Genomic DNA, 55,488 nt, shown 5'->3' with positions numbered 1-55,488 from the left:
TGCTGGACATGCGGCTGTTCCGCCGCCGCGGCTTCACCGGTGCCGTCCTCGCCGACCTGCTGACCGTCCTCGGCCTGTCCGGACTGGTCTTCTTCCTCTCGCAGTACCTGCAACTGGTGCAGGAACGGTCGCCGTTCGAAGCCGGCCTCGCCGAACTGCCCGCCGCCGTCGGTGCGGTGGCGGCGGGCATGGCCGCGGGTCCCGCGGCCCGGCGCTTCTCGGTGCGCGCCGTGGTCTCCGGCGGGCTCGCCGCGGTGGGCCTGGCGCTGGCCGCGCTCACCCTGCTCGACCGGTCCACGGGCTACCCGCTGATCGGGGCCGCGCTGCTGGTGGTGGGCATCGGCGCGGGCCTGTCGTTCACGGTGACCGCGGACGTCATCCTCTCCAGCGTGCCCAGGGAACAGGCGGGCGCCGCCTCCGCGGTGTCCGAGACGGCGTACGAACTCGGTGCGGCCCTCGGCATCGCCCTGCTCGGCTCGATCGTGACCGGCGTCTACCGCGGCTTCACCGGCCCGCCCGGCACCCCGGCCGCGGCGCACGAGTCGCTGGGCGGCGCGGCCGAGGCGGCGGCGGGCATGCCCGCGGACACCGCCCGGGCCCTGCTGGAGTCGGCCCGCGCGGCGTTCGTCCACGGACTGACGCTCGCGGCGGCGGTGGGCGCGGCGGTCCTGCTGGCCACCGCGGCAGCCGCATGGTTCCTGCTGCGGGGACAGCGACTGGAGGACGGGACCCGCGCGCCCCGCCGGGAGCAAGGGGCGACGACCGGGCACCGGACGGGCCCGGCGGACCGTGGCTAGGCGGCCTTCGCCTTCGTGGCGTACATGTCCACGTACTCCTGCCCCGACAGCCGCATGACCTCGGTCATCACGGAGTCGGTCACCGCGCGCAGCACGTACCGGTCGCGGTCCATCCCGTCGTACCGGGAGAACTCCATCGCCTCGCCGAAGCGCACGGTGACCCGCCCCGGGCGGGGCATGCCGCGGCCGCCGGGCTGCAGCTTGTCGGTGCCGATCATCGCGAACGGGACGACGGGGGCGCCGGTCATCAGAGTGAGGCGGGCGATCCCGGTGCGGCCGCGGTACAGGCGGCCGTCGGGGGAGCGGGTGCCCTCCGGATAGATCCCGAAGACCTTGCCCTCCTCCAGGATCCGGCGGCCGGTCATCAGCGCGGCCACACCCCCGCTCGCGCCGTCCCGGTCGACCGGGATCATCCCGACGCCCGTGAAGAACCAGGCCATGGCCCGTCCCTTGAGGCCCTTGCCGGTGACGTACTCGTCCTTGCCGATGAAGAAGACCTGCCGCTTCGTCACCAGCGGCAGCACGATCGAGTCGATGAACGTCAGGTGGTTGCCCGCCAGGATGACGGGACCGTCGCCCGGGAGGTGCTCCGCGCCCTCCACCTGTGGGCGGAACATCAGGCGCATGATCGGTCCGAGCACTGCCTTGATGAGCGCGAAGCGGGACAACAGGCCCTCCGGTGTCAAGGGATGTGGTGTGAGTCTGTGCAGGTGAGGACGATACTCGCGGTGCCCGCCGTGGCGCACATCGGGTTCACGCGGTGGTTACGTGTCGTGGACGACTGTTTACCTGCGGTTGTCCCGTGTCGCACGCCCGTCGTCCGCCGGACGGGTGTGACGGACATCGCGCCGGCGGATGACCGGCTGTCAAACCCGTTGCCCGCAGGCCCCCGTCCCCGCACCCGGTAGGACGGCCTCAGTCCGTCGTGCGTTCCCGCGGACGTCTCCCGGCCGTCACCCGTCCGCCCCTACGATCGACTCGCTTCGACACGTGTGGCGGGAGGAGTCTCATGGGGACGCAGGAGTCGTACGAGCAGGCGCGGGGGACGGGCAGGCGGGCCCTGCTCGGGGCGGCGGTGCTCGGCGCGGGGGGAGCGGTCCTCGGGCTGCCGGGCGCCGCGCACGCGGACGCGGACGCGGACGCACGGCACCGGGGCGGTGGGCTGAAGAGCCTGCCCGTCCCGACGGTCATCGGGCACCGCGGGGCGAGCGGCTACCGGCCGGAGCACACCTTCGGTTCCTATGAGCTGGCCCTCGACCTGGGCGCCGACATCGTGGAGGCCGGCGACCTGGTGCCCACCAAGGACGGCCACCTCGTGTGCCGGCACGAGCCGGAGATCGGCGGGACCACCGACGTCGCCGACCACCCGGAGTTCGCCGGCCGCAGGACCACCAAGGTCCTGGACGGCGTGTCCACCACCGGCTGGTTCACCGAGGACTTCACGCTGGCCGAGCTGAAGACCCTGCGCGCCGTCGAGCGGATCCCGGCCGTCCGCCGGCACAACACGCTCTACGACGGCCGCTGGGAGATCCCCACCTTCGAAGAGGTCCTCCGGTGGCAGGACGAGCAGACCCGCAGGCGCGGCCGGCAGGTGTGGATCTACCCCGAGACCAAGCACCCCACCTACTTCCGCAAGCTGGGCCTCGGCCTGGAGGAGCGGCTCGCCCGCATCCTGCGCCGGCACGGCAAGGACGGCAAGGACTCGCCGGTCATCATCCAGTCCTTCGAACCCAGCAGCATCCAGCGCCTGAACGGGCTCGTCGGCAACCCGCTCGTCGTGCTCCTGTCCTCCGCGAACAGCCGCCCCTGGGACTTCGTCGAGGCGGGCGACCCGCGCACGGTGGCCGACCTCATCACCCCGAAGGGCCTGCGGCAGATCGCGTCGTACGCCCAGGGCATCGGCCCGACGCTCGACCTGGTCATCCCGAGGGACGCGCAGGGCAACCTCACCGAGCCGTCCACGCTCGTCGCCGACGCGCACGCCGCAGGCCTCGTCCTGCACCCGTACACCATGAGGAACGAGAACACCTTCCTGCCCGTGGACTTCCGCAGGGGCACGGACCCGACCGCGTACGGGGACGTCTTCGGCGCCTTCAGGACGTACTTCGCGACCGGTATCGACGGCGTCTTCACGGACAACGCCGACACCGGGCTGCTCGCCCGCGAGGACTTCCTGCGCGGTCGGGGGGTCAACACATGACACGGACACCCCGTTTGGGGTGATGTGCGGCCGCTTCGGCAACCCGTCGCCGGGGCGGCCGCGTCCCGCCGCACATGACCCACGAGATGCTCACGGCCCTGCACCCGCTGCTCGCCGCCGAAGCCTCGGCGGAGGCGGACGGGTCCGGGATGGAGCCGAGCGACCTGGAACAGGCCGTGTGGCTGAGGTTCCTGGAGCGGCTCGAGACCGACGGGCCGCCCCTCGACCCGCAGGGCTGGCTGCGGCGAACCGTCCGCTGCGAGGCGCGGCGCGGTCGACGTACCGCGCGCCTCGAACTGCCGTACGGCAGCGAGCCCGCGGACGACACGGGACCCGGCCCGGAGCAGCAGGCGCTCATGGCGGCCCGCCGCCGGGCGCTGCACGCGGCGGTGCGCCGGCTCCCCGGCCGCTGCCCTCGCCTCATGGCGGCGCTGCTGTCCCCGCGGGACCTGACCTACCGGGAGATCGCGGGGGAGTTGGGTATCTCACAGGGCAGCCTTGGCCCGGAACGCTCCAAATGTCTTGGATGTCTGCGTCGATTGCTTGCCGCGGAGGTTGCGGCCCGCGAACCGCGGGGATAGGAGTGGGGAACGACCGGCGATCAGGTGAGCGAGAGGCGTGCGCACATGGGCATGAGCGTGACCATCTCTGTGGCGACCGAGCAGGACGCCGAGCAGATCTTCAGGCTGCAGTACCTGTGCTTCCAGAGCGAGGCCGCGCTGTACGGCAACTATCGCATCGACCCGCTCGTCCAGACCCTCGACTCGGTCCGTGAGGAGGTCGCCTCGGACTGCGTCTTCGTGGCCCGGCTCGGCGACGAGGTGGTCGGCTCGGTCCGCGGCAGCCTGACCGAGGACGGCGCGGCCCGCATCGGCAAGCTCTGCGTGCATCCCCGGCTGCAGGGGCACGGCATCGGCGCCCGCCTGCTGCGTGCGGCGGAGGCGGCGCTGGTGGAGGAGCGCGGCGCGACCAGGTTCCGCCTCACCGCGGGCCACCGCAGCGAGGGCAACCTCCGTCTGTACCGCCGCGTCGGCTACGAGACGGTCGGCACCTCCCAGGGCACCGACGGCGTTCCCATGATCGTCCTGGAGAAGCAGGCGCCGGCGGGATCGTACGCGGCGACCGCGTAGGGGCCGCGCGCACCGCACGGCACGGGGCCGCGACCACCCGGTCACGGCCCCCGAGGCCGTGCGCGGGCCTCAGGCCGCGGCCCCCTGCCGCGAGGCTGCCGCCCGCAACCAGTACATGGCCGACAACGGCAGCAGGACGGGAATGAAGGCGTACCCCATCCCGAAGTCGGACCATACGGTCGCGTCGGGAAAGGCGGACGGCTCGACGACCGTCCATGTGCCCACGGTCAGGACGCCCACCAGCTCGGCCGCGCAGCACACCAGGGCCGCCCGCCGGGCCGTCTCGCCGCCGCGCACCAGGGAGTACGTGATGAAGCCGTAGACGACACCGGCCAGCGCGGACAGGGAGTACGCCAGCGGGGCTCTGTCGAACTGCGTCGAGATCTGCACGGCCGAGCGCGACACCGCGCCGACGACCATCACGCCGTACAGCCAGACGAGCAGCATGCCGGGGCCGCCGACCAGCCGGGCCCGCTTCGGCCCCCCGCGTCCCTGCGCCTTCTCCCCGGGCACGGTCCCGTCGCCCTCCGCGGCCGTCATCTCAGCCTCCCCAGATGTCGTACAGCCGTACCTCGAGCACGGCGAGCACCGCACCGCCCGCCGCGGCCGTCACCGAGCCCCACCGCGTGCGCTCCGCCAGCGACATGAAACCCGCCGCCGGGACGCACGCGAAGGCGCCGAGCAGATACGCCACGAAGATCGTCGTGCCCTGCTGCGGCTTCTCGCCGCGCGCCAGCTGGACGATGCCGACGACCAGCTGGACCAGGGCCAGCAGCGTCACCACCCCCATGCCGATGAAGTGCCAGTCCTTGGTGGGCTGATCACGGTAGGCCGCCCAGCCGCACCAGGCGGCGAGCAGCAGCGCGGCGACACCGGTCACCAGCGTCAGGGCATCGAACATGCCGTGACCCTATTACGGGCCGAACGTCCCGCAGTGCCCGCCCCCGGCCGCGGGCCCGGCACCGGGGCTCGGTGATCCCGTCCTTCCGATCCGGCCGGTCACGGTGCCCGCCACCGCCGGCCGCGGCACCCGAGGCGGGCTCCCCCGGCATGCGGGCGCCCCCGCCCGCCCGGCGCGGCGGGAAAGGACCCAGTGGTGCGGTTCGGTGCTTCCATGCTGCATGCTGGGCAGTTCAGCAGGCACTGACGGTTTCCGAAGGTTACGGAGCGGCGCAATGACGAGCACCTTCCCCAACGTCTCCATCAGCACGGAGCGGTTGGTTCTGCGCCCTCTCGACGAGGACGACATCACCGCGCTGGCCGAGATGATGAACGACGAACTGGTCGGTGCCTGGACGGACGTGCCGCAGCCCTTCACCGAGGAGGGCGCCCGCACCTGGATCACCGAGTACGCGCCCGCCGAACGCACCGCGGGCCGCGGCCTCGACCTCGCCGTCGCCGAGTTCCTCACCCAGCGGCTGGTGGGGATCATCCAGCTCGGCCGGACCGACTGGCATGTGCGGTCCACCGAGCTGTCGTACATCATCGCCTCCTGGGCGCGCGGTGAGGGCTACGCCTCCGAGGCGGCGCTCGCCACCGCCCAATGGCTCTTCGGGGACCAGAAGTTCGAACGGATCGAACTGCGCACCGCCGCCGACAACACCGCCTCCCAGCAGGTGGCCCAGAAGATCGGCTGCATCAGCGAGGGCGTCCTGCGCAACGCCTGCATAGCGCACGTCCGGACCGAGGACGGCACCTGGACCGACGTACGCACCGACTTCATCGTCTGGAGCCTGCTGCCGGAGGACCTCGAAGGCGTCGGCGAGGAACTCGCCGACACCGGTGGTTTCGCGTCGTTCCCGAACTGGAACTGACAGCGGGGACCGCACCCGCGGGGCGAGCCCGCGACGGGTGAACCCCGGCCGGACCAGGTACCCTCACGGAGCCCGCCGTGCGGGCTGGCCCCTGACGACCTGCGCGAACTCCTGGAGACTGACGACGATGGCCGACCGGGTGACGGTGATCGGCTGGGACGGCTCGCCGCTGACCGCCGCGGCGCGCTCGGCCCTCGGGGCCGCCACGCTCGTCGCCGGAGCGGCCCACCACCTCGCGCTCCCGGAGGTGCCGGCGACGGCCGAGCGCATCCGCCTCGGCAGTGTCGCCCTCGCCGCCCGCCGCATCGCCGCCCACCGGGGCACGGCCGTCGTCCTCGCCGACGGCGACCCGGGCTTCTTCGGCGTCGTCCGGACCCTGCGCGCTCCGGAGTTCGGCCTGGAGGTGGAAGTCGTGCCGGCGGTCTCCTCGGTGGCCGCCGCCTTCGCACGCGCCGGGATGCCCTGGGATGACGCACACGTGGTGGTGGCACACCGCCGCACGCTGCGACGCGCGGTGAATGTATGCCGCGCCCACACCAAGGTGGCCGTTCTCACCTCCCCGGGTGCCGGACCCGCCGAGCTCGGCCTGCTCCTCGAGGGGGTTCACCGCACCTTCGTCATCTGCGAGGAGCTCGGCACCGACCGCGAACAGGTGACCGTCGTCACCTCCGACAAGGCCGCCGACCACACCTGGCGCGACCCCAACGTCGTCATCGTCATCGGCGGACCCGCGACCGCGGCCGACGGCGGCGGCTGGATCGCCGGCCGTGACCCGGGCGCGGGACCGCGCGGCTGGGCGCTGCCCGCCGGTGCGTACGGCGGCGGGCTGGGCGAGGGCGAGACGGATCTGCTGCGCACCGCCCAACTCGCCCGCCTGGGGCCGAGGGTGGGTGATCTGGTGTGGGACATCGGGGCCGGCGGGGGCGCGTTCGCCGTGGACGCCGCGCGCTGCGGGGCCGCCGTCATCGCTGTGGACCGCGACCCCGACGCCTGCGGCCGCACGACGGCCACCGCCCGCCGCTTCGGCGTCCAGTTGCAGGTCGTGCACGGCACCGCCCCGCACATCCTGGAGAACCTCCCCGAACCGGACGTCGTACGCGTCGGGGGCGGGGGAGTGGCGGTCGTCTCGGCCGTCGCCGACCGGCGCCCCCAGCGCATCGTCGCGCACGCCGCGACCCGCGACTCGGCCGAGCTCGTCGGCAGGGATCTGACCGAGCACGGCTACGACGTCGAGTGCGCGCTGCTGCAGTCGGTGGAGCTCGACACGCGGGCCTGGACGGAGAAGGAACGGAGCGTCGCGTTCCTGCTCAGCGGCCGATTGCCCGAACGCTCCCTGTGATCCGGTTGTCCTACCGGCGCGGTAGGCTGGCCGATCGTTGTACCGCACTTGGGTGATCCGGGCCTTCGTCAGTCAATGTCCGGAAAGCGTGCCCCTTTTGGGGCAGGTGTGGTACGGCAGAACCGGAGGGCGCGCAACGTGGCGCAGTCCACAGCGGGCCGTCGCGGATCATGCTGTCGCGACGGGAGAACGACCGCGACAATGCCATGGAATGGTTTTGTCGCCATTGACGGCGGGTCGTTCGTGCCGCTGGGCACGCACGCTCGTTCTTCATTGCGGGCGGTCGGCGCGCGCCGTTCCGGGCGAGCCGGCCGTGGAAGCACTAACCGATGGGCGAGGGATACGCATGACCGACACCGGCCAGGTCCCGGGCGAGGGACTGCCGGAGAACGCAGGCATGGTGGAGCAGCCGGGCGTCCTCGCGCCGGGCGCGTACACCTACCTCGACCACTCCGGCACCGCCCCCGCCGAGGACGACGACCTGCTCCTGATGCCCGGCCAGCAGGGCGCGTGGGGCAACGAGCCGCAGCCCGCTCCGGCTCCCGCGCCGTTCGCCCACGAGCCGGGCCCGCACGAGACGGCCGGCCGGGACAGCGGCTCGCTCGACGTCGCGGCGGTCCGCACGCCCCCCGCGGGGACGCCCGTGCCGCAGCCGACGCCGCACCGCCCGCTGCACCTCGGCCCGCCCACCCCGGACCCCTCGTCGACCCTGGTGCGTTCGCTCTCCGACCGCGGTCCTGCGGATGCCCCGCTGCGCCCTTCGGGGCCGCCGACGACCGGCCCCGAGTACCTGGACGTGGCACACCTCGTGGAGAACTCCCCGCAGGGAGCGGTGCCGTGGGGCGCTCCGCCGCAGGGGCAGACGATCCTGCCGGAGAACGCCGTGGCGGACGCGGTGGCCCCGATGCCGGCGCCCGACCCGGTGACCGCGCCGGAGCCGCTCCCGGCCGCCCCCGAGCCCTTCCCCATGGCCCCGGAGGGCTCCGGAGCACTGCAGGAGCCCGCCCCCCGGACCGCCGCCGAGCAGCCGCAGGCCCCAGGCCTGCCGCAGGACGGCCACGGTGTGCCCGCAGCCGTGCAGCAGGTTCCGGACGCCGTGCACGCCGCCCCGGCGCCCGAGGCGGTGACCGACGCGTCCGGGAGCGTGCCGGCCGCCGGTGCCGCACCCGTTCCGGACGGTTCACCGGCCCCCGCCCCGCAGCACCCCGAGGCCGCGCCGGTGGAGCCGGCCGTCTCCCCCGCGCCGCACGAGCCGGGGGCCGTCCAGGCACCGGACGCCCAGGCCGCGGACGCCGCGGACGCGGACGCCGCGTCCGCGCCGAACGCTCCGCGGCCGGAGGACGCCGCCGCCGCGCAGGCCGGCGTGCCCGCCGACGCAGGCGTACCCCCGCAGGAGACCGAGGCCGAGGCCGTCGAGCCCGCGCCCGCCGGACCCACGGTGCCGTCCGTCCCGTCTCCCGAGGCCCAGGCGCCGGCCCGGGGCGAGCCGGGCCAGGACCCCGCCCAGCCCGTCGTCCTCGTGCCGGACCAGCAGGTCCACGACCCCGCCGAGGACCCGGTCCAGGCGCCCGCCCCGGCACCGGAACCGCAGGCGCTCGCAGCCCCGCTCCCCGACGCCGCGGCCGTGTCCGCCGTGTCCGCCGAGCCCGCGCAGGAGGGCCCCGCCCCGCAGGAGCAGCCCGTGGTCGCCGAGCACGGCACGGCCGCCGGGGCCGCGGTGCCCCAGGCGTCCGCCGAAGGGGCCCACGGCGAGCAGCCCGCGACCGGTGAGCCGGCCGGCGGCCCCCTCGAGCCGCAGCCGGACCAGTCGCTGGGCCGGTTCGTGCCCGTCGACGGCACGGTGCCGACCACCCCGCACCTGGCCCCCACCCCGCCGCACGCCCTGCGGGTGCCGCCCCTGCCCCCGCACGAGCAGCCCGTAGCGGCGGAGCCCGCCCCGACCGCGGCCGGGGAGGACGGGCCGGCGACCGCCGCACCGGCGGCGGAACCCGTCGTCACCGTGCCCGCCCCCCGCGAGGGCGAGGCCCCCGCTCCGCAGCCGCCGGCCGCCGCCCCGCAGCCCGTGGCCGCGCAGCAGGCGGAGGACCTGGACACCCGGGCCGCCGACCAGGAAGAGAGCACCGCCGCAGTGGAAGACGTACGACAGTCCACCGGCCCGGCGGCGCCCGGATACGACGACGCCGAGCGCGAGACCGTGCTGCGCGTGATGCGCGAGCGCCGGGACATCCGCAACGGCTTCCGCAGCGACCCGATCCCGCACGACGTGCTGCTGCGCGTGCTGGAGGCCGCCCACACGGCACCTTCCGTGGGTCACTCCCAGCCGTGGGACTTCGTCGTGATCCGCTCCGCCGAGACGCGCCGCACGATGCACGAGCTGGCGCAGCGCCAGCGCGAGGCGTACGCCAAGTCGCTGCCCAAGGGCCGGGCCAAGCAGTTCAAGGAACTGAAGATCGAGGCCATCCTCGACACCCCGGTGAACATCGTGGTCACCGCCGACCCGACGCGGGGCGGCCGCCACACCCTGGGCCGGCACACCCAGCCCCAGATGGCCCCCTATTCCTCCGCGCTCGCCGTCGAGAACCTGTGGCTCGCGGCCCGCGCGGAGGGCCTCGGCGTGGGCTGGGTCAGCTTCTTCGACGAGCGCGAAATGGTCCGCGCCCTCGAACTGCCCGAGCACCTGGAGGTCGTCGCCTACCTCTGCGTGGGCTACGTCGACGAGTTCCCGGAGGAGCCGGAGCTGATGCAGGCGGGCTGGTCCAAGCGCCGTCCGCTGTCCTGGGTCGTGCACGAGGAGACGTACGGCCGCCGGGCGCTGCCCGGCGAGGAGCCGCACGACCTGCTCGCCGAGACCGTGGCGGGCATCCGCCCGCTGGACGCCAAGGCCCTCGGCGAGGCGTGGGAGCGCCAGAAGCGCATGACCAAGCCCGCGGGCGCGCTCGGCATGCTGGAGATCATCTCCGCGCAGCTGTCGGGCCTGTCCCGGCAGTGCCCGCCGCCGGTTCCCGAGCCCGCAGCCGTCGCGATCTTCGCCGGCGACCACGGGGTGCACGCCCAGGGCGTCACCCCCTGGCCCCAGGAGGTGACCGCCCAGATGGTCGCCAACTTCCTCGGCGGCGGCGCGGTCTGCAACGCCTTCGCGGGCCAGGTGGGCGCCGAGGTCTGCGTGGTCGACGTGGGCGTGGCCGCCGACCTGCCCGCGACCCCGGGCCTGCTGCCGCGCAAGATCCGCGCGGGCACGGCCGACATGACGACCGGCCCCGCGCTCACCCGCGAAGAGGTCGTGCAGGCCGTCGAGGTCGGCATCGAGACGGCCCGCGACCTGGTGGCGGCGGGCAACAAGGCCCTGCTCACCGGCGAGATGGGCATCGCGAACACGACGGCCTCGGCCGCCCTGATCGCGGTCTTCACCGACACCGACCCGTCCGAGGTGACCGGCCGCGGCACGGGCATCAACGACGAGACGCTGGCGCGCAAGACGGAGGTCGTCCGGCGCGCCATCGAACTCCACCGGCCGGATCCGGCCGACCCCATCGGCGTCCTGGCGGCCTTCGGCGGCCTGGAGCACGCGGCCATGGTGGGGCTGCTGCTCGGTGGCGCGTCGCTGCGTACCCCGGTGATCCTCGACGGCGTCAGCGCGGGCGCCGCCGCCCTCGTGGCCCGGGCGATCGCCCCCGAGGTCCTCGCGGCGTGCATCGCCGGCCACCGCAGCGCGGAGCCGGGCCATGTGGCCGCCCTCAACAAGCTGGGCCTGCGCCCGCTCGTCGACCTGGACCTGCGCCTCGGCGAGGGCACGGGCGCGCTCCTCGCGCTGCCGCTCGTGCAGAGCGCGGCGCGGGCGATGCACGAGGTGGCGACGTTCGACTCGGCGGGCGTCACCGAGAAGTAGGGGCGCGGGTCCGGGGCCGCACGCCCCGGGCCCCCGCGCACCGGACGGGCCGGGGCGGCGGGCGGTGTCGTGGCGCCGCGCGCCTCCGCACCCCCGGCCGTGCGCCGGTACCCACCACCGCGATCAGCCACCCGGCGCATAAAATTCCCACGTCAGGGCCGCTCCAAAGCCGTAGAGGCCCCCGTTTCGCACCGCCTGGACGAGGAGCCGCACCGCCATGGCCGAACACCCCCCTTACCCCGTAGGGCTGCGCCTGACCGGCCGTCGCGTGGTCGTGCTCGGCGGCGGCCAGGTCGCCCAGCGCCGGCTTCCCGCGCTGATCGCGGCCGGCGCGGACGTCCTGCTCGTGTCCCCCGAGGCCACCCCCTCGGTGGAGGCCATGGCCGACTCCGGCGAGATCGGCTGGGCGAGGCGCCCGTACCGGCCCGGGGATCTGGAGGGCGCCTGGTACGCCCTGATCGCCACCAGCGACCGCGAGGCGAACACGCGCGCCTCGGCGGAGGCCGAGACGCACCGGGTGTGGTGCGTGCGCGCCGACGACGCCGACGCGGCGACCGCCTGGACCCCCGCGACCGGGCACAGCGAAGGCGTCACGGTGGCCGTCCTGACCACCGCGGCCGAGGGCCGCGACCCCCGGCACACCGCGGCCGTCCGCGACGCCGTGGTCGAGGGCCTGCGCGACGGCACCCTGGTCGCCCCGCACCACCGCACCCGTACGGCCGGCGTCGCGCTGGTGGGCGGCGGACCCGGCGACCCGGATCTGATCACCGTCCGCGGCCGGCGCCTGCTCGCCGAGGCCGACGTGGTCATCGCCGACCGCCTCGGCCCCCGCGACCTGCTCGCCGAACTCCCGCCGCACGTAGAGGTCATCGACGCGGCGAAGATCCCGTACGGCCGTTTCATGGCCCAGGAGGCCATCAACAACGCGCTGATCGAGCACGCCAAGCAGGGAAAGTCGGTCGTACGTCTCAAGGGCGGCGACCCCTTCGTCTTCGGCCGTGGCATGGAGGAGGTCCAGGCGCTCGCCGAGGCGGGCATCCCGTGCACGGTGGTCCCGGGCATCTCCAGCTCCATCTCGGTGCCGGGCGCGGCCGGCATCCCCGTCACCCACCGCGGCGTCGCCCATGAGTTCACGGTCGTCAGCGGGCATGTCGCCCCCGACGACGAGCGCTCGCTGGTCGACTGGGCGGCGCTGGCCAGGCTGACCGGAACGCTGGTGATCCTCATGGGCGTCGACAAGATCGGGAAGATCGCCGACACGCTCGTCGCCCACGGCAAGGCGCCCGGCACCCCCGTGGCCCTGGTCCAGGAGGGCACGACGGCCGCCCAGCGCCGCGTCGACGCCACCCTGGCGACGGTCGCCGAGACCGTGCGCACCGAGGACGTGCGGCCCCCGGCGGTCATCGTCATCGGCGACGTGGTGGAGGCAGGGCCACGACCCGGGGAGTAACCCGGGGTAACACGTCCAGTTCCAGCCGTTGGCACCGTTCCCAGGACAAGGCAGTATCACCCTGTGGCTGATCTCATCACCGTTGCGGACGCCGACGACCCGCGCCTGCGCGACTACACGGGCCTGACCGACGTGGAGCTGCGCCGCAAGCGCGAGCCGGCCGAGGGACTGTTCATCGCCGAGGGCGAGAAGGTCATCAGACGGGCCAAGGCCGCGGGGTACGAGATGCGCTCCATGCTGCTGTCGGCCAAGTGGATCGACGTCATGCGCGACGTCATCGACGAACTCCCGGCCCCGGTCTACGCGGTCAGCCCGGAGCTCGCGGAAAAGGTCACCGGCTACCACGTGCACCGTGGCGCGCTCGCCTCCATGCAGCGCAAGCCGCTGCCGACGGCGGACGAACTCCTGGCGACCGCCCGCCGCGTCGTGATCATGGAATCCGTGAACGACCACACCAACATCGGCGCGATCTTCCGCTCCGCCGCGGCCCTCGGCATGGACGCGGTCCTGCTGTCCCCCGACTGCGCCGACCCGCTCTACCGCCGCAGTGTGAAGGTCTCCATGGGCGCGGTGTTCGCGGTGCCCTACGCCCGCCTCGACACCTGGCCCAAGGGCCTGGAGGCGGTCCGCGAGGCGGGCTTCACGCTGCTCGCGCTCACCCCCGACGAAAAGGCCAGAACGCTCGACGAGGCGGCACCGCACAGGATGAACCGCGTCGCGCTGATGCTCGGCGCGGAGGGCGACGGCCTGTCCACGCAGGCGCTGGTCGCGGCGGACGAATGGGTCCGCATCCCCATGGCCCACGGCGTCGACTCCCTCAACGTGGGCGCGGCCGCCGCCGTCGCCTTCTACGCGGTGGCCACCGGCCGCCCCCGGTTGTGAGGGCCCCGCGGACCGGCGGGCGCCGTTCAGGCGTCCCGGCCCGGACCGCTTCCGTGGCGGCCGGCCGTCGGATCGCCGTGCGGGGGAGCGTACGACCGCTCCTGCCGCGGGTCCTTGCGCACGCCCCCGTCGTCCAGTCCGCGCGCCGGCCCCTGGCAGCCCTGGGCCGCCGCGATGCCCAGCGCAGCCAGCAGGGTCACCACGACGAACACGAAGAGCCGCTGGCGCAGCAGTCGCGGGTTGGCCGGGCGCAGCCCGGTCCCGGTGTTCCGCGGAGCCGGCCGTCCGGTCCCGCTGCGCGGCGCGGGCCGTCCTCCGGTGCGGGTGCTGCCCGTGGCACGGGGTGTGGCACCGGAGCGGGTGGTGCCGCGTTGCGTGGCGGCCGGACGGATGCCCGGCCGCCGGCCGCTGCCCCGGGACGGGGGAGCACCCTGACCCTGCGGGCGGCGCTCGGTGTGCTGCGCGGTGTACTGCTCCGTCGGCCGTGCCGAGGGCCGGTCGGCCCCGCCGCGCTGTGCCGGCGGTCGCACGTCCGCGATCCCCTGGGCCTCCCTGGCCGCGATCTCCTTGAGCCGCAGCGAGAGTTGGAGCGTGCTGGGGCGCTCCTCGGGGTCCTTCGCCAGACAGGCCCGCACGAGGGGCGCCAGCGCGTCCGGCACGCCGTGCAGCAGCGGCTCCTCGTGCACGACCCGGTAGAGCATCACCTCGGAACTGCCGTGCCCGAAGGGCGAGTCGCCGGTCGCCGCGTAGGCCAGCGTGGCTCCCAGCGAGAACACGTCCGTGGCCGGGGTGACGGCGGCGCCGCGCACCTGCTCGGGGGCGAGGAAGCCGGGTGACCCGACGGCCGTGCCGACGTGGGTGAGCGTCGAGGCGCCGGTCGCCCAGGCGATGCCGAAGTCGATGATCCGCGGCCCCTTCGGGGACAGCAGGATGTTGGACGGCTTCAGATCGCGGTGCACGACCCCGGCCTCGTGCACCGCCACCAGCCCCTCGGAGAGGGCGGCGCCCACGGTGGCCACGTCGGCGGCCGCGAGCGGTCCCTCCTCGGCCACCTTGTCGTGCAGGGAGGGGCCGGGCACGTACTGCGTGGCGAACCACGGGCGCTCCGCGTCGAGATCGGCGGCCACGAGCCGCGCCGTGCACCCGCCGCGAATCCGCCGCGCGGCCGAGACCTCGCGGGCGAACCGCGACCGGAACTCCTGATCCTCCGCCAGGTCCGGCCGGATCACCTTCAGCGCGACCCGCTGCCCCCGCTTGTCGGACCCGAGGTAGACGACGCCCATGCCGCCCGCGCCGAGCCGCCGGTGAATCCTGAACGAGCCGACGACACGCGGGTCCTCACGCCTCAGGCGCATCATCGCCATGTCCATCCCCGCTGCCCGGTCCGTCTGACGAGCCACAGCTTACGTTTCCACGCCCGGGTGCGCGCAGAGGCCGCGCCCTCTCCCCCGATCGATTGTCACTGCCGGGCGGGAAACTTGACAGGCGGTCAGGGCAGCTGTGGACGCAATGGCGGCACGCTGCCCGTTGTCCCAACGGCCCTGCGGTGAAGGGCGATTGGCAGGGAGGGGTGATCGGGCCGAGCCGGCCGGGGACCGGTGCGCACGCCGGGCGCCCGCGAGGTGCCGGCGAGCGCGGCCGATGTCCGGCCAGGTCCACCGCGCGGGGGGCGGGGGCCGACGTGAGCGAGGTCACCCGGCGCGCGTACCGCGCACCCCACCGTCCCCTCGGGGAAGACCCTGAGACCCAGGGCCCCATCTCCACCCAGGGGAGTACACCGCAGGTCATCGCTCATCCTCCGGGAGGCCAGGCAATCGGTACGAAGGCATGACGACCCCCACCCGCCCGGCGCCTAGATTTGAGGTCAAGCGGCGGGTGCAGCACTCGTCCCCCGAGGTCAGACACCCGCCGCTCCCAAGAACCACAGCACAGAGGTCAGGAGAGGGACCATGGCCCACACGGCACCGCGGACACTGATCCGCACGCAGGGACGCAAGGCGTACGGCGCCGCGTTCGGCACCCGCCGCCAGGGCCGCCGCCACCCGCTGGTGGCGACCGCGATGGTCCTTCCCCTGGCGGCCCTGCTCGTGTACGCCTTCGGCGGCTGGGAGGCAGTGGTCACACAGGCGTCGTCCGTGGGTGTGATGCTGGGGCGCTGAGCGGCGCCCCAGGCCCGGAAGAGCGGTCCGGGCGGGGACATCCACCCATGAAACCCCGTGGGGACGGGGGTGCGGCGGACGGCACAGACGCCCGCGCAGCTGGGGAGCTGCGCGGGCGTTGTCATGCCCGCGGCCCGGTGTGCCACCTCCGGGGGCCACGCGTCCGACGGCGGCGCCCCGCCGGCGACATGCGGCCGGCCACCGGTCCGACCGACCGCTCCCGTCCGCCCGCCGCCCGCTGTCCGCCACCGACCTGCCCGGCCGCGGCACCAGGCCCCGTCGCCGCCTGCCGGGTCCCGTCCGCGTAGGCTCCCGGCACAGGGCCGTACCCACACCGGAGGACCCGTGACCGCAGCCGTCCTACTGCCCGCGCTGCTCGCCGAGGCGCACGGCGCGGCGCACGGCGACGCCGGTGCGGCCTGCGCCTGCCCCGTGCCCGGCACCGTCCTGGCCGACCGGGACGACTCCACCGTGGTCCGTCACGGCGGCACCGTCGCCAAGGCCCACGCCCCCGGCACCGATCCCGTCGCGCTCTCCCTCCGTCTGGCCACCGCCGCGCGGCTGGCCGGCACACTGCTCGCCCCGCTCCGCCCCGCCCCGGTCGGTCTCCAGGGCCGCCTCGTGACCTTCTGGCCCCACGGCAGCCCCGTCGACCCCGACGCCCCGCAGGCCGCGCCCTGGGAGGAGGCCGCCGCCCTCCTTGCCCGGCTGCACCAGGCGCCCGCCGCCGCCGGCCTCCCGCCGATGCGCGGCCCCGCCAAGGCCGCGCGCGCGATCCGGCGTCTGCGGGCGGCCGACCCCCACCCCGACGCCGAACCCGTCCTGCGGGCCTGGAGCGCGCTGCCCGCCTGGGCCCGGGACGAGGCACCCGTGCCGCCCGGCGGCGCCCTCTGCCACGGCGACCTGCATCTCGGCCAGCTCGTCCGCCATCCCGCGGGCACCGGCCCCTGGCTCCTCATCGACGTCGACGACCTCGGGGTGGGCGACCCGGCGTGGGACCTGGCCCGCCCGGCCGCCTGGTACGCCTGCGGCCTGCTGCCGCCCGACGAGTGGACCCGCTTCCTGACCGCCTACCGGCAGGAGGGCGGCCCGGCCGTCCCGCCCGCCGGTGATCCCTGGCCCGCGCTCGACGTCCCGGCCCGCGCCCTCACCGTGCAGACCGCGGCCCTCGCCATCGCCAAGTCCGTGGCCGCGGGTCGCCCCTTGGACGAGGTGGAGCGCGCGGTCGTCGACACCTGTGTCCGAATGGTCATCATTCCGCCGGGGTTGGCGCACGGGTTCACGACGTAGGCTGCAACCGACCAGGTTCGGACCGAGTCCCTACCTGGCGAAGCCCCACCGACCGGCGAGGAGTTGAGCCGAGCATGCAGTGTCCGAAGTGTCACGCGCCGATGCACACGTACAACCGCAACGGCGTCCAGATCGAGCAGTGCAGCGGGTGCCGCGGCATCTTCCTGGACTACGGGGAGCTGGAGGCGCTGACCCGACTGGAGTCCCAGTGGGCGCAGCCCGCCCCGCCTCCGCCCGCCCCGCAGGCCTACCCGGCCGCCCCCGCCTGGGGTGCCCAGCACGGCGGCCACCAGGGGCACTACGGACACCACCGCCACAAGAGCTTCGGCCACATGCTGTTCTCCAGCTGAGCCGCACGAAGAAGCCCCCGGCCGCAGGGCCGGGGGCTTCGGTGTGTGGACGATACTGGGATTGAACCAGTGACCTCTTCCGTGTCAGGGAAGCGCTCTCCCGCTGAGCTAATCGTCCTCGGGACCACGATCGCTCCGGGGAGGCGGCCGTGGGTGTCGCGTGCGCGATACTGGGATTGAACCAGTGACCTCTTCCGTGTCAGGGAAGCGCTCTCCCGCTGAGCTAATCGCGCGAGGATCCGAGCGGACCGATGGTACGGGCCCGAGCGAACCAGTGGACGATACTGGGATTGAACCAGTGACCTCTTCCGTGTCAGGGAAGCGCTCTCCCGCTGAGCTAATCGTCCTTGGAGGTGGAGACGGGATTTGAACCCGTGTAGACGGCTTTGCAGGCCGTTGCCTCGCCTCTCGGCCACTCCACCAGGAGTGCAGGGGATCGTGGGATCCCCTGGTTCCTTCGAGCGGACGACGAGGCTCGAACTCGCGACCTCAACCTTGGCAAGGTTGCGCTCTACCAACTGAGCTACGTCCGCCTGTCGTTTCGGTACGCTCGCGCGTCCCGGCGACGTGTTGAACTCTAGCGGATTCCGGGGCCAGTACAAAAACGCGTTTGCGCAGCGTGCTGCCCTGCGCCCGGCCGAGGACGTGGTCAGGGCGCCCGGGGCACCTCGTCCGGGCCACCGGCCGGTCACCGGCCATAGACTCGGCTGCGTGCAAGACCTGCCTCCCCTCGCCCGTTTCGGCCATCGCGTCGCCACCGGTCTCCTCGATGTCACGAACGATCCCGCGGCGCTCGACTCCTCGGGCTTCTGGGCCGTGTGCGCGGACTACGAGGGGCGTCTGACCTGCGCCCGCTTCGGCGACGTACGGGAGGAGCCCGTGCCCACCCCCGTGCCGGGCCGGTGGCGGGGGCCGTCGGCCGGTGACTGGACGTCCTCGCTCGACCGCGCGGCGTACACGGCGGGCGTGCGGCGGATCCGCGAGCACATCGCGGCCGGCGAGGTCTACCAGGTCAACCTCTGTCGTGTGCTGTCCGCGCCGGTGGCGCCCGACGCCGATGTGGACGCCCTGACCGCCGTGCTGGCGCGCGGCAACCCGGCCCCGTACGCAGGAACGATTCGTCTGCCGGAGCACGGCGTCGAGACGGCCACCGCGTCCCCCGAGCTGTTCCTGCGCCGCGACGGTCGCGTCGTCGAATCCGGTCCGATCAAGGGAACGGCGACCACCGAGGCGGAGTTCCTGGAGAAGGACCACGCCGAGAACGTGATGATCGTGGACCTCGTCCGCAACGACCTCGGGCGTGTCTGCGCCACCGGCACCGTGACCGTCCCCGACCTGTGCGCCGTCGAGAAGCACCCGGGCCTGGTCCACCTCGTGTCCACGGTCCGCGGGGAACTGCGCGCGGACGCCGGCTGGCCCGAACTCCTCGCCGCCACGTTCCCGGCCGGGTCGATCACCGGTGCCCCCAAGTCGAGCTCCCTGCGGATCATCGACGCCCTGGAGACCGCGCCCCGCGGTCCCTACTGCGGCGCGGTCGGCTGGGTCGACGCGGACCGGCGGGTGGGCCAGCTGGCCGTCGGCATCCGCACCTTCTGGATCGACCGCACCGCCGGCGGCGGGGCCGTGCTGCGCTTCGGCGCCGGTGCGGGCATCACCTGGGGCTCCGACCCGGAGGGCGAATGGCGCGAGACCGAGCTGAAGGCCGCCCGGCTGCTCGCGGTAGCGTCGGGGGAGTACCAGGACACGGGACCGCGGTGACCCCCACGTACCGTGCCCGTCCGGGGCACGTCCCGTCCGGGGGCACGGCCGGCGCGGAGCCGGGCCGGGCACACGCGCCGGACGACGCTTCCGCCACCATCTTGCGAGGTAATGACCAGTGAAGCTCTGGCTCGACGGCAGACTGCAGGACCTCGAGTCCGCCCGCGTCTCCGTCCTCGACCACGGACTGACCGTCGGCGACGGCATCTTCGAGACCGTCAAGGCCACGGACGGGCGGCCGTTCGCGCTGAGCCGCCACCTCGACCGGCTCACCCGCTCGGCGCGCGGCCTGGGCCTCCCGGACCCCGACCTCGACGAGGTCCGCCGCGCCTGCGCCGCCGTGCTGGAGGCCAACCCGATGCCTCTCGGCCGGCTGCGGATCACCTACACCGGCGGTCACGGGCCGCTCGGCTCCGACCGCGGCGAGGCGGGCCCGACCCTCGTCGTCGCCCTCGGTGAGGCCGCCCGGCGCCCCGACTCCACCGCCGTGATCACCGTGCCGTGGACCCGCAACGAGCGCGGAGCGCTGGCCGGTCTCAAGACCACCTCGTACGCCGAGAACGTCGTCGCGCTCGCCCGGGCCTCCCGACAGGGCGCCTCCGAGGCGCTGTTCGCCAACACGGTCGGACAGCTCTGCGAGGGCACCGGGTCCAACGTCTTCGTCGTCCTCGACGGTGAGATCCACACCCCGCCGCTGTCCTCCGGCTGCCTCGCGGGCGTCACGCGTGCGCTCACCGTCGAGTGGACCGGCGCCAAGGAGACCGACCTCCCGCTGGACGTCCTGGAGCGGGCGGAGGAGGTGTTCCTCACCTCCACGCTGCGGGACGTCCAGGCCGTCCACCGGGTCGACGGCCGCGAACTGCCGGGCGCGCCGGGACCGGTGACCGCCAAGGCCATGCGGATCTTCGACGAGCGGGCCGGTGACGACCTGGATCCCTGACCCTCGTCCTCCCGGGCGCCGCCGGGGGACGGGCGGGCGGAATATGGGATGACGCAGGCGCACCGGCCGGGTAGAAACACCCCTGATGACCACGACCCTGCGGCCGACCGAGCCGCTTCAGCACGCGGACGACGGGACGCGTTCGCGCCGCTACCAGGTGTGCGTGAACGGCCGCCCCGTGGGAGTGCTCCGCCTCGGCACCTCTCCCGCCCTCGGCGACACGGTGGCCCGGATCCTGGACCTGCGCATCGAGGAACCCGACCGGCGGCGCGGGCGGGGCACGGTGGCCGCGCTCGCCGCGGAGGAGGTGGCGCGCGGCTGGGGCTGCCGGCAGATCGAGACGGACGTTCCCGCGGACGCGGAGGCGGCACTGCGGCTCACGCGCACGCTCGGTTACGTCCTGCGCAACCGGGGCATGGAGAAGCGGCTCGGCGGCACCCCGCCCGAGCTGCCCGCCGGCAGCCGCGCACGGCCCATGAGCGGCGCCGAGTACGACGCGTGGCTGGCCTACCAGTCGGAGCACTACGCGCGCACCTGGATCGAGCGGGGCGTACCGGAGGCCGCGGCGTACGCCAAGGCCCGGCGCGACCACGAGCTGTTCCTGCCACAGGGGTCCGGCACCGAGAACATGCTCTTCAGTATCCTGGAGCACGAGGGGACCCGCGTGGGCACCCTGTGGGTGGCGCTGCGCGAGGGGTCCGCCTTCGTCTTCGACGTCGAGGCCGACCCGGCCCACCGCGGCCGGGGGCACGGGCGCACGCTCATGCTGCTGGCGGAGGTCCAGGCGATCACCGCCGGCCGGCGTGCCCTCGGCCTCAACGTGTTCGCGGGGAACACTCCGGCCGAGCGGCTGTACGAGTCCCTCGGGTACGCGACGACGCGGTACGTGCTGTACAAGCCGCTGGTGTGACCGCCGGACCCGTCGTCGGGAGGGCGCGGGGCGCAGGGCACTGGGCGCAGGGCACCGGGCCCGGGCGGTCAGGCCTCCCGCTCCGCCAGCAGCCGGTCCGCGATCGCCTCGACGCGCCCGCGCAGCCCTTCCTGGCTCCTGCCGCCGTCGAGGCGCTCACCCCCGATGACGTAGGTCGGGGTGCCGGTGACGCCGATCGCCTTACCCTCGGCCACATCGGCGTCCACGACCAGGATGTGCCGGCCGTCGATCAGCGCCGTGTCGAACTCCTCGGCATCCAGCCCCAGTTCGCCGGCCACCTCGACGAGGAACGCCTCCCCCTTGCGGTCCAGCTCCGCGACCCGCCCGAGCACGGCCTCGACGTACGCCCAGCCCTGCCCCTGCTCCAGCGCCTCCTCGGCGGCCTGCGCGGCGGCGAAGGCGTGCCGGTGCTTGTCGAGCGGGAAGTGGCGCAGCCGCAGCTCCAGCCGGTCGCCGTACCGGGCGCGCAGGGCGCGCAGGTCGTCGAGGGCGCTGCGGCAGTCGGGGCACTGGAGCTCGCACCACACGTCCAGAACGGGGGCGGCGGGCGCGGGGGAGGAGTCACTCATGGTCACCAGTCTCCCAGCATCGGCGGGGTGCCCCTGACCTGCCCCCGCGGCCGGGGCGGAGGGGCGGCCGGGGTCCGTGGCGTCGAGGGTGGAGACGGGCCCGCACCCTGAGGAGGAGCCGACCCGGAGATCTCCCTGAGGTCCGGTCCGGCCGTGGCACACCGGGTGTGGGGCGGTGCAGGATGGAAGGGACGAACCCGCCCCGCCGACCGACCACGCCTGGAGGACCGGATGATCGCCGAGACAGTCTGCTCCGCCGTCTCCGCGGCCGGCCTGGGCATCGCCGCGGTCACGGCCTATCGCAAGCGCTTCCTCGCGGCGGCCCGCATCGCCGCGTACGCGCTCCTGCCCGTCGGTCTGGTGATGACGGGGGTCGTGGGATGGCTGGCGAGCACCGCCTTCAGCCCCACCGCGTGGGCGGGCTTCGGCGTGCTCGGCGCCGCCTGGCTCCTGTTCGCGACCACGCGGGCCGTGGAGCGCCGGGGCGGCGGCACCCGCAAGGAGCGCAGGGCGGCGAAGGCCGCCCGGCGGCGGGGGGAGGCTCCCCCGGCCTCCGAGCCCGCCCTGGACGCCGGGGACCGGCGGGCGATCGGGCCCACGACCGCTCCCCGGAGGACCGACGCCGCGGACGACTTCAGCGACATCGAGGCCATCCTCAAGAAGCACGGCATATGACGGCTCGGAATGCACGGCGGTCGGACCGCGACGCCCGGTGATCACAGGGGCGCACGCCGAGATCATCTTCGTTCCACACGGAGCGGATATTGGCGAACTCCCTGACATTCCGGGCGTGTTGATCGCGTAGCGGGTCCCTGCTGCGTCATCATCGCCGCGAGATGCTGGACAGAACCCAGAGCGACACCGTTGCCCCTCCCGAGGAGCGCCGGGGTTGTCTCTTCGCGCTTTCCCAGCCACCGCTGATGATCTTCCTTGCGGTGATCGGCTGTCTGCTGCTCATGGCATCACTGCACGACCTGCTGCTGCTCTGAGCCGTATGCGGAGCCCCTGGCGTCACCCGCCGAGGGCTCCGTCAGCCCCGCCACCCGCATCGCGACGCCTCGCTCCCCGGCCGCGGTCCCCGCACCGCGGAGGGCGGCTCGTGCCCTGCCCGCCGTACCGCAGAGGGCGGCTCGCCCCTCAGCCCGCCGCTTCCTTCCGGCGTGCCCGGTAGGCGGCCACGTGGAGGCGGTTGCCGCAGGTGCGGCTGTCGCAGTAGCGGCGGGAGCGGTTGCGGGACAGGTCCACGAAGGCGCGACGGCAGTCGGGTGCCTCGCAGCGGCGCAGCCGCTCCTGCTCCCCGGCCACCACGAAGAACGCCAGCGCCATCCCGCAGTCCGCGGCGATGTGATCGGCGACGGAGGCCCCCGGTGCGAAGTAGTGCACGTGCCAGTCGTAGCCGTCGTGGTCGGTCAGCCGGGGGGTCGTCCCCGCCGCCGCCACCAGTTCGTTGATCAGCCCGGCCGCGGTCCGGGCGTCCGCCGCGGCGAAGACCGCGGAGAACCGCCCGCGGATCTTGCGCACCGCCGAGAGGTCGAACTCCGACAGGGCCCTGACGTCGCTGAGCTCATGGCTGCGCGCGAAGGCGTGCAGGGCGGCGACGTCCGGGAGGGCGTCCGGCTCGTCGCCCTCCGGGGCGGTGTTCACCAGATCCACCACGAGGTCGAGCGCGCACCGGGTGTCGTGGGTGATCAGCACGTGTCGCTCCCTGGCCTGAAGGTCGGGCGGGCGCCCGCCGATGCTGGCCGAGCCTAGCGGCTCACCGCCGCCGGGGGGCCGCCGCAGGCCGAGACGGCGATGCCTGGTGACGACGGCGACGGTTTCCGGTCATCGTCGTCGCCCGTTTCCGTCACGTCGTGCACCGGGGTTCTCACTCTCCGTGCATGTCCGGGCGCCGCCTCCGCGTGGGCTCGCGGTGACGGCGCCCGGTGTGCCGTATGCGGTTGTCCTGGCCCGAGCCGTCTCCCCGAGTGGACGGCGCCGGGCGGCTTGCTGTCTCGCGCTAGCTCTCGGCCAGAATGTGGGAGAGTTCCGTGTCGAGATCGAAATGACGGTGCTCCGTGCCGGGGGGCACGGCCGCGTCCGTCCGCTTCAGGAAGGACTCGAGGGCCCGCGCCGGGGCCTCGAGCAGGGCCTCGCCCTCCGGGGAGCTGAGGGCGATGCAGACGACGCCCTGGCCGTGACTGCGGGACGGCCAGACGCGGACGTCACCGGTCCCTGTGGGCCGGTGCAGACCCTCCGCGAGGAGGTCGCGGGCGAACACCCATTCGACCGTTTCCTCGGCTCCGGTATGGAAGGTGGCGTGCACGGCATAGGGATCGGCCGTGTCATACCGCAGTCCCGCGGGTACAGGCAGTGAGGACTCGCTCGACACAACGAGGCGCAGGTGCAGCTCGCAGCTGACCGTGGTGTTCATAAGCGCCAAGGCCTTTCGCTCAGTGTGCGCTCGGGGATTCGCACGTCGGCGAAATCGACATGCCACCTACAGTGCCGTTGTAAACCCCTCTGAGGGTTTTGCCTGGCTTTAGGTAGCTCTTCCGGCCGAGATACGGTTCGGGCGGTACGACCGTTCCGGTGACCGGTTTCTCTCCGGTAGGTTGGAGGTTATGAATACGGGGAGTGACGAGCGGGGTGAGGTCGTCATGACCCCGCGGGAGGCGAAGGGTGAGCGAGCGCTCGGTTCTCGGGCGCCGGCATTCGTCAAGGCGCGGCGGGCGCTGCATCTGAGCTGGCAGGCGGGCGTCTTCGTCGTCGGCCTCGCGGTGGTCGCCGGCGGCGTGGTGATGCTGCCGCTGCCCGGCCCGGGCTGGCTGGTGATCTTCGCCGGCATGGCGATCTGGGCGACCGAGTTCGTCTGGGCCCAGCTCGTGCTCCGATGGACGAAGCGCAAGGTCACGGAGGCGGCCCAGCGTGCGCTCGACCCCAAGGTGCGCCGCCGCAACCTCGTCCTGACGGCGATCGGCTTGTCGATCACGGCCGTCCTCGTCTGCGTCTACATCTGGAAGTTCGGCCTCGCGATGCCGTGGAACATCACGGACCAGTGATCCGCTCCACGGTCGGAGGCACCCGCTGACATGGGGTAACCTTCTTCCTGCGCCCGGGCGATTAGCTCAGCGGGAGAGCGCTTCGTTCACACCGAAGAGGTCACTGGTTCGATCCCAGTATCGCCCACAGCACCGAGGGCGGCGCGTGCTCGCGAAGGAAGCGGGCCGCGCCGCCCTCGTCGTACGTCCCGCCGCATGCCCGGCAGAGGCCCCGCGGGCCGCACACGACGCGCAGGCCGCGTCGGCCGCCGGGGGCGATCACCGCCGTCGAGACCGGGCCGCCGTCCACGGACGGACCGGCCACCCCGGGGGTCCGCGACACCGCCTCCCGCAACGGATTTGCGGATTCCCTCGCGTGGTGGGAAACGTGCCGGACCCCTTGGCAGGCGGAAATCCGCCGGACGTATTCCAGAACACCGTCCCAATTCTCCGGACGTACGGCGGGAGAAGTGGGCCGCGAGCCCCGAGTGGCAGTGAGTGGCAGATCGAAGGGGAATGGGACCCGCGGGCGGCGCAGTTCGCGAGCGGGGACCCTGCGCCGCCGGGAGAGAGCCGGTGAACAGCCGGCAGGCGGGGCCCGGTGACCGGCCCTCAGCGCATCCGTCCCAGCGCCTCCCGCATCCGCCGGGCGTCCCGGATCCGCTGTTCGTACGTGGCGCCGATCGCGAGGAGCAGCAGCCCGGCCAGCGCGGGCGGCACCCAGCGGGGCAGAAGGCCCGCCAACTGCACGAGATACGGCGCGAGTTCATGCAGCGTGTCCAGCACCAGCACACTGCCACCGAGGATCAGCGGCGCCTGGAGGCGGTGATGGGCACCCAGCAGCGTCAGGGCGAGCGCGGCCACGCCGAGCAGCAGCGGGCGCGGCCAGTCCGCGTCGCCCCAGGCCGTCAGCAGACTGGGCACGAGGGTCACCGAGAGCCCCGGTCCGTACACCGCCCACGACGAGGCCGACGGGTCCCGCCGTCGCCGGACGAACCCCACGACCAGCGCCGGCACGGTCACCGGCAGGGTGTACGCCTCCGGGGCGTCCACCGACCAGGACGCCAACCGCACCCACGTGGCCAGCACGAACAGCACGGCGGCCAGGTACCCGGCCCGACGGCGGTCCGCGCGCAGGGCGGTGCCCGCGGCGATCACCCCGCACAGCCCCAGCACCAGCGCCAGCATCGGTCCGTCCGTGACGGCCAGCCCCACGGCCACCAGCCCGGCGGCCGCGGCCGCGCCCTCGACCGGGACCGCGGCCCGGGCCACCCGCGCCGCGAGCACCGCCGCGACGGCAGGGACGACCAGGACCAGCAGCGCGATGCGCGGGGCCGGCAGTCCGGCCGCGGCACCCACGGCACAGGCCAGGCCCGTCGCCCCGGCCAGCGACGCGCTTGCGCCGACAGCGGTCGACCGCGGGCGCACGGCGGCCAGGGCGAAGAGCGCGGTCAGCGAGGCGAGCACCGCCAAGGTGGCGTCCCGGGAGGCGAGGGAGAGCAGGGTGAGACCGGCCGCGGTGAGGAGGGACACCACGAGGGCGGTGGCGGACACCGCCGCCGGACGCGCGTACGCCGCCCCGGCCAGGGCCGCCGCCACCGTCAGCCCCTGCACCGACAGCCCCGCCGCGTACGGCAGTTCCAGCGTCGCCGGAAGGACGAGCGCGCCCGCCCATGCCAGGCCCACGGCACCGGCGGCGGCCGGCGCGCGCCAGTCGGCGGCGGCGCGGGCGACGCCGGCCGCCACCACCGCGACGATCCCGAGCACCACCACCGCGGTGGCCTTGTCCGGTGGCCAGGGCGCCCCCACCGTCACCGCGGCGCGCAGGTCCCGCGGCGCCCCGGACCACACCCGTGCCGTCCAGCCGAGCGGCCCCAGCAGCGCGGCGACGACCATGGGCAGCGCCCACACCACCGCCCCTGCCTGCACGGCCCCCGAAGCCCGGGCGAAGCCGCGGCGCACGGGCCCGGGCACCGGGCGGCGCACGGCCGCGAGCAGCGCCACACCGCACACCAAGTAGCCGGGCACCGTCCACACCGCGGGCAGCGAGGCGCGCAGGACACCCCCGGGCGCCGCCACCAGGAGCAGCCCGCCGCCCACCGCGGCACCGGCGCCCAGGGCCCGCCCGGAGGTCCGCCACGCGACGCCCAGCGCGATCGCCGCCGCGAGCAGCAGCAGCGCCGCCGCACGAGCGGCGGCGCCCGGGCCGGCGGCCCGGAAGGAGAGCCCGCCGGCCACCAGCACGCCCAGGCCACCCATGCCGCACGCGCCGACGGCGGCGGTGATGCGTACCGGGCGCCGCGGCGTGCGGAGCGCGAGCACGGTGCCGGCCGCGGCGGTCGACAGCAGCGCGGCGGTGATCGTGTACTCGTCCCCGCCGACCGCGACCGCCCCCAGCGGAAGGGGGAGTTGGGCGGCGGCGACGGCGGCCGGGTGGGGCAGGCGCAGGGAGCCGAGGCGCCTGCCGTATCCCCACCACGCTCCGGCCAGGACCACCGCCGCCGTGGCCGTGTAGCCAGGGCCGTCGGCCCTCGGCAGCGCGACCTCGTGCAGGGCGTAGGCGTCGAGCACCGTCAGGGCCAGGCCGAGGCCCGCCACCGCCTCCGCGGTCGAGCGGAGCCCCCGCGCCAGCAGGAGGACGGGCGCGCCCAGGGCCGCCGCGGTCACCGCGCCCAGCACCAGCGACCGCCCGACGATCCCGAGCTGTCCCCAGCTGACCAGCGTGAACACGACCGCGGCGATGGTCAGCAGGGTGCCGCCGAGGACGAGCAGCACGTTCTGGACCCGGGGCGCGGTGGTCTCGTGCCGCTTGCCGGCCGCGGGGACGGCCGCGGGGACGGCCGCGGGGACGGCCGCGGGGACGGCCGCGGGGACGGCCGCAGGGACGGCCGGCGTGGCGGGCGGTGCGGCGAGCGGTGCCGCGGGCGGCGTGGCGGGCAGCGCTGCGGGCGGCGTGGCGGCCGGCCGGGGCGGGCCGGTCAGCAGGGCCCGCCGGGCCAGCAACTGGGCCCGGCGGGCGTCCAGTTGCCGAAGCTCGACGTCGATGAGCCGCAGCTCCTCGGCGGGGGGTGGTATGGCGGTCATGTCCTGAAGTGTGGCACCTGCGCTGTGGCAGCCCATGAGTACGGGTACTCAGGCCCGTACCGGGATGCCGAGCGGCGGGGCCCGGCGCGGGCAGACTTCGCCCATGGACTGGAACCGGTACCACTTCCGCAGCCTGTGGGTCCTGCCCGCGCCGCCCGGCGAGGTGTACGCCGCGCTGGAGCGGGTGGAGGACTATCCCCGCTGGTGGCCGCAGGTGCGCGAGGTGCACCGGATCGACGGCGCGACGGGCACCGTCCGCGTCCGCTCGTTCCTGCCCTACGACCTGGCCCTCACCGTCCGCCAGGCGCGGCGGGACCCGGCGGCCGGGGTGCTGGAGGTCTCGACGAGCGGCGACATCGGCGGCTGGGCCCGCTGGACGGTCGGTGCGGCCGGTGCGGGCAGTCTCGCCCGCTACGAGCAGGTGGCCGAGGTGCACAAGCCGCTGCTGCGTCGGCTCGCCGTGCCGGGACGGCCGGCCTTCCGCGCCAACCACCGGCTGATGATGCGGGCGGGACGGCGCGGACTCCTGGCACATCTGGAAGCGGTTTGAAGGAGACCCGCCGGGACCTGTATTGTTCAGTGCGTTCCCGGGCGATTAGCTCAGTGGGAGAGCGCTTCGTTCACACCGAAGAGGCCACTGGTTCGAACCCAGTATCGCCCACCCGGAGAAGACCGGTCCGTCGTCGACGGGCCGGTTTTCGCATGCCGGGGGTGGACTCCGGTGCCGCCCCGGATCAGGCCGCCGCCGGCAGTTCGGGACGCAGCGGCCACGCCGGATCCACCGGCTCCTCGGTCCCCGTGCGCGCGAACCACGCCTGCAGCCCGCGCGCCTGCGCCGCGTGCCACACGGCCTGCAGCGTGTGCAGTTGCGTCGGCGTCAGCCGTTCCAGACGAGGTGCGAAACGGCGCCCCAGTGCCCGTACGACCTCCATCGCGGCCAGGGCGTCCGCCGCCGCGTCGTGCGCGTCCGCCAGCACGACCCCGTAGTGCCCGCACAGGTCGGTGAGCGTGCGCCGGCCCTTGCGGTAGCGGTCCAGATGTTTGTCCAGGACCCGCGGGTCGAGCACGCACAGCGGTGCCGAGGCGAACCAGCGGTCCAGCGAGGACGCCCGGTGCCGGCGCAACTCCCGGTCCAGCAGCGTGAGATCGAACGGCGCGTTCATCACCACCAGCGGCCGGCCCCGCGCGGCCTGCGCCCCCAGTTCCCTGGCTATCTCCTCCATCACCGGCGACGGCCAGCGGCCGTTGCGCTGCAGATGCTCCTCCGTCAGCCCGTGCACCGCCGTCGCCTCCGCGGACACCGGCACCCCGGGGTTCACCAGCCAGCGGCTCACCCGCGGCCGGGCGCCCGGCGCGTCCTGGACGACGACGGCGGCCGACACGATCCGGTCGGTCTCGACGTCCACGCCCGTGGTCTCCGTGTCGAATGCGGCCAGGGGGCCCTCGTACCAGCACGTCATGCGCACCCAACTCCTCGTTCACCTTCAGCAGTTGACAACCGCCTTCTGCCCTGTTTGGTGATACCCGGGCTGTTTGCGCCGTACGCCGGAAGGACACAACACGAGTACGGGTCTTTGCAGTTCAGCGACCCGCGGCGGCGATCCACCTGAATGGGAAGGCTGTTGGCCATGGCGATTGCGCAGCCCGAGCGGGGCGGGCTGCTGCCCGAACGGACGGCACCCCATCGCGGCACACTCGCCACCACCGCCTGCATGGAGACACTGCAGGTGGGCTATCTGCACGCGGTCGCCGCCGCGGCCGGCTGCTCGCTGTCCCAGCCCTTCCCGGACAACGGCATCGACTGGCACGTCAGCCACAGCGCCCCCGGCCACACGGTCGACGACGAGGTCACGATCAAGGTGCAGCTCAAGTGCACCTACCAGATCCCGCCGAACCCCCCGGGCCGCTTCTTCTCCTTCACCCTCGACAACGAGCATCTGGCGAAGCTCGCCCGCACCCCCGTCTCGGTGCACAAGATCCTCGTCGTGATGATCGTCCCGCGGTCGCAGGACCAATGGCTGCGGGCCGGCCACGACCGCCTCGACCTGCGGCACTGCTGCTACTGGAGCAACCTCGCCGGACACCCGATCACGGGGCGGCGCCGCACCACCGTACGCATTCCGACCTCGCGCATCTTCGACGACCGCGCGCTGTGCGAGATCATGACCCGGGTCGGAGCGGGAGGCAGACCGTGACGCACCGTCCCGTCGACGAACCGTCCGGCACCGTCCGGCCGCACCCGGCCGAACCGCCGTGGAGCCGGCCGCCCACCGCGGACCAGGTCGACCCGGCCGTGCTCGGCGCCCTGCTGCACCGCCACGGCTGGCAGCGCCGCGGCGGCGCCCCCGGGCGCTACGGCCGCTGGACCCCGCCGGGCCCCGGCGGCGGGGGGACGAGCCTGCTGGTGCCGGAGAGCCGGTCCTTCCCCGACAGCGACGACCTGCTCGGTGAGGCCCTCGTCGCCCTGTACCGCAGCGGCTCGCCCTCCGCCCGCGACGTGCTGGTCGGGCTCGCCGTGCCCAGCGACGAGATCCGCTGGTGGCGGGACGTGCCCACGTCGGTCATGGGCACGGCGCCCTGGGACGTCGAGGACCAGCTGCGCGCCGCGGCCCGCCGGATGCTGCTCGCGGGCGCGCTCGCGGCACGGGCCCGTGCCGGCTACTACGGCGCCCGGCACCGCGGGCCCGCCGCCGCGACGCTGGAGAACGTCCTGGTCGGCGCCGCGCCCGGCGGCCGCCGGCTGACCGCCTTCGTGCCCGTCCCCACGGGCCGGCCGCTCGCCGTGCGCCTGCACCAGGCGCTGTTCGCGGCCCGGGAGGCGGTCGACCACCGGCGGGCCACCGGGGGCATGGACGCCTTCGACGCGGCCGTCGCGGCGGGCGTGAGCCATGAGCTGACCGAGGCGCTCGTGGCTCTGGTACGGGGGTCCGAAGGCGCCCGGATCGCCGTGGAGTGGGCGCCTGCCGCCGGCGTCCCCGAGGACTGCGCGACCCCCGCGGAGCCGGTCGAGTTCTCGCCCGGCGACCTGCCCGCGCTGCGCGAGGCCGCCGCCCGCTATCTGCGCGAGGAGCCGTCCGTGCCGGTGCGGATCACCGGGGCCGTGGTCCGGCTGCGCAGGACGGGGCCCCGCGGAGCGGGCGACGTGCGGCTGCGGGTCGTCGCGGGGGCCGAGGTCTCCCATGTGCGGATGACGCTCGACGAGGACGCCTACCGGATCGCGGGCCACGCCCATCTCGTGGGGCTGCCGCTGCGGGTGCACGGGCGGCTGGAGAGCCGGGGCGGCTTCCGGCGGCTCGTGGATCCCTCCGGGGTGGCGCCGGTGCAGGTCGACGACGCCGAGCGGGACCGGCTGATGAAGTCGCTCCAGGACGACCTGGGCTTCTTCGAGGAGGCGTGCGGCGGCGAGTGACGTCGCCGTTTCGCGGGGGGCGGCCCCCGGTCGGTACGATCCCAGTCATGCGCGCGCTCCAGGTATGGCGCCGCATCCGCCAGCAGTCAGGAGAGACCGGTGTCAGACGTCCGTGTGATCATCCAACGCGATTCCGAGCGGGAAGAGCGCGTGGTGACGACGGGCACTACGGCCGCCGACCTCTTCGCCGGTGAACGCTCGATCATCGCCGCGCGCGTGGCCGGTGAGCTGAAGGACCTCAGCTACGAGGTGAAGGACGGCGAGACCGTCGAGGGCGTCGAGCTCTCCTCCGACGACGGCCTGAACATCCTGCGCCACTCCACGGCGCACGTGATGGCACAGGCCGTGCAGGAGATCTTCCCCGAGGCGAAACTGGGCATCGGCCCGCCGGTCAAGGACGGCTTCTACTACGACTTCGACGTGGACAGGCCGTTCACGCCCGAGGATCTCAAGGCCGTCGAGAAGAAGATGCAGGAGATCCAGAAGCGCGGCCAGCGTTTCGCGCGCCGCGTCGTCACGGACGAGGCCGCCCGCGAGGAACTGGCGGACGAGCCGTACAAGCTGGAGCTGATCGGTCTGAAGGGCTCGGCCTCCAGCGAGGACGGCGCGGACGTCGAGGTGGGCGCCGGCGAGCTGACGATCTACGACAACCTGGACGCCAGGACCGGCGAGCTGTGCTGGAAGGACCTCTGCCGCGGTCCGCACCTGCCCTCCACCCGCGCCATCCCGGCGTTCAAGCTGATGCGCAACGCGGCGGCCTACTGGCGCGGCAGCGAGAAGAACCCGATGCTCCAGCGCATCTACGGCACCGCCTGGCCGTCCAAGGACGAGCTGAAGGCATACCTGGAGTTCCTGGCCGAGGCCGAGAAGCGTGACCACCGCAAGCTCGGCGCCGAGCTGGACCTGTTCTCGATCCCGGAGCAGATCGGCTCCGGCCTCGCCGTCTTCCACCCCAAGGGCGGCATCGTCCGCCGGGTGATGGAGGACTACTCGCGGCGCCGCCACGAGCAGGAGGGCTACGAGTTCGTCTACACCCCGCACGCGACCAAGGGGAAGCTCTTCGAGACCTCGGGCCACCTGGACTGGTACGCCGACGGCATGTACCCGCCCATGCAGCTCGACGAGGGCGTGGACTACTACCTCAAGCCCATGAACTGCCCGATGCACAACCTGATCTTCGACGCTCGCGGCCGCTCCTACCGTGAACTGCCGCTGCGCCTGTTCGAGTTCGGGACCGTGTACCGGTACGAGAAGTCGGGCGTCGTGCACGGTCTGACCCGTGCCCGCGGCTTCACCCAGGACGACGCGCACATCTACTGCACGCGCGAGCAGATGGCCGACGAGCTCGACAAGACGCTGACCTTCGTGCTGAACCTGCTGCGCGACTACGGCCTCACGGACTTCTACCTGGAGCTGTCCACCAAGGACCCGGAGAAGTTCGTCGGCTCGGACGAGGCGTGGGAGGAGGCCACCGAGACGCTGCGCCAGGTCGCCGAGAAGCAGGGTCTCCCGCTGGTTCCCGATCCGGGCGGCGCGGCCTTCTACGGCCCGAAGATCTCGGTCCAGGCGAAGGACGCGATCGGCCGCACCTGGCAGATGTCGACGGTCCAGCTGGACTTCAACCTGCCGGAGCGCTTCGACCTCGAGTACACGGGTCCGGACGGATCCAAGCAGCGTCCGGTCATGATCCACCGGGCCCTCTTCGGCTCGATCGAGCGGTTCTTCGCGGTGCTCCTGGAGCACTACGCGGGCGCCTTCCCGGCCTGGCTGGCCCCGGTGCAGGCGGTCGGCATCCCGATCGGCGACGCGCACGTGGAGTACCTGGAGAAGTTCGCCGCGGCGGCCCGGGCGAAGGGCCTGCGCGTCGAGGTGGACTCCTCCTCGGACCGGATGCAGAAGAAGATCCGCAACGCCCAGAAGCAGAAGGTCCCCTTCATGGTCATCGCGGGCGACGAGGACATGTCGGGCGGGTCGGTCTCGTTCCGCTACCGTGACGGCTCGCAGGAGAACGGCATTCCGTTCGACGAGGCCATCGCGAAGATCGTGAAGGTCGTCGAGGAGCGGGCCCAGGTCTGATCCGTACGGCTCTCGCCGGACGCGGGCCCCGAGGAGCCTCGGCTCTTCGGGGCCCGCGCCGTCCCCGCGGCCCCGCCGACACGCCGCGAACGGGCGAAGCCATATGCTGCACTGCATGACGAGTGAGCCGGAGCAGCAGATCGGAGTGGGGACGCAGGACGCGTTCCAGCGCCTGTGGACGCCCCACCGGATGGCCTACATCCAGGGCGAGAACAAGCCGACCGGCCCCGGAGCCGGCGACGGCTGCCCGTTCTGCTCGATCCCGGCCAAGTCCGACGAGGACGGGCTGATCGTCAAGCGCGGTGAGCAGGTGTACGCCGTCCTCAACCTGTATCCGTACAACGGCGGGCACCTGATGGTCGTGCCCTACCGTCACGTCGCCGACTACACCGACCTCACACTGCCGGAGACCGCGGAGCTCGCCGAGCTGACCAAGCAGGCCATGACCGCCCTGCGCGGCGCCTCGGGGGCCCACGGCTTCAACATCGGCATGAACCAGGGCGCGGTCGCCGGCGCGGGCATCGCCGCCCATCTGCACCAGCACATCGTGCCGCGCTGGGGCGGCGACACGAACTTCATGCCGGTGGTCGGCCACACCAAGGTGCTGCCGCAACTGCTGGCCGACACCCGGAAGATGCTCGCCGAGGCCTGGCCGAAGGACCCGGGCGCGCCGGACCCGACCTGACCGCCGAAGGCCCCCGGACACCCGGCCCGTCCGGCGGCCCGGACGGGACCGTCCGGGCCGGCAGCGGGTCCGGGAGCGCGGCGCCCACCGGCGGCCGACCACCGCCGGAGGCACTACGCGTCGTACACGTCCGCCTTCCGCGGCGACGGGTCCTGCACCTGCGTGCTGAGGAACGACGACCGCGTGCCGAACTTCTCCGTGTCGACGCCGTTCTCCTTCAGCACCCGGATCGCCGCCGCGTGCACGACCCGCAGCACCGGCGTGGCCGCGCGCAGCGCGTCGTCCGCCATGAAGCGGTGGCGCCACGGCTGGTCCGCCCAGGCGTGCCGCAACCCGAACGGCTCGGGCAGGGTCAGCGAGCCGCCGAGCCAGTTCAGCAGCGGCGGGTATCCGGTGAGCGGGGCGCGGACCGCGAGCCGCACCACCTCGTCCGTGTCGACCAGCGGGAGCTTCACCTCTCGGGTCTCCCAGAACCTGACCGACTTCTGCACGTTCTTGGTCGGCGCCGACGGCTTCGTCGTGAACAGCCCGTTCACCGGTCCCAGGGCATGCCCGGTGACCTCGATGCGCAGCGTCTCGTGCAGGACCGTCACCGTGATCATCATGGTGATGATCAGCTGGCCGTCCCAGAGGGTCCACTGGACACCCAGGTAGTGCCGCTCACCGCTGCCGAACTGCTGCTTGTTGCAGATCTCCTGTATGGCGTGCGGCTTGATCCGGTACGCGTCCACGTCGGTGCCTGCGGGGCGGGAGACCTCCTTCGCGTTCTCCCCGATCGGGCTGACGATCCAGTGCTTGATGGAGGGCGTCGGGAAACCGCCGGTGTTGAGCGGGCCGCGCTCCAGCATGCGCAGCTGGTCGTGGATGGCCTTGATCACGTCCCAGCTGCGGAAGGGGTGGATCTCCTTGCCCGGATCGCGCGACACCAGGTCCTCGGCGAGCTGCCAACTGCCCCAGCGCGTGCCCATGCCGAGGATGCCCTTGGGCCCGGCGTAGAAGACGGAGTTGGACTGCTGCTCGGCGCTGAGCCGGGCGAGCGCCTGACGCAGCCGCTCGGCGGCGGTCTCGCCGGGACTGCCGGGTACGGCCTCGGGGATCTTCGCGCCGAGGCCGCCGCCCGCGAGCAGGCTGTCCCAGCGGTCGCGCAGGTCCTTCGCCGTGCGCTCGCAGATCTGCTTCGCCCAGAACCAGCCGACGACCGGCATGACGACCGACGCGCGTGCGTACCACGCCCAGAAGCCGGTGAACGGCATACGGATCAGGAAGATCACGGCGAGGGCGCCCACGGCGACCAGCAGCGTGGTGGCGAGGGCGGGGGCCCGCTTGTCGTCCCGCCTGGCGATGGTGGCGCGGATCTGGAAGACCACCAGCCACACCAGCAGCCCCGGCAGGAACAGCACCCCGCACAGCACCGTCACGGCCGACAGCCAGTTGTCGCGCTCCCTGCGGATGCGGTGGGCGGCCAGGCAGTGCTCCACGATCACCTGCGGCTCGGTGCCGAAGGACTGGATGAGCGCCTTGCGGCCGGCGCCCAGCATGCGGTCCCGCACCGCCAGCGAGAACGCCTCGCCGAGGTTTGGCCGGAAGATCTTCGCCCACGGGCGGCCGGTGCTGACGGCCGACTGGTGCCATTCGTTGTTCGCGTCGAGGATCGTCTCGACCTTCGCGTCCCGGTAGGCCGCCGACGCCAGGGCGTACGTCGCCGCCGTCTGGCCCGCGGAGCCCGAGAGGGGCACCTGGGCCCCGGGGCTGAAATCGAATCCGTCCGTCACTGCCGCCCCCATCGCCGCCGAACCCGCTCCTGCGGCCTTCCCGACTTCCTTGCTCCGCACACCTGTTGAACAGGTCATCGCGCTGATCGCGTCTCAACTTGATCAGGTCATCAGCGTATCGGCAGGCGCGGACATTCGTCGGCGGACGGCCCAGAAGCCGTCCGCCGACGGGCGCCCCCCGCAGCAGCACCCGACTACGAGGTTTCCTGTGCCTGTTGGCGGATCTTCTCGGCCACCTGGGGCGGCATCGGCTCGTGCCGCGCGTAGGAGCGGCTGAAACGGGCCGTGCCGTGGGAGAGGGAACGGAGGTCGACCGCGTACCGGCCGATCTCGAACTCCGGTACCTCGGCCCGTACGAGAGTGCGGCCGCCGCTCGTCTGCTCGGTGCCCAGCACCCGGCCGCGCCGCCCGGACAGGTCGCTCATCACGGCGCCGACGTAGTCGTCGCCGACGAGCACCGTCACCTCGGCGACCGGCTCCAGGAGGTGGATCGTGGCGTCGGCCGCCGCCTCGCGCAGGGCGAGGGCGCCGGCCGTCTGGAAGGCGGCGTCGGAGGAGTCCACGGAGTGTGCCTTGCCGTCCAGGAGCGTGACCCGGACGTCGACGAGGGGATAGCCGGCGGCCACGCCCCTGGCCGCCTGCGCGCGGACGCCCTTCTCGACGGACGGGATGAACTGCCGTGGCACGGCCCCGCCGACGACCTTGTCGACGAACTCGATGCCGGAGCCCCCGGGCAGCGGTTCCACCTCGATCTCGCAGATCGCGTACTGGCCGTGGCCGCCGGACTGCTTCACATGGCGGCCCCGCCCCGCGGACCTGCCGGCGAACGTCTCGCGCAGGGAGACCTTGTGCGGCACCACGTCGACCTGCACGCCGTACCGGCTGCGCAGCCGCTCCAGCGCGACGTCCGCGTGCGCCTCGCCCAGGCACCACAGCACCACCTGGTGCGTGTCGGGGTTCTGCTCCAGCCGCATGGTGGGATCCTCGGCGACCAACCGCGCCAGCCCCTGGCTCAGCTTGTCCTCGTCCGCCTTGCTGTGCGCCTGGATGGCGAGCGGCAGCAGCGGGTCGGGCATCTCCCAGGGCTGCATCAGCAGCGGGTCGTCCTTGGCCGAGAGCGTGTCCCCGGTCTCGGCCCTGCTCAGCTTCGCCACGCACGCCAGGTCGCCCGCGATGCAGTGCGACAGCGGGCGCTGCTGCTTGCCGAACGGCGCGGACAGGGCGCCGACGCGCTCGTCGACGTCGTGGTCCTCGTGTCCGCGGTCGGCCAGGCCGTGCCCGGACACGTGCACCGTCTCGTCGGGACGCAGGGTGCCCGAGAACACGCGCACCAGCGAGACGCGGCCCACGTACGGGTCGGAGGACGTCTTGACGACCTCCGCCACGAGGGGCCCGGCCGGGTCGCAGAGCTGCAGCTCACGGTGCTTGCCGTCCGGAGTGGTGACCGTCGGTGCCTCCGGCTCCAGCGGGGTCGGGAACCCGCCGGTGATCAGCTCCAGCAGTTCCACCGTGCCGAGGCCCTGGCGGGCACCGTCGGCGGCGGGGGCGGCGGCCAGGACCGGGAAGAAGACCCCGCGGGCCACGGCCCGCTCCAGGTCCTGCACCAGGATGCCGAGGTCGATCTCCTCGCCGCCCAGGTACCGGTCCATGAGGGTCTCGTCCTCGCTCTCCGCGATGATGCCCTCGATGAGCCGGTTGCGGGCCTCCTCGAGCCGCGGCAGCTGCTCCGGGCCGGGCTCGGACTCCTTGCGCTCGCCGGCCGAGTAGTCGAACAGCTTCTGCGAAAGCAGCCCGGTCAACCCCGTCACGGGCGCGTGCCCGTCGGGTCCCTGGGGACCGTGCAGCGGCAGGTACAGCGGAAGCACCGCGTCCGGGTCATCGGCTCCGAACGCCTCGGCGCAGACGCGGGTCATCTCCTCGAAATCGGCCCGCGCGGCCTCCAGATGTGTGATCACGATGGCGCGCGGCATGCCGACGGCCGCGCACTCCTCCCACACCATGCGCGTCGAGCCGTCGACGCCGTCGGAGGCGGAGACGACGAAGAGGGCCGCGTCCGCGGCGCGCAGACCGGCCCGCAGTTCCCCGACGAAGTCGGCGTATCCGGGGGTGTCCAGTAGGTTGATCTTGGTCCCGTCCCATGCGACGGGAACCAGGGAGAGCTGCACCGAGCGCTGCTGCCGGTGCTCGATGTCGTCGTAGTCCGAGACGGTGTTGCCGTCTTCCACCCGGCCCGCCCGGTTCACCGCTCCCGCGGTCAGCGCGAGAGCCTCCACCAGAGTCGTCTTGCCCGATCCGCTGTGGCCGACCAGCACCACATTCCGTACGGACGCGGGGTGGTCGGCCGCCGTAGCCCTGCCGGCGGCTCCGGGGTGTGCGTTCGCCTTGTCGCCCATGGCCTTGCCTCCCGTGCACGGTGAGGTCACTGTGGGCGCGGGCGGCCGGCTCCGCGTGAGTGGCGGCTCCGACGACGCCCGCGGTGTCTTCGAGCTTTGCACTCGTGTCACGGTGCGTCCATACGAAGGACGTGATCCCGACGCCGGGGCGTGCCCCGTCCGTCGCGATCGCGCCGTGACCCGGGCGCCACCAGGACGTGACCCGGGGCCCGGGTGCCCGTCCCTCGCGTACGCACACGCGTGGCTACGATGGGCCAGCCGGTGGCCAGCAGGGCCGCGCGGCTCACCGACCGTCGGGAAGGCCATGCTGAACAAGTACGCGCGTGCATTCTTCACGCGTGTCCTCACACCGTTCGCCGCATTTCTGATCCGCCGGGGGGTCAGCCCCGACACGGTCACGCTCCTCGGCACCGCCGGCGTGGTCGCGGGCGCACTGGTCTTCTACCCCAGGGGCGAGTTCTTCTGGGGCACGGTCGTCATCACCCTCTTCGTGTTCTCGGACCTCGTCGACGGCAACATGGCCCGCCAGCTCGGCCGCTCCAGCCGCTGGGGCGCCTTCCTGGACTCCACGCTGGACCGGGTGGCGGACGGCGCCGTCTTCGGCGGCTTCGCCCTCTGGTACGCGGGCAGCGGCCACGACAACGTTCTCTGCGCGGTCTCGATCTTCTGCCTGGCCAGCGGCCAGGTGGTGTCGTACACCAAGGCCCGCGGCGAGTCCATCGGCCTGCCCGTCGCGGTCAACGGTCTCGTCGAGCGCGCCGAACGCCTGGTGATCTCGCTGGTCGCGGCCGGTTTCGCCGGACTGCACAAGTTCGGCGTGCCCGGCATCCAGGTGCTGCTGCCGGTCGCTCTGTGGATCGTCGCCGTCGGGAGCCTGGTCACGCTGATCCAGCGGGTCGTCACGGTGCGCCGGGAGGCCGCGGAGGCCGACGCCGCGGCCGCCGCCCCGCACGCGGGGACGAACGAGAACGCCTCGCGGGGGAGCGGGGCGGCGAAGTGAGCGGCCGGTACGGGAGCGAGGCGGCGGCATGACCAGCCTCCAGGAGCGACTGACGGACGGGCTCTACGGCCTCGGCTGGAGCACGGTCAAGACGCTGCCCGAGCCCGTCGCCGTCCGGCTGGGCCGGACCATCGCCGACCTCGCCTGGAAGCAGGGCGGCAAGGGCGTGCGACGGCTGGAGAGCAACTACGCGCGCGTGCTGCCCGACGCGAGTCCGCAGCGGCTCGCCGAACTCACCCGGGCCGGCATGCGCTCGTACCTGCGCTACTGGATGGAGTCCTTCCGGCTCCCGGTGTGGAGCGAGCAGCGCATCAGGAGCGGCTTCGACGCGAAGGACCTGCACCACCTCACCGACGGACTCGCCGCCGGCCGCGGCGTCGTCCTCGCGCTGCCGCACCTGGCCAACTGGGACCTGGCCGGCGCCTGGGTCACCACCGGCCTGGGCATACCGTTCACGACGGTCGCCGAGCGGCTGCGGCCCGAGACGCTCTACGACCGGTTCGTCGCCTACCGGGAGGGCCTCGGCATGGAGGTGCTGCCGCACAGCGGAGGCTCCGCGTTCGGCACCCTGGCGCGGCGGCTGCGGGACGGCGGGCTGGTGTGCCTGGTCGCCGACCGCGACCTGTCCGCCTCCGGCGTCGAGGTCGACTTCTTCGGAGGGGCGGCCCGGATGCCGGCCGGACCCGCGCTGCTCGCCCAGCAGACCGGGGCGCTGCTGCTGCCGGTGACCCTCTGGTACGACGACTCGCCCGTCATGCGGGGGCGCGTGCATCCCCCGATCGAGGTACCGACGACAGGTGACCGGGCCGAGAGGACGTCCGTCATGACACAGGCGCTGGCGGACGCCTTCGCCACGGGGATCGCCGAGCATCCGGAGGACTGGCACATGCTGCAGCGGTTGTGGCTCGCCGACCTGGATCCTGCGGGGGATCCCGGGAAGGGGACCTCGTGAGGATCGGCATCGTCTGTCCGTACTCCTGGGACGTGCCGGGCGGCGTCCAGTTCCACATCCGCGATCTGGCCGAGTACTTCATCCGCCTCGGACACGAGGTCTCGGTCCTCGCCCCCGCCGACGACGACACCCCCCTGCCGCCCTACGTCGTCTCGGCGGGCCGTGCGGTCCCGGTGCCGTACAACGGCTCCGTGGCCCGCCTGAACTTCGGCATCCTCAGCGCCGCCCGGGTCCGGCGCTGGCTGCACGAGGGCCGCTTCGACGTCATCCACATCCATGAGCCGACGTCGCCGTCGCTGGGCCTGCTGGCCTGCTGGGCGGCGCAGGGCCCGATCGTGGCGACCTTCCACACCTCGAACCCGCGCTCCCGGGCCATGGTCGCCGCGTACGCGATCCTCCAGGCGGCACTGGAGAAGATCAGCGCGCGGATCGCCGTCAGCGAGTACGCGCGGCGCACGCTCGTCGAGCACCTCGGCGGCGACGCGGTCGTCATCCCGAACGGCGTGGACGTCGACTTCTTCGCGCGGGCCGAGCCCAAGTCCGAGTGGCAGGGGGAGACGATCGGCTTCATAGGGCGCATCGACGAGCCGCGCAAGGGCCTGCCGGTGCTGATGAGGGCCCTGCCCAGGATCCTGGCCGCCCGCCCCGGCACCCGGCTGCTGGTCGCCGGGCGGGGCGACGAGAAGGAGGCGGTGGAGAAGCTGCCCCCCGAGCTGCGCTCGCGCGTGGAGTTCCTCGGCATGATCAGCGACGAGGACAAGGCGCGCCTGCTGCGCAGCGTGGACCTGTACGTGGCCCCCAACACCGGCGGCGAGAGCTTCGGGATCATCCTGGTCGAGGCGATGTCGGCGGGGGCGCCCGTGCTGGCCTCCGACCTGGACGCCTTCGCCCAGGTACTGGACCGGGGGGCGGCCGGTGAGCTGTTCGCCAATGAGGACGCCGACGCGCTCGCCGACGCGGCGATACGACTGCTGGGCGACCCCGAGCGGCGCGCCGAACTCCGGGCGCGCGGGAGCGCCCACGTACGGCGCTTCGACTGGTCGAGGGTCGGGGCGGACATCCTGTCGGTCTACGAGACGGTGACGGACGGCGCGGCGGCGGTGGCGACGGACGAACGCACCGGCCTGCGGGCACGCCTCGGCCTGGCACGGGACTGAACCAACTGAACCAAGCGGCCGGCCGGCCGAACGAACGCCGCCCGGCCGGCGCGACCGGCGCCGTCTCGGGCCTGGCGGAGGCTCGGGCCTGGCGGGGTTTTGATCCCGGCAGGGTCTCGGGTCCGGCAGCATCTCGGGTCCGGCGGAGCCTTGGGCTTTGCGGAGTCTTGATCCCGGCGGAGTCTTGGGCCTCGCGTGGTCTCGGGCCCGGCGTGGTCTCGGGCCCGGCGTGGTCTCGGGCCCGCGGGGCCTCAGGCCCGGCCCGGGCTTCGGACCGGTGTCCCGTCGGGCCGGCGGGTCGTCGCCGCCGGCCCCTGCGGGCACGCCCGGGCCGCACGGACGACCGAAACGCCGCGGGTGCGGGCGGGAGGGCGAGCCGGGAACCGGCCGGCGGCGGCCGCCTGCCGTCGCGCTCGGGCGGCCGGGCTCCGCGCCGCCGCCGCCGGGACCGGCCGGCACGTCGCGGGCCCTGTGCGGCCCACCGGAGGGCCCCGGGCGCCCGAAGCCCCGCGGCGGGCCCGGCCGGCCGGGGAAGCGCACCGGCCCGGAGGGGGTTCCGTGGCGGCCCGGTAGCCTTGCCGCCCGTGACCGCAACCCTCATCTGGATCCTCGTCGCCCTCGTCGCGATCGGCCTCTACCTGAGCTGGACCGCGGGCCGCCTCGACCGGCTGCACTCCCGGATCGACGCGGCGCGCGCCGCGCTCGACGCGCAGCTGCTGCGGCGGGCCTCGGTCGCCCAGGAACTGGCGACCTCGGGGGTGCTCGACCCGGCGGCCTCCATCGTCCTCTACGAGGCTGCGCACGCCGCCCGGCAGGCGGAGGAGGAGCAGCGGGAGGTCGCCGAGAGCGAGCTGAGCCACGCCCTGCGGGCCGTCTTCGAGGAGGCGCAGCAGGTCGAGGCGGTCCGGGAGGCCCCCGGCGGGGAGGCCGCCGCGCGGGAGCTGACCGAGGCGGTGCGGAGGGTGCCGATGGCCCGGCGGTTCCACAACGACGCGGTGCGGGCGGCGCGGGCGCTGCGGCGCCACCGCAAGGTGCGCTGGTTCCGTCTCGCGGGCCACGCGCCCTTCCCGCTCGCGTTCGAGATGGACGACGAACCACCGGCGGCGCTGACGGACCGGCCGACCACCTGACGACGACCGGGGCGGCTCGGGCAGGGCCGGGGCGGAACTCGCAGGTCAGGGCCCCACGCCCAGGCAAAATGAGCCACCGGCTCCCCATTGGCCCTTGCCGTGGCCTGCCTCCGTCCCGTTTCCTCGGTCCAGCAGCATTCCGCCTTCCCAGAATGAGGTCGAAACCCGTGTCCAGCACGCTCTCCTCCCCCCAGACCCCCGAGACCGGCACCGCCCGCGTCAAGCGCGGCATGGCCGAGCAGCTCAAGGGCGGCGTGATCATGGACGTCGTCACGCCGGAGCAGGCGAAGATCGCCGAGGACGCGGGCGCCGTCGCGGTCATGGCCCTGGAGCGGGTGCCGGCCGACATCCGCAAGGACGGCGGGGTGGCCCGCATGTCCGACCCGGACATGATCGAGGGCATCATCGACGCCGTCTCCATCCCCGTGATGGCCAAGTCGCGGATCGGCCACTTCGTCGAGGCCCAGGTCCTGCAGTCGCTGGGCGTGGACTACATCGACGAGTCCGAGGTGCTGACCCCCGCCGACGAGGTCAACCACTCCGACAAGTGGTCCTTCACCACGCCGTTCGTCTGCGGTGCCACCAACCTCGGAGAGGCCCTGCGCCGCATCGCCGAGGGCGCCGCGATGATCCGTTCCAAGGGCGAGGCCGGCACCGGCAACGTCGTCGAGGCGGTCCGCCACCTGCGGCAGATCAAGGGCGACATCGCCCGGCTGCGCGGCCTCGACAACCACGAGCTGTACGCCGCCGCCAAGGACCTGCGCGCCCCGTACGAGCTGGTCAAGGAGGTCGCCGAGCTCGGCAAGCTTCCGGTGGTGCTGTTCTCCGCCGGCGGCGTCGCCACCCCGGCCGACGCGGCCCTGATGCGCCAGCTCGGTGCCGAGGGCGTCTTCGTCGGCTCGGGCATCTTCAAGTCCGGCGACCCGGCCAAGCGCGCCGCCGCCATCGTGAAGGCCACCACCTTCTACGACGACCCCAAGATCATCGCGGACGCGTCCCGCAACCTCGGCGAGGCCATGGTCGGCATCAACTGCGACACCCTCCCCGAGACCGAGCGCTACGCCAACCGCGGCTGGTGACGACCGCCCGCATCACCGCACGAGGACATCACCCACATGACTGACGCACCCGTCATCGGCGTCCTGGCGCTCCAGGGCGACGTACGGGAGCACCTCATCGCCCTGGCCGCGGCCGACGCCGTGGCCAGGGCGGTGCGGCGCCCCGAAGAGCTCGCCGAGGTCGACGGCCTCGTCCTCCCCGGCGGCGAGTCCACCACCATCTCCAAGCTGGCCGTCCTCTTCGGAGTGATGGCACCCCTGCGCGCGCGTGTGCGTGACGGCATGCCCGTGTACGGCACCTGCGCGGGCATGATCATGCTCGCCGACAAGATCCTCGACCCGCGCTCGGGCCAGGAGACCATCGGCGGCATCGACATGATCGTGCGACGCAACGCCTTCGGGCGGCAGAACGAGTCCTTCGAGGCGGCGGTCGACGTCCGGGGCGTCGAGGGCGATCCTGTGGAAGGCGTCTTCATCCGCGCCCCGTGGGTCGAGTCCGTCGGCGCGGGGGCGGAGGTGCTGGCCGAGTACGACGGCCACATCGTGGCCGTGCGCCAGGGCAACGCGCTCGCCACGTCGTTCCACCCGGAGCTGACCGGCGACCACCGCGTGCACGGCCTGTTCGTCGACATGGTGCGCGCCGGGCGGGCACCGGAGTCCTTGTAGGATCTCTGGCGTTCCGTACAGAGATGGGTTACGCGAAGGAGACAGGCAGATGTCCGGCCACTCTAAATGGGCCACGACGAAGCACAAGAAGGCCGTGATCGACGCCAAGCGCGGCAAGCTCTTCGCGAAGCTGATCAAGAACATCGAAGTCGCGGCGCGCATGGGCGGCGCCGACGTCGAGGGCAACCCGACGCTGTACGACGCCGTCCAGAAGGCCAAGAAGCAGTCGGTGCCGAACAAGAACATCGACTCGGCCATCAAGCGCGGTGCGGGCCTGGAGGCCGGCGGTGCCGACTACGAGACGATCATGTACGAGGGATACGGACCGAACGGCGTCGCGGTGCTCGTCGAGTGCCTGACCGACAACCGCAACCGCGCCGCCTCCGACGTCCGCGTCGCCATGACCCGCAACGGCGGTTCCATGGCGGACCCCGGCTCCGTCTCGTACCTGTTCAACCGCAAGGGCGTCGTGATCGTCCCCAAGGGCGAGCTCACGGAGGACGACGTCCTGGGCGCCGTGCTGGACGCGGGCGCCGAGGAGGTCAACGACCTCGGTGAGTCCTTCGAGGTGATCAGCGAGGCCACCGACCTGGTCGCGGTCCGCAGCGCCCTGCAGGACGCCGGGATCGACTACGACTCCGCCGAGGCCAACTTCGTCCCGACCATGCAGGTCGAGCTGGACGAGGAGGGCGCCAAGAAGATCTTCAAGCTGATCGACGCGCTCGAGGACAGCGACGACGTGCAGAACGTCTTCGCCAACTTCGACGTCAGCGACGAGATCATGGAGAAGGCCGGCGCGTAGCGCCGCCGCGGACCGAAGGGGCCGACGGGACGGTCACCCGTCGCCCGGCCCCTCGGTGAGGGCTCCGTCCGCCCCTCCCTTCACGTCGGCCCGTCATGTCGGCCCGCCGCTTTGCCGGTCGTTGTCGGTGGCAGCCGATAGCCTGCACGAACAGGTAGGCGAAGGGAGGGGCGCGTGCGCGTGCTGGGGGTGGACCCCGGGCTGACCCGATGCGGCGTCGGCGTGGTGGAGGGAGTTCCGGGCCGGCCGCTGGCCATGCTCGGGGTCGGCGTGGTCCGCACGCCCGCGGACGCCGACCTGGGCCATCGCCTCGTCGCCGTCGAGCAGGGCATCGAGCGGTGGCTGGACGAGCACCGGCCCGAAGTCGTCGCCGTGGAGCGCGTGTTCAGCCAGCACAACGTGCGGACGGTGATGGGCACCGCCCAGGCCAGCGCCGTCGCCATGCTCTGCGCCGCCCGCCGCGGCATCCCCGTCGCCCTGCACACCCCCAGCGAGGTCAAGGCCGCCGTCACCGGCACGGGCCGCGCCGACAAGGCCCAGGTCGGCGCGATGGTCACCCGGCTGCTGCGGCTCGACGCGCCGCCCAGGCCCGCCGACGCCGCCGACGCGCTCGCCCTCGCCATCTGCCACATCTGGCGCGCGCCCGCCCAGAACCGACTCCAGCAGGCCGCCGCCCTGCACGCATCGAAAGGCCGTCCCGCATGATCGCCTTCGTCAGCGGCCCGGTCGCCGCCCTCGCCCCGGACTCCGCGGTCGTCGAGGTGGGCGGCATCGGCATCGCCGTCCAGTGCACCCCGAACACGCTGTCCGGGCTCCGTCAGGGCCAGCAGACCAGGCTCGCCACGTCCCTGGTGGTCCGCGAGGACTCGCTGACGCTGTACGGATTCGTGGACGACGACGAGCGCCAGGTCTTCGAGCTGCTGCAGACCGCGAGCGGCGTCGGCCCGCGCCTGGCCCAGTCGATGCTGGCCGTGCACACCCCCGACGCCCTGCGCCGCGCCGTGGCCACCGGGGACGAGAAGGCGCTCACCGCCGTTCCCGGCATCGGCAAGAAGGGCGCCCAGAAGCTGCTCCTTGAGCTGAAGGACCGGCTGGGCGAGCCGGTCGGCGCCCCCGCGGTCGGCACGGCGATCTCCGCCGGCTGGCGCGACCAGCTGCACGCCGCGCTGATCGGGCTGGGGTACGCGACCCGGGAGGCGGAGGAGGCGGTTGCCGCGGTGGCCCCCCAGGCCGAGGCCGCCGAGAGCACCCCCCAGGTGGGGCAGTTGCTGAGGGCGGCCCTGCAGACCCTCAACCGGGCGCGTTGACCGGCGCCGCTGCTCCATGTGCCCTGCGCGGCCCCGCAGTGCACCCGTCCTCGTACGAACCGACCGACCGCGACCCCGAGGCACATGCGATGAACTGGGACGACACGACCGGCACCCCCGCCCCCCAGCGGCTGGTAGGCCCTGTCGCCGACCGCGAGGACCAGGCCGTCGAGGCCGCCCTGCGGCCCAAGGACCTGGACGAGTTCATCGGCCAGGAGAAGGTCCGCGAGCAGCTCGACCTCGTGCTGCGTGCCGCACGCGCGCGGGGCGCCACCGCCGACCATGTGCTCCTGTCGGGCGCCCCCGGCCTCGGCAAGACGACCCTCTCGATGATCATCGCGGCCGAGATGGGCGCCCCCATCCGCATCACCAGCGGCCCCGCCATCCAGCACGCCGGCGACCTCGCCGCGATCCTCTCCTCCCTCCAGGAGGGCGAGGTGCTCTTCCTCGACGAGATCCACCGCATGTCCCGGCCCGCCGAGGAGATGCTCTACATGGCGATGGAGGACTTCCGTGTCGACGTCATCGTCGGCAAGGGGCCCGGAGCCACCGCCATTCCCCTGGAACTGCCGCCGTTCACCCTGGTGGGCGCCACCACGCGGGCGGGCCTGCTGCCGCCCCCGCTGCGCGACCGCTTCGGCTTCACCGCCCACATGGAGTTCTACGGGCCCGCCGAGCTGGAGCGTGTCATCCACCGGTCGGCGAACCTGCTCGACGTCGAGATCGATCCCGACGGCGCCGGCGAGATCGCCGGCCGCTCCCGGGGCACGCCCCGCATCGCCAACCGGCTGCTGCGCCGTGTACGCGACTACGCGCAGGTCAAGGCCGACGGAGTGATCACCCGAGACATCGCGGCGGCCGCGCTCACCGTCTACGAGGTCGACGCCCGCGGTCTGGACCGGCTGGACCGGGCCGTCCTGGAGGCCCTGCTGAAGCTCTTCGGCGGCGGCCCCGTGGGCCTGTCGACGCTCGCGGTCGCGGTGGGGGAGGAACGTGAGACCGTCGAGGAGGTCGCCGAGCCCTTCCTGGTGAGGGAGGGGCTGCTGGCCCGCACCCCGCGCGGGCGCGTGGCGACACCGGCAGCCTGGGCGCACCTCGGCCTCACCGCGCCACGCGGGACCACCGGGGGAAACGGACAACAGGACCTGTTCGGGGCGTGACGGCGCGGGACTCGCACCGGCAGGAACCCGGGTGCCATGCTGAGCGTTGTTCCTTGCGTGCGGACTCGCTTAGACTCCGCCGATGCCGCCTTTGCGGGCGGTGCCGACCACCCCCATCCATCAGGCCGCCGACCGGGCGGTCGTGCGAAGGAAACTCCGTCCCGTGAATACCTTGACCCTCCTCCCCTTCATCGTGCTCATCGCGGCCATGTTCCTGATGACGCGCTCGGCCAAGAAGAAGCAGAACCAGGCCGCGGAGATGCGGAACCAGATGCAGCCCGGCTCGGGCGTCCGCACGATCGGGGGCATGTACGCGACGGTCAAGGAGGTCAACGAGGACACGGTCCTTCTTGACGCGGGCCCCGGAGTGGAACTGCTCTTCGCGAAGAACGCCATCGGCGCCGTCCTGACCGACGACGAGTACAACCGCATCGTCCACGGCATCGAGCACGACCTGAAGGCCGACGGCACCGTGGTGCCGGACGACGCCTCCTCCCTCACCGAGACCGACGAGCCGGCCGCCGACGCCACGGCCGCCGCCTCCGACGCCCAGACCGTCGACCTCGGTAAGAAGGACGCGGACGACGCGGCCGACGAGGTGGCCGACGCCAAGGCCGAGGAAGCGGAGCCGAAGAAGACCGACGGCGACTCCGAGGCGAAGTAGTACCGCCCCGGGAAGCCGGCGCGGACCGCTCGCGCCGCGTGCCTCCCGGGACGCGTCGTTCGTGCACGGAGTCCCGACACCATGGCATGGCCGTCCGCGCGCCCACCCGGCGCCGGCCGGCCCGAGAGGGAGTACGAGAAGGTGGCAGCACCGAAGAAGGGCCGGAGCGCGGGCGCCCAGAGCAAGCCGGGGCGCTCGCTGGCCCTCATCCTGATCGCCATCGCGGCGCTCACCGGGGGAATGTTCGCCTCCGGACACACCACTCCGCGTCTCGGCATCGACCTGGCCGGCGGTACGAGCATCACGCTCAGGGCGGTCGCCGAGCCCGGCCAGGCATCCGCGATCAACAAGACCAACATGGACACCGCGGTCGACATCATGAACCGCCGTGTCAACGGTCTGGGCGTCTCCGAGGCCGAGGTCCAGACCCAGGGCGATCGCAACATCATCGTCAACATCCCCAAGGGCACGAACTCCAAGCAGGCCCAGGAGCAGGTCGGCACCACCGCCAAGCTCTACTTCCGCCCGGTCCTGGCCACCGAGGTCTCCGGCGCCGCCCCGAAGGCCAGCTCGTCGCCCAGCGCCTCCGGCAGCTCGCCCGGCAAGGCGACCGGCAAGGCGAACCCGTCCACGTCCCCGTCGGGCTCCGCCTCTCCGTCGGGCTCCGCGTCCCCCTCGTCGAGCGCCACCTCGCAGGGACGCGCGGTCACCGACGCCCTGAAGGCCGGCTCCTCGCCGTCCGCCACCGGCTCCTCCTCGCCGAAGGCTTCCTCCTCGCCGAAGGCGTCGTCCAGCCCCTCCCCGTCCGCGAGCGGCTCCGCCGCCGACTCGGCCGCAAAGCTCCAGGCGCAGTACGCGGCGCTGGACTGCACCGACAAGAAGACCCGTGCCACCGCCGGCAAGAGCGCCAAGCCCAGCGAGCCCACCGTGGCCTGCGGTCAGAACTCGCAGGGGCAGTGGCAGAAGTACGTCCTCGGCCCCGCCGCGGTCGACGGCACGGACGTCAAGAAGGCCCAGGCCGTCTACAACACCCAGACCGCAGCGGGCTGGACGGTCACCATGGACTTCACGTCCAAGGGCACCAAGAAGTTCGCGGACATCACCGGCCAGCTCGCGCAGAAGCAGTCCCCGCAGAACCAGTTCGCCATCGTCCTGGACGGCGAGGTCGTCTCCGACCCGTACGTCCGTGAGGCACTGACCGCCGGCAACGCGGAGATCTCCGGCAACTTCACGCAGGAGGAGGCCCAGAGCCTCGCCAACATGCTGTCCTACGGCGCCCTCCCGCTGAGCTTCAAGGAGGACAGCGTCACCACCGTGACCGCGGCGCTCGGCGGTGAGCAGCTGCAGGCCGGCCTGATCGCGGGCGCGATCGGTCTCGCCCTGGTCATCATCTACCTGGTGGTCTACTACCGCGGTCTGTCGCTGATCGCCGTCGCCTCGCTGCTGGTCTCCGCCGTCCTCACCTACGTGATCATGTCGCTGCTCGGCCCGACCATCGGCTTCGCGCTGAACCTGCCGGCCGTCTGCGGTGCCATCGTCGCGATCGGCATCACGGCCGACTCGTTCATCGTGTTCTTCGAACGCATCCGGGACGAGATCCGCGAGGGCCGCTCGCTGCGCCCCGCCATCGAGCGGGCCTGGCCGCGCGCCCGGCGCACCATCCTGGTCTCCGACTTCGTCTCGTTCCTGGCCGCCGCAGTGCTCTTCATCGTGACCGTCGGCAAGGTCCAGGGCTTCGCGTTCACGCTCGGTCTGACCACCGTGCTCGACGTAGTCGTCGTCTTCCTCTTCACCAAGCCGCTGATGACGATCCTGGGCCGTGGGAGGTTCTTCTCCAGCGGCCACAGCTGGTCCGGTCTCGACCCGAAGCGACTGGGTGCCAAGCCCCCGCTGCGCCGCACCCGCCGTCCCTCCGCCCCCGTCGACCCGAAGGAGGCGTGAGATGTCGAAGCTCGGCACCCTCGGCGCCCGACTGCACCGCGGCGAGGTCGGCTACGACTTCGTCGGCAACCGCAAGATCTGGTACGGCGTCTCCATCCTGATCACCATCACGGCCATCCTCGGCCTGGCGGTGCGAGGCCTGAACATGGGCATCGAGTTCCAGGGCGGCGCCGTCTTCACCACGCCGAAGACGCAGGTCTCGGTCGCCCAGGCCGAGAAGTACGCGCAGGACTCGTCCGGTCACGACGCGATCGTGCAGAAGCTCGGCAACGACACCCTGCGCATCCAGATCGCCGGCATCGACACCGACAAGTCCGACCAGATCAAGACCGCCCTGGCCAAGGACCTGAAGGTCGACGCGGAGTCCATCAACGCCGACCTGGTCGGCCCCAGCTGGGGCGAGCAGATCGCCAACAAGGCGTGGCAGGGCCTGGGGATCTTCATGGTCCTCGTCGTGATCTACCTGGCGATCGCCTTCGAGTGGCGCATGGCCCTGGCCGCGCTCGTCGCACTGGTCCACGACATCACCATCACGACCGGTATCTACGCCCTCGTCGGTTTCGAGGTCACGCCCGGCACGGTGATCGGTCTGCTGACGATCCTCGGTTACTCGCTCTACGACACGGTCGTCGTCTTCGACAGCCTCAAGGAGCAGACGAAGGACATCACCAAGCAGACCCGCTGGACCTACAGCGACATCGCCAACCGCTCGATCAACAGCACCCTCGTCCGCTCCATCAACACCACGGTCGTCGCGCTGCTGCCCGTCGCGGGTCTGCTGTTCATCGGCGGCGGCTTCCTCGGCGCCGGCATGCTCAACGACATCTCGCTGTCGCTGTTCGTCGGCCTCGCGGCCGGCGCGTACTCGTCGATCTTCATCGCCACGCCGCTCGTCGCGGACCTCAAGGAGCGCGAGCCGCAGATGAAGGCCCTCAGGAAGCGTGTCCTCGCCAAGCGGGCGCAGGCCGCGGCCGAGGGGGAGCTCGTCGACGCGCGGTCCGGCGGCGAGCCGCAGGACGCGGCCGCCGCGGTCGTGGGCCCGCGCGGTCAGGACGCGCCCCGCGGCCGGGGCCGCGGCCGCGCCACGGGGAAGCGCCGATGACCGACATAGCGGCCCTCCTGCTCAGCCGCATCCGGGACGTGCCCGACCACCCGGAGCCGGGGGTGATGTTCAAGGACATCACCCCGCTGCTCGCCGACCCGGTGGCGTTCACCGCGCTCACCGAGGCACTGGCCGAGCTGACCGTGCGGTACGGCGCCACGAAGATCGTCGGCCTGGAGGCCCGCGGCTTCATCCTCGGCGCCCCGGCCGCCGTCCGAGCGGGCGTCGGCTTCGTCCCCGTGCGCAAGGCGGGCAAGCTCCCCGGAGCGACCCTCAGCCAGGCCTACGACCTGGAGTACGGCTCCGCGGAGATCGAGGTGCACGCCGAGGACCTGACCGGGGCCGACCGCGTGATGGTCGTCGACGACGTCCTCGCCACCGGGGGCACCGCCGAGGCGTCGCTGCGGCTCGTCCGCCGGGCGGGCGCCGAGGTCGCGGGTGTGTCCGTGCTCATGGAGCTGGGCTTCCTGGGCGGCCGCGCCCGTCTGGAGCCGGCCCTGGACGGCGCCCCGCTGGAGGCACTGATCCGGGTCTGAGACCCGCGCGGCACCCCCCGCGCAGGGCCGCGCAGGGCCGCAGGACGAAACGAGGCGGGTGCCGGAGGAATCCGGCGCCCGCCTCGTGCGTTTCTTCTGTAGAAGGTCGTCTCAGCGGCCTTGGGGGGAGCCCGGAGCCCGGGATCGCTACCATGGGGTCTCCGGAGCCTGACCGGGGGACCCGGATCGCGCACGAGGAGCCCTGTTGCCAGACGAGGCCCAGCCACTGACCGCCGCCAAGCCCGACGCGACGTCGACGGCCGCGGCCACGCCCGCGCGCCGCACGAAGGACGCCCCACGCGGGCCGGTCGAGCACGCCCAGTCGGCACCCGTCGACCACACGGCCGAGCAGCCGCGCCCCAAGCCGGTCCCCGAGCGGGCCCCGGCGGTCCGCCCGGCGTCCGCGCCGCCCTCCCGCTCCGGCTCCTCCAACCGTGTCCGGGCCCGCCTCGCCCGCCTCGGCGTGCAGCGGGCCAACCCGTACAACCCGGTCCTCGAGCCGCTGCTGCGCATAGTGCGCGGCAACGACCCGAAGACCGACGCCGCCACGCTCCGCCAGATCGAGCGCGCCTACCAGGTGGCCGAGCGCTGGCACCGCGGCCAGAAGCGCAAGAGCGGCGACCCGTACATCACGCATCCGCTCGCCGTGACGACGATCCTCGCCGAGCTGGGCATGGACCCGGCCACCCTGATGGCGGGGCTGCTGCACGACACGGTGGAGGACACCGAGTACGGCCTGGACCAGCTGCGCCGCGACTTCGGCGACACGGTCGCCCTCCTCGTCGACGGCGTCACGAAACTGGACAAGGTCAAGTTCGGGGAGGCCGCGCAGGCCGAGACCGTGCGCAAGATGGTCGTCGCCATGGCGAAGGACCCGCGGGTGCTGGTCATCAAGCTCGCCGACCGCCTGCACAACATGCGCACCATGCGCTACCTCAAGCGGGAGAAGCAGGAGAAGAAGGCGCGCGAGACCCTGGAGATCTACGCGCCGCTCGCCCACCGCCTGGGCATGAACACCATCAAGTGGGAGCTGGAGGACCTCGCCTTCGCGATCCTCTACCCCAAGATGTACGACGAGATCGTGCGCTTGGTCGCCGAGCGCGCCCCCAAGCGCGACGAGTACCTGGCGAAGGTGATCGACGAGGTCCAGGCGGACCTCAGGGCGGCCCGCATCCGGGCCACCGTCACCGGCCGCCCCAAGCACTACTACAGCGTCTACCAGAAGATGATCGTCCGCGGTCGCGACTTCGCGGAGATCTACGACCTGGTGGGCATCCGCGTCCTCGTGGACACCGTCCGCGACTGCTACGCGGCGCTGGGCACGGTCCACGCCCGCTGGAACCCGGTTCCGGGGCGGTTCAAGGACTACATCGCCATGCCCAAGTTCAACATGTACCAGTCGCTGCACACGACGGTGATCGGCCCCAGCGGCAAGCCCGTCGAACTCCAGATCCGTACGTTCGACATGCACCGCCGCGCCGAGTACGGCATCGCCGCGCACTGGAAGTACAAGCAGGAGGCGGTCGCCGGCGCCTCCAAGGTCCGTACGGACGCGCCTCGTTCGAACGCCAAGGACAAGGACGCCGTCAACGACATGGCGTGGCTGCGCCAGTTGCTCGACTGGCAGAAGGAGACCGAGGACCCGAGCGAGTTCCTGGAGTCCCTGCGCTTCGACCTGTCCCGCAACGAGGTCTTCGTCTTCACTCCGAAGGGCGACGTCATAGCGCTGCCGGCCGGTGCCACCCCGGTGGACTTCGCCTACGCCGTGCACACGGAGGTCGGCCACCGGACGATAGGGGCCAGGGTCAACGGGCGCCTGGTACCCCTGGAATCCACCCTGGACAACGGCGACCTGGTGGAGGTCTTCACCTCCAAGGCGCCCGGCGCGGGACCCTCCCGCGACTGGCTCGGCTTCGTGAAGTCGCCGCGCGCCCGCAACAAGATCCGCGCATGGTTCTCCAAGGAGCGGCGCGACGAGGCGATCGAGCACGGCAAGGACGCGATCGCCCGGGCGATGCGCAAGCAGAACCTGCCGATCCAGCGCATCCTCACCGGGGACTCGCTCGTCACGCTCGCCCACGAGATGCGCTACCCCGACATCTCGTCGCTGTACGCGGCGATCGGCGAGGGCCATGTCGCCGCGCAGAACGTCGTGCAGAAGCTGGTGCAGGCGCTCGGCGGCGAGGAGGCCGCCACCGAGGAGATCGACGAGACCGTCCCGCCGGCGCGGGGCCGCAGCCGCAAGCGGCGCAGCAGCAGCGACCCGGGTGTGGTCGTCAAGGGCGTCGACGACGTCTGGGTCAAGCTGGCCCGCTGCTGCACGCCCGTCCCCGGCGACCCCATCATCGGCTTCGTCACACGCGGCAGCGGTGTGTCGGTGCACCGCAGCGACTGTCTGAACGTGGAGTCACTGTCCCGGGAGCCCGAGCGCATCCTGGAGGTGGAGTGGGCGCCGACCCAGTCGTCGGTCTTCCTCGTCGCGATCCAGGTGGAGGCGCTGGACCGCTCGCGTCTGCTCTCGGACGTCACCAGGGTTCTGTCCGACCAGCACGTCAACATCCTCTCGGCCGCCGTCCAGACCTCCCGCGACCGCGTGGCGACCTCCCGCTTCACCTTCGAGATGGGCGACCCGAAGCACCTCGGCCATGTGCTGAAGGCGGTACGCGGCGTGGAGGGCGTGTACGACGTGTACCGGGTGACGTCGGCGCGCAGGCCGTAGCCCGTCGGCTGCTCCCGCGGCCCCGGTCGCGGACACGGACGCACGGAAGGGGCCCCGTACGGTGCGTACGGGGCCCCTTCCGTCCGAGGGACGGGCCGGCCGTCAGCCGCCGAACTCCTGGAGGGCCTTCAACGCCTGGTCCAGGAGCGCCTGGCGGCCCTCCAGCTCCTTCTCGAGCTTGTCGGCCTTGGCGTTGTTGCCCGCCGCCCTGGCCTGCTCGATCTGGCCCTTCAGCTTGTCCACGGCCGCCTGCAACTGGCCGGTGAGGCCCTCCGCGCGGGCCCGCGCCTCCGGGTTGGTGCGGCGCCACTCGGTCTCCTCGGCCTCCTGGATCGCCCGGTCGACCGTGTGCATCCGGCCCTCGACCCGGGCGCGCGCGTCCCGCGGCACATGGCCGATGGCCTCCCAGCGCTCGTTGATCGAGCGGAAGGCGGCCCGGGCGGCCTTGAGGTCCGTGATCGGCAGCAGCTTCTCCGCCTCCTCGGCCAGCCCCTCCTTGAGCTTGAGGTTCTCGCCCTGCTCGGCGTCCCGCTCCGCGAAGACGGCGCCGCGCGCCGCGAAGAACACGTCCTGGGCACCGCGGAAGCGGTTCCACAGGTCGTCCTCGTACTCGCGCTGGGCGCGGCCGACGGCCTTCCAATCGGCCATCAGCTCGCGGTAGCGCGCCGCGGTCGGCCCCCAGTCCGTCGAGCCGGACAGCGCCTCGGCCTCGGCGACCAGCCTCTCCTTGGCCTTGCGGGCCTCCTCGCGCTGGGCGTCGAGCTGTGCGAAGTGCGCCTTGCGGCGCTTGGAGAACGCCGACCGGGCGTGCGAGAAGCGGTGCCACAGCTCGTCGTCCGACTTCCGGTCGAGCCGCGGAAGCCCCTTCCAGGTGTCCACCAGCGCCCGCAGCCGCTCACCGGCCGCCCGCCACTGGTCGGACCGGGCCAGCTCCTCGGCCTCGGCGACCAGCGTCTCCTTGGCCGTGCGCGCCTCGTCCGACTGCTTGGCCCGCTGTGCCTTGCGCTCCTCGCGGCGCGCCTCGACGGTCTCCATGAGCTTGTCCAGGCGGCCCCGCAGCGCCTCCAGGTCCCCGACCGCGTGGTGCGCGTCGACCTGTTCCCGCAGATGGTCGACCGCGGCCTGGGCGTCCTTCGTCGACAGGTCGGTGGTCCGGACTCGCTTCTCGAGGAGGCCGATCTCGACAACCAGGCCCTCGTACTTGCGCTCGAAGTAGGCCAGCGCCTCCTCGGGGGAGCCGGCCTGCCAGGAGCCGACGACCTCCTCGCCGTCGGCCGTCCGCACGTACACGGTCCCCGTCTCGTCGACGCGGCCCCACGGGTCGCTGCTCACAGCGCCTCCTCCACATGATGCCTGCGGG

At 73.1% G+C, this 55,488-nt stretch carries 50 protein-coding genes, 7 tRNA genes and 1 pseudogene (1 of these 58 cut by a window edge); 40 read left to right on the top strand and 18 right to left on the bottom strand.

What is annotated here, in order from left to right; all coding sequences use genetic code 11:
- On the top strand, positions 1-797 hold the 3' portion of the coding sequence (locus ACFYMU_RS10165; protein WP_388370724.1) for an MFS transporter. The gene continues 793 nt to the left of window position 1, outside the view; only the last 797 of its 1,590 coding nucleotides appear in the window; the start codon falls outside the window, past its left edge; the stop codon is at positions 795-797.
- On the opposite strand, the gene ACFYMU_RS10160 is transcribed toward ACFYMU_RS10165, so the two are convergent.
- Entirely contained in the window at positions 794-1,483 is a 690-nt protein-coding gene (locus ACFYMU_RS10160) for a lysophospholipid acyltransferase family protein (RefSeq protein WP_388370721.1), read from the bottom strand. The two genes, ACFYMU_RS10165 and ACFYMU_RS10160, sit on opposite strands and share 4 nt — an antisense overlap.
- Positions 1,484-1,806: 323 nt before the next feature.
- Between ACFYMU_RS10160 and ACFYMU_RS10155 the strand changes: the two genes are divergently transcribed.
- The 3 genes from ACFYMU_RS10155 (at position 1,807) to ACFYMU_RS10145 (ending at position 4,127) form a co-directional block, all read left to right on the top strand.
- Positions 1,807-2,997, top strand: a complete 1,191-nt coding sequence (locus tag ACFYMU_RS10155) for a glycerophosphodiester phosphodiesterase (protein ID WP_388370718.1) — start codon at positions 1,807-1,809, stop codon at positions 2,995-2,997.
- Between the two features lie 74 nt (positions 2,998-3,071).
- Positions 3,072-3,578, top strand: a complete 507-nt coding sequence (locus ACFYMU_RS10150) for an RNA polymerase sigma factor (protein WP_388370715.1) — start codon at positions 3,072-3,074, stop codon at positions 3,576-3,578.
- 45 nt (positions 3,579-3,623) lie between these two features.
- The gene (locus ACFYMU_RS10145; protein ID WP_388371391.1) at positions 3,624-4,127 is read left to right on the top strand and encodes a GNAT family N-acetyltransferase; all 504 of its coding nucleotides are present in this window, start codon (positions 3,624-3,626) and stop codon (positions 4,125-4,127) included.
- A gap of 69 nt (positions 4,128-4,196) precedes the next feature.
- Here ACFYMU_RS10145 and ACFYMU_RS10140 read toward each other — a convergent pair whose 3' ends face one another.
- Positions 4,197-4,667 (bottom strand): hypothetical protein, encoded by a 471-nt coding sequence (locus tag ACFYMU_RS10140; protein WP_388370712.1) that lies wholly within the window; start codon positions 4,665-4,667, stop codon positions 4,197-4,199.
- 1 nt (position 4,668) lies between these two features.
- Entirely contained in the window at positions 4,669-5,028 is a 360-nt protein-coding gene (locus tag ACFYMU_RS10135; protein ID WP_388370709.1) for a hypothetical protein, read from the bottom strand.
- A gap of 274 nt (positions 5,029-5,302) precedes the next feature.
- On the opposite strand from ACFYMU_RS10135, the gene ACFYMU_RS10130 reads away from it, so the two are divergent.
- From ACFYMU_RS10130 to ACFYMU_RS10110, 5 genes are all read left to right on the top strand, one after another.
- The gene (locus ACFYMU_RS10130) at positions 5,303-5,941 is read left to right on the top strand and encodes a GNAT family N-acetyltransferase (protein ID WP_388370706.1); all 639 of its coding nucleotides are present in this window, start codon (positions 5,303-5,305) and stop codon (positions 5,939-5,941) included.
- 127 nt (positions 5,942-6,068) lie between these two features.
- Complete coding sequence (gene cbiE / locus ACFYMU_RS10125) at positions 6,069-7,280, top strand: precorrin-6y C5,15-methyltransferase (decarboxylating) subunit CbiE (RefSeq protein ID WP_388370704.1); 1,212 nt, start codon at positions 6,069-6,071, stop codon at positions 7,278-7,280.
- Between the two features lie 346 nt (positions 7,281-7,626).
- Positions 7,627-11,166 (top strand): nicotinate-nucleotide--dimethylbenzimidazole phosphoribosyltransferase, encoded by a 3,540-nt coding sequence (cobT, locus tag ACFYMU_RS10120; RefSeq protein WP_388370702.1) that lies wholly within the window; start codon positions 7,627-7,629, stop codon positions 11,164-11,166.
- A 217-nt stretch (positions 11,167-11,383) separates the two neighbouring features.
- Positions 11,384-12,616: a uroporphyrinogen-III C-methyltransferase gene (cobA, locus tag ACFYMU_RS10115; protein ID WP_388370699.1), complete on the top strand. Its 1,233-nt coding sequence runs from the start codon at positions 11,384-11,386 to the stop codon at positions 12,614-12,616.
- A 63-nt stretch (positions 12,617-12,679) separates the two neighbouring features.
- Positions 12,680-13,498, top strand: coding sequence for a TrmH family RNA methyltransferase (locus tag ACFYMU_RS10110; protein WP_388370696.1), 819 nt, complete (start codon positions 12,680-12,682; stop codon positions 13,496-13,498).
- A gap of 26 nt (positions 13,499-13,524) precedes the next feature.
- Here ACFYMU_RS10110 and ACFYMU_RS10105 read toward each other — a convergent pair whose 3' ends face one another.
- Entirely contained in the window at positions 13,525-14,868 is a 1,344-nt protein-coding gene (locus ACFYMU_RS10105) for a serine/threonine-protein kinase (protein ID WP_388371388.1), read from the bottom strand.
- Positions 14,869-15,447: 579 nt separating this feature from the next.
- Between ACFYMU_RS10105 and ACFYMU_RS10100 the strand changes: the two genes are divergently transcribed.
- From ACFYMU_RS10100 to ACFYMU_RS10090, 3 genes are all read left to right on the top strand, one after another.
- Complete coding sequence (locus ACFYMU_RS10100) at positions 15,448-15,657, top strand: hypothetical protein (protein ID WP_388370694.1); 210 nt, start codon at positions 15,448-15,450, stop codon at positions 15,655-15,657.
- Positions 15,658-16,002: 345 nt separating this feature from the next.
- A complete protein-coding gene (locus tag ACFYMU_RS10095) occupies positions 16,003-16,947 on the top strand; it encodes a phosphotransferase family protein (RefSeq protein ID WP_388370691.1) in 945 nt (314 codons plus the stop codon).
- 74 nt (positions 16,948-17,021) lie between these two features.
- On the top strand, positions 17,022-17,297 hold the full coding sequence (locus ACFYMU_RS10090; protein WP_388370688.1) for a zf-TFIIB domain-containing protein: 276 nt from the start codon (positions 17,022-17,024) through the stop codon (positions 17,295-17,297).
- Positions 17,298-17,343: 46 nt separating this feature from the next.
- Here the strand turns inward: ACFYMU_RS10090 and ACFYMU_RS10085 are convergent.
- The 5 genes from ACFYMU_RS10085 to ACFYMU_RS10065 all read right to left on the bottom strand — a co-directional run bounded on the left by ACFYMU_RS10085 (position 17,344) and on the right by ACFYMU_RS10065 (position 17,830).
- Positions 17,344-17,415, bottom strand: a tRNA-Val gene (locus ACFYMU_RS10085).
- Between the two features lie 43 nt (positions 17,416-17,458).
- Positions 17,459-17,530: transfer RNA gene (locus tag ACFYMU_RS10080), tRNA-Val, on the bottom strand.
- 42 nt (positions 17,531-17,572) lie between these two features.
- Positions 17,573-17,644, bottom strand: a tRNA-Val gene (locus tag ACFYMU_RS10075).
- 1 nt (position 17,645) lies between these two features.
- Positions 17,646-17,719, bottom strand: a tRNA-Cys gene (locus ACFYMU_RS10070).
- Positions 17,720-17,757: 38 nt separating this feature from the next.
- A tRNA-Gly gene (locus tag ACFYMU_RS10065) sits at positions 17,758-17,830 on the bottom strand.
- 178 nt (positions 17,831-18,008) lie between these two features.
- Here ACFYMU_RS10065 and ACFYMU_RS10060 point away from each other — a divergent pair.
- From ACFYMU_RS10060 to ACFYMU_RS10050, 3 genes are all read left to right on the top strand, one after another.
- On the top strand, positions 18,009-19,055 hold the full coding sequence (locus ACFYMU_RS10060) for a chorismate-binding protein (protein ID WP_388370686.1): 1,047 nt from the start codon (positions 18,009-18,011) through the stop codon (positions 19,053-19,055).
- 118 nt (positions 19,056-19,173) lie between these two features.
- Entirely contained in the window at positions 19,174-19,995 is an 822-nt protein-coding gene (locus ACFYMU_RS10055) for an aminotransferase class IV (RefSeq protein WP_388370683.1), read from the top strand.
- Between the two features lie 85 nt (positions 19,996-20,080).
- On the top strand, positions 20,081-20,905 hold the full coding sequence (locus ACFYMU_RS10050) for a GNAT family N-acetyltransferase (protein WP_388370680.1): 825 nt from the start codon (positions 20,081-20,083) through the stop codon (positions 20,903-20,905).
- A 68-nt stretch (positions 20,906-20,973) separates the two neighbouring features.
- On the opposite strand, the gene ACFYMU_RS10045 is transcribed toward ACFYMU_RS10050, so the two are convergent.
- On the bottom strand, positions 20,974-21,495 hold the full coding sequence (locus ACFYMU_RS10045) for a DsbA family protein (RefSeq protein WP_388370678.1): 522 nt from the start codon (positions 21,493-21,495) through the stop codon (positions 20,974-20,976).
- Between the two features lie 231 nt (positions 21,496-21,726).
- On the opposite strand from ACFYMU_RS10045, the gene ACFYMU_RS10040 reads away from it, so the two are divergent.
- Together ACFYMU_RS10040 and ACFYMU_RS10035 are read left to right on the top strand one after the other, a co-directional pair.
- Positions 21,727-22,170 carry a hypothetical protein gene (locus ACFYMU_RS10040; RefSeq protein ID WP_388370675.1) on the top strand — a complete coding sequence of 148 codons (444 nt, stop codon included), beginning with the start codon at positions 21,727-21,729 and terminating at the stop codon, positions 22,168-22,170.
- 161 nt (positions 22,171-22,331) lie between these two features.
- Entirely contained in the window at positions 22,332-22,484 is a 153-nt protein-coding gene (locus tag ACFYMU_RS10035; protein ID WP_265559548.1) for a hypothetical protein, read from the top strand.
- Between the two features lie 148 nt (positions 22,485-22,632).
- Here the strand turns inward: ACFYMU_RS10035 and ACFYMU_RS10030 are convergent, their stop codons facing one another.
- Both ACFYMU_RS10030 and ACFYMU_RS10025 read right to left on the bottom strand, forming a co-directional pair.
- Positions 22,633-23,190, bottom strand: coding sequence for a CGNR zinc finger domain-containing protein (locus tag ACFYMU_RS10030; protein WP_388370673.1), 558 nt, complete (start codon positions 23,188-23,190; stop codon positions 22,633-22,635).
- 304 nt (positions 23,191-23,494) lie between these two features.
- Positions 23,495-23,908 (bottom strand): SsgA family sporulation/cell division regulator, encoded by a 414-nt coding sequence (locus ACFYMU_RS10025; RefSeq protein WP_003959770.1) that lies wholly within the window; start codon positions 23,906-23,908, stop codon positions 23,495-23,497.
- A 190-nt stretch (positions 23,909-24,098) separates the two neighbouring features.
- Between ACFYMU_RS10025 and ACFYMU_RS10020 the strand changes: the two genes are divergently transcribed.
- On the top strand, positions 24,099-24,536 hold the full coding sequence (locus tag ACFYMU_RS10020; protein WP_388370670.1) for a TIGR02611 family protein: 438 nt from the start codon (positions 24,099-24,101) through the stop codon (positions 24,534-24,536).
- A gap of 55 nt (positions 24,537-24,591) precedes the next feature.
- Positions 24,592-24,663 (top strand) — tRNA-Val (locus tag ACFYMU_RS10015).
- On the opposite strand, the gene ACFYMU_RS10010 is transcribed toward ACFYMU_RS10015, so the two are convergent.
- Complete coding sequence (locus ACFYMU_RS10010; RefSeq protein ID WP_388370667.1) at positions 24,637-24,858, bottom strand: hypothetical protein; 222 nt, start codon at positions 24,856-24,858, stop codon at positions 24,637-24,639. The two genes, ACFYMU_RS10015 and ACFYMU_RS10010, sit on opposite strands and share 27 nt — an antisense overlap.
- Before the next feature lie 269 nt (positions 24,859-25,127).
- Positions 25,128-27,599 carry an SCO7613 C-terminal domain-containing membrane protein gene (locus tag ACFYMU_RS10005; protein WP_388370665.1) on the bottom strand — a complete coding sequence of 824 codons (2,472 nt, stop codon included), beginning with the start codon at positions 27,597-27,599 and terminating at the stop codon, positions 25,128-25,130.
- Positions 27,600-27,702: 103 nt separating this feature from the next.
- On the opposite strand from ACFYMU_RS10005, the gene ACFYMU_RS10000 reads away from it, so the two are divergent.
- Positions 27,703-28,149, top strand: a complete 447-nt coding sequence (locus tag ACFYMU_RS10000) for an SRPBCC family protein (protein ID WP_388370661.1) — start codon at positions 27,703-27,705, stop codon at positions 28,147-28,149.
- Between the two features lie 39 nt (positions 28,150-28,188).
- Positions 28,189-28,260, top strand: a tRNA-Val gene (locus tag ACFYMU_RS09995).
- 73 nt (positions 28,261-28,333) lie between these two features.
- On the opposite strand, the gene ACFYMU_RS09990 is transcribed toward ACFYMU_RS09995, so the two are convergent.
- Positions 28,334-29,059 (bottom strand): 3'-5' exonuclease, encoded by a 726-nt coding sequence (locus tag ACFYMU_RS09990; protein WP_388370659.1) that lies wholly within the window; start codon positions 29,057-29,059, stop codon positions 28,334-28,336.
- A gap of 168 nt (positions 29,060-29,227) precedes the next feature.
- Here ACFYMU_RS09990 and ACFYMU_RS09985 point away from each other — a divergent pair, with 168 nt between their 5' ends.
- From ACFYMU_RS09985 to ACFYMU_RS09970, 4 genes are all read left to right on the top strand, one after another.
- On the top strand, positions 29,228-29,794 hold the full coding sequence (locus ACFYMU_RS09985; protein WP_388370656.1) for a DUF4365 domain-containing protein: 567 nt from the start codon (positions 29,228-29,230) through the stop codon (positions 29,792-29,794).
- Positions 29,791-31,008 carry a hypothetical protein gene (locus ACFYMU_RS09980; RefSeq protein ID WP_388370654.1) on the top strand — a complete coding sequence of 406 codons (1,218 nt, stop codon included), beginning with the start codon at positions 29,791-29,793 and terminating at the stop codon, positions 31,006-31,008. Before ACFYMU_RS09985 ends, ACFYMU_RS09980 begins: the two co-directional genes overlap by 4 nt.
- 99 nt (positions 31,009-31,107) lie before the next feature.
- Positions 31,108-33,084 (top strand): threonine--tRNA ligase, encoded by a 1,977-nt coding sequence (gene thrS / locus ACFYMU_RS09975; protein WP_388370651.1) that lies wholly within the window; start codon positions 31,108-31,110, stop codon positions 33,082-33,084.
- A 103-nt stretch (positions 33,085-33,187) separates the two neighbouring features.
- Entirely contained in the window at positions 33,188-33,769 is a 582-nt protein-coding gene (locus ACFYMU_RS09970) for an HIT family protein (RefSeq protein WP_388370649.1), read from the top strand.
- Between the two features lie 113 nt (positions 33,770-33,882).
- On the opposite strand, the gene ACFYMU_RS09965 is transcribed toward ACFYMU_RS09970, so the two are convergent.
- On the bottom strand, positions 33,883-35,553 hold the full coding sequence (locus ACFYMU_RS09965) for a hypothetical protein (protein ID WP_388370646.1): 1,671 nt from the start codon (positions 35,551-35,553) through the stop codon (positions 33,883-33,885).
- Between the two features lie 182 nt (positions 35,554-35,735).
- On the bottom strand, positions 35,736-37,934 hold the full coding sequence (locus ACFYMU_RS09960) for an elongation factor G-like protein EF-G2 (RefSeq protein ID WP_388370643.1): 2,199 nt from the start codon (positions 37,932-37,934) through the stop codon (positions 35,736-35,738).
- 249 nt (positions 37,935-38,183) lie between these two features.
- On the opposite strand from ACFYMU_RS09960, the pseudogene pgsA reads away from it, so the two are divergent.
- The 15 genes and pseudogenes from pgsA to ACFYMU_RS09885 all read left to right on the top strand — a co-directional run bounded on the left by pgsA (position 38,184) and on the right by ACFYMU_RS09885 (position 54,128).
- Positions 38,184-38,934, top strand: a pseudogene (gene pgsA, locus ACFYMU_RS09955) (phosphatidylinositol phosphate synthase).
- Positions 38,935-38,962: 28 nt separating this feature from the next.
- Entirely contained in the window at positions 38,963-39,886 is a 924-nt protein-coding gene (locus ACFYMU_RS09950) for a phosphatidylinositol mannoside acyltransferase (RefSeq protein ID WP_388370640.1), read from the top strand.
- Positions 39,883-41,043, top strand: a complete 1,161-nt coding sequence (locus ACFYMU_RS09945; protein ID WP_388370637.1) for a glycosyltransferase family 4 protein — start codon at positions 39,883-39,885, stop codon at positions 41,041-41,043. Before ACFYMU_RS09950 ends, ACFYMU_RS09945 begins: the two co-directional genes overlap by 4 nt.
- Positions 41,044-41,627: 584 nt before the next feature.
- Positions 41,628-42,173: a hypothetical protein gene (locus tag ACFYMU_RS09940; RefSeq protein ID WP_388370634.1), complete on the top strand. Its 546-nt coding sequence runs from the start codon at positions 41,628-41,630 to the stop codon at positions 42,171-42,173.
- A gap of 167 nt (positions 42,174-42,340) precedes the next feature.
- On the top strand, positions 42,341-43,252 hold the full coding sequence (gene pdxS, locus ACFYMU_RS09935) for a pyridoxal 5'-phosphate synthase lyase subunit PdxS (RefSeq protein ID WP_388370631.1): 912 nt from the start codon (positions 42,341-42,343) through the stop codon (positions 43,250-43,252).
- A gap of 36 nt (positions 43,253-43,288) precedes the next feature.
- The gene (pdxT, locus tag ACFYMU_RS09930) at positions 43,289-43,897 is read left to right on the top strand and encodes a pyridoxal 5'-phosphate synthase glutaminase subunit PdxT (RefSeq protein WP_388370628.1); all 609 of its coding nucleotides are present in this window, start codon (positions 43,289-43,291) and stop codon (positions 43,895-43,897) included.
- Positions 43,898-43,946: 49 nt separating this feature from the next.
- A complete protein-coding gene (locus tag ACFYMU_RS09925) occupies positions 43,947-44,699 on the top strand; it encodes a YebC/PmpR family DNA-binding transcriptional regulator (protein ID WP_388370625.1) in 753 nt (250 codons plus the stop codon).
- A 174-nt stretch (positions 44,700-44,873) separates the two neighbouring features.
- Entirely contained in the window at positions 44,874-45,404 is a 531-nt protein-coding gene (ruvC, locus tag ACFYMU_RS09920; protein WP_388370623.1) for a crossover junction endodeoxyribonuclease RuvC, read from the top strand.
- Positions 45,401-46,006 carry a Holliday junction branch migration protein RuvA gene (gene ruvA / locus ACFYMU_RS09915; RefSeq protein ID WP_388370620.1) on the top strand — a complete coding sequence of 202 codons (606 nt, stop codon included), beginning with the start codon at positions 45,401-45,403 and terminating at the stop codon, positions 46,004-46,006. The genes ruvC and ruvA overlap by 4 nt, the downstream gene beginning before the upstream one ends.
- 89 nt (positions 46,007-46,095) lie before the next feature.
- Positions 46,096-47,166: a Holliday junction branch migration DNA helicase RuvB gene (gene ruvB / locus ACFYMU_RS09910; protein ID WP_388370617.1), complete on the top strand. Its 1,071-nt coding sequence runs from the start codon at positions 46,096-46,098 to the stop codon at positions 47,164-47,166.
- Between the two features lie 163 nt (positions 47,167-47,329).
- Entirely contained in the window at positions 47,330-47,830 is a 501-nt protein-coding gene (yajC, locus tag ACFYMU_RS09905) for a preprotein translocase subunit YajC (protein ID WP_388370614.1), read from the top strand.
- A 141-nt stretch (positions 47,831-47,971) separates the two neighbouring features.
- A complete protein-coding gene (secD, locus tag ACFYMU_RS09900; protein ID WP_388370612.1) occupies positions 47,972-49,771 on the top strand; it encodes a protein translocase subunit SecD in 1,800 nt (599 codons plus the stop codon).
- Position 49,772: 1 nt separating this feature from the next.
- Entirely contained in the window at positions 49,773-50,873 is a 1,101-nt protein-coding gene (gene secF / locus ACFYMU_RS09895; protein WP_388370609.1) for a protein translocase subunit SecF, read from the top strand.
- A complete protein-coding gene (locus ACFYMU_RS09890; protein ID WP_388370606.1) occupies positions 50,870-51,409 on the top strand; it encodes an adenine phosphoribosyltransferase in 540 nt (179 codons plus the stop codon). The genes secF and ACFYMU_RS09890 overlap by 4 nt, the downstream gene beginning before the upstream one ends.
- A 205-nt stretch (positions 51,410-51,614) precedes the next feature.
- Entirely contained in the window at positions 51,615-54,128 is a 2,514-nt protein-coding gene (locus ACFYMU_RS09885) for a RelA/SpoT family protein (RefSeq protein ID WP_388370603.1), read from the top strand.
- Positions 54,129-54,230: 102 nt separating this feature from the next.
- Here the strand turns inward: ACFYMU_RS09885 and ACFYMU_RS09880 are convergent, their stop codons facing one another.
- Positions 54,231-55,460, bottom strand: coding sequence for a DUF349 domain-containing protein (locus ACFYMU_RS09880; protein WP_388370600.1), 1,230 nt, complete (start codon positions 55,458-55,460; stop codon positions 54,231-54,233).
- Positions 55,461-55,488: the final 28 nt, after the last annotated feature.

Source organism: Streptomyces sp. NPDC007264, assembly GCF_042869095.1.
Taxonomy (GTDB): domain Bacteria; phylum Actinomycetota; class Actinomycetes; order Streptomycetales; family Streptomycetaceae; genus Streptomyces.
This window is presented reverse-complemented; position numbering and strand designations above follow the sequence as displayed.

What these genes read in the sequence shown, in the direction of transcription:
- cobT (WP_388370702.1), top strand. Translation starts at nt 7,627, where the DNA reads ATGACCGACACCGGCCAGGTCCCGGGCGAGGGACTGCCGGAGAACGCA.
- ACFYMU_RS09950 (WP_388370640.1), top strand. Translation starts at nt 38,963, where the DNA reads ATGACCAGCCTCCAGGAGCGACTGACGGACGGGCTCTACGGCCTCGGC.
- ACFYMU_RS09985 (WP_388370656.1), top strand. Translation starts at nt 29,228, where the DNA reads ATGGCGATTGCGCAGCCCGAGCGGGGCGGGCTGCTGCCCGAACGGACG.
- ACFYMU_RS10155 (WP_388370718.1), top strand. Translation starts at nt 1,807, where the DNA reads ATGGGGACGCAGGAGTCGTACGAGCAGGCGCGGGGGACGGGCAGGCGG.
- ACFYMU_RS10025 (WP_003959770.1), bottom strand. Translation starts at nt 23,908, where the DNA reads ATGAACACCACGGTCAGCTGCGAGCTGCACCTGCGCCTCGTTGTGTCG.
- ruvB (WP_388370617.1), top strand. Translation starts at nt 46,096, where the DNA reads ATGAACTGGGACGACACGACCGGCACCCCCGCCCCCCAGCGGCTGGTA.
- secF (WP_388370609.1), top strand. Translation starts at nt 49,773, where the DNA reads ATGTCGAAGCTCGGCACCCTCGGCGCCCGACTGCACCGCGGCGAGGTC.
- ACFYMU_RS10105 (WP_388371388.1), bottom strand. Translation starts at nt 14,868, where the DNA reads ATGGACATGGCGATGATGCGCCTGAGGCGTGAGGACCCGCGTGTCGTC.
- ACFYMU_RS10100 (WP_388370694.1), top strand. Translation starts at nt 15,448, where the DNA reads ATGGCCCACACGGCACCGCGGACACTGATCCGCACGCAGGGACGCAAG.
- ACFYMU_RS10050 (WP_388370680.1), top strand. Translation starts at nt 20,081, where the DNA reads ATGACCACGACCCTGCGGCCGACCGAGCCGCTTCAGCACGCGGACGAC.
- pdxT (WP_388370628.1), top strand. Translation starts at nt 43,289, where the DNA reads ATGACTGACGCACCCGTCATCGGCGTCCTGGCGCTCCAGGGCGACGTA.
- ACFYMU_RS10000 (WP_388370661.1), top strand. Translation starts at nt 27,703, where the DNA reads ATGGACTGGAACCGGTACCACTTCCGCAGCCTGTGGGTCCTGCCCGCG.
- ruvA (WP_388370620.1), top strand. Translation starts at nt 45,401, where the DNA reads ATGATCGCCTTCGTCAGCGGCCCGGTCGCCGCCCTCGCCCCGGACTCC.
- ACFYMU_RS09970 (WP_388370649.1), top strand. Translation starts at nt 33,188, where the DNA reads ATGCTGCACTGCATGACGAGTGAGCCGGAGCAGCAGATCGGAGTGGGG.
- ACFYMU_RS10140 (WP_388370712.1), bottom strand. Translation starts at nt 4,667, where the DNA reads ATGACGGCCGCGGAGGGCGACGGGACCGTGCCCGGGGAGAAGGCGCAG.
- ACFYMU_RS10005 (WP_388370665.1), bottom strand. Translation starts at nt 27,599, where the DNA reads ATGACCGCCATACCACCCCCCGCCGAGGAGCTGCGGCTCATCGACGTC.
- ACFYMU_RS10150 (WP_388370715.1), top strand. Translation starts at nt 3,072, where the DNA reads ATGACCCACGAGATGCTCACGGCCCTGCACCCGCTGCTCGCCGCCGAA.
- ACFYMU_RS09965 (WP_388370646.1), bottom strand. Translation starts at nt 35,553, where the DNA reads ATGGGGGCGGCAGTGACGGACGGATTCGATTTCAGCCCCGGGGCCCAG.
- ACFYMU_RS09990 (WP_388370659.1), bottom strand. Translation starts at nt 29,059, where the DNA reads ATGACGTGCTGGTACGAGGGCCCCCTGGCCGCATTCGACACGGAGACC.
- cobA (WP_388370699.1), top strand. Translation starts at nt 11,384, where the DNA reads ATGGCCGAACACCCCCCTTACCCCGTAGGGCTGCGCCTGACCGGCCGT.
- ACFYMU_RS09890 (WP_388370606.1), top strand. Translation starts at nt 50,870, where the DNA reads ATGACCGACATAGCGGCCCTCCTGCTCAGCCGCATCCGGGACGTGCCC.
- ACFYMU_RS09960 (WP_388370643.1), bottom strand. Translation starts at nt 37,934, where the DNA reads ATGGGCGACAAGGCGAACGCACACCCCGGAGCCGCCGGCAGGGCTACG.
- ACFYMU_RS10130 (WP_388370706.1), top strand. Translation starts at nt 5,303, where the DNA reads ATGACGAGCACCTTCCCCAACGTCTCCATCAGCACGGAGCGGTTGGTT.
- cbiE (WP_388370704.1), top strand. Translation starts at nt 6,069, where the DNA reads ATGGCCGACCGGGTGACGGTGATCGGCTGGGACGGCTCGCCGCTGACC.
- ACFYMU_RS09925 (WP_388370625.1), top strand. Translation starts at nt 43,947, where the DNA reads ATGTCCGGCCACTCTAAATGGGCCACGACGAAGCACAAGAAGGCCGTG.
- ACFYMU_RS10040 (WP_388370675.1), top strand. Translation starts at nt 21,727, where the DNA reads ATGATCGCCGAGACAGTCTGCTCCGCCGTCTCCGCGGCCGGCCTGGGC.
- ACFYMU_RS10035 (WP_265559548.1), top strand. Translation starts at nt 22,332, where the DNA reads ATGCTGGACAGAACCCAGAGCGACACCGTTGCCCCTCCCGAGGAGCGC.
- ACFYMU_RS10020 (WP_388370670.1), top strand. Translation starts at nt 24,099, where the DNA reads ATGAATACGGGGAGTGACGAGCGGGGTGAGGTCGTCATGACCCCGCGG.
- ACFYMU_RS10045 (WP_388370678.1), bottom strand. Translation starts at nt 21,495, where the DNA reads ATGAGTGACTCCTCCCCCGCGCCCGCCGCCCCCGTTCTGGACGTGTGG.
- ACFYMU_RS10145 (WP_388371391.1), top strand. Translation starts at nt 3,624, where the DNA reads ATGGGCATGAGCGTGACCATCTCTGTGGCGACCGAGCAGGACGCCGAG.
- ACFYMU_RS10135 (WP_388370709.1), bottom strand. Translation starts at nt 5,028, where the DNA reads ATGTTCGATGCCCTGACGCTGGTGACCGGTGTCGCCGCGCTGCTGCTC.
- ACFYMU_RS10090 (WP_388370688.1), top strand. Translation starts at nt 17,022, where the DNA reads ATGCAGTGTCCGAAGTGTCACGCGCCGATGCACACGTACAACCGCAAC.